Origin of the sequence: Kocuria sp. CPCC 205231, from assembly GCF_040980965.1 — a bacterium.
GTDB classification, from domain to species: domain Bacteria; phylum Actinomycetota; class Actinomycetes; order Actinomycetales; family Micrococcaceae; genus Kocuria; species Kocuria rosea.
Genome location: NZ_JAVKPP010000002.1, coordinates 56,165 through 112,577, shown reverse-complemented (window position 1 = coordinate 112,577; position 56,413 = coordinate 56,165). Strand labels below are relative to the sequence as shown.

The window sequence follows — 56,413 nt, the reverse complement described above, 5'->3', positions numbered from 1 at the left end:
AGCTTCGGCCGCGTCGAGGTCGAGGACGTCGTCGTCACCTCGGAGTGATCCGACCCTGACCCGGGGCGCCCCGCACGGGGCGCCCCGGGCCCACCTGTCCGCGCAACACCTCCGCACACACAAGGAGACCCATGGGGCGGTACGTCCTCCGCCGTCTGCTGCTGACCGTCCCGGTGCTGCTGGGCGCGTCCCTGCTCATCTTCTCGATGGTCTACGCGCTGCCCGGCGATCCCATCCGGGCGCTGGCCGGCGACCGGCCGCTGTCCGAGGCCGTGCAGGCGCAGCTGCGCACCGAGTACAACCTCGACGACCCGCTGCTGATCCAGTACGCCAAGTACCTGGGCGGCCTGGTGCAGGGCGACTTCGGCACCGACTTCTCGGGCCGTCCCGTCCTCGACACGATCGTGGACCGGCTGCCGGTGACGGCCCGGCTGGCCCTCGTGGCCGTGGCCTTCGAGATCCTCATCGGCATCCTCGCCGGCGTGCTGGCTGGCCTGCGGCGCGGATCCTTCTTCGACAACCTCGTGCTGGTCTCCACCACGGTGGTCGTGTCCATCCCCGTCTTCGTCCTCGGCTTCCTCGCCCAGTACGTCTTCGGCGTACGGCTCGGCTGGTTCCCCATCGCCGGCATCTCGGACGGCTGGTACAGCTACGTCCTGCCCGGCTTCGTGCTCGCGGCGCTCTCGCTCGCCTACGTGGCCCGGCTGACCCGCACGAGCCTCGCGGAGAACCTGCAGAGCGACTACGTGCGCACGGCGCGCGCCAAGGGCCTCAGCGAGGTGTCGGTGGTCGGCAAGCACACCCTGCGCAACAGCCTCATCCCGGTGGTCACCTTCATCGGCGCCGACCTCGGCGCCCTCATGGGCGGGGCCATCGTCACCGAGTCGGTGTTCAACATCCCCGGTCTCGGCCGGGCGGTCTACGACGCGGTGCTGCGGCAGGAGGGCGCCGTCGTCGTCGGGATCGTCACCCTGTTCGTCTTCTTCTACATCTTCTTCAACCTGGTGGTCGATGTCCTCTACGCCGCCCTCGACCCGAGGATCCGCTATGAATGAGCCGCGTCCGGAGAGCGTCCGCGAGGAGCGGGACGCCCACCACGAGACCTTCTCCGACCGCGTGGACGACCGCGCCGACGAGATCGCCTCGGCGGCGGCCGCGGGGGACATCGAGCAGGTCAGCCTGTGGCGGGACGCCTGGAAGGGCCTGCTCCGCAACCCCTTCTTCCTGGTGGGGGCCCTGCTCTTCGTCGTGTTCGCGGTGATGGCCCTCGCCCCGCAGGTGTTCACCTCGGTGGACCCGCGGGCCTGCAGCCTCGGCCGCTCGGGGGAGGGCCCGCAGCCCGGGGCGCCGTTCGGCTACGACGTCCAGGGCTGCGACTACTACTCGAACGTGGTGCACGGCGCGCGCATCTCCCTGGCCATCGGCTTCCTCGCCGTCCTGGGCACCCTGGCCATCGGCGTGGTGGTGGGCGCGCTCGCCGGCTACTACGGCGGCTGGCTCGACTCGCTGCTCGCCCGGATCACCGACATCTTCTACGGCCTGCCGCTCATCCTGGGCGCCATCATCCTGCTCTCCGTGCTGCCCGAGCGCGGGGTGCTCGAGGTCTCCCTCGCGCTGATCGCGTTCGGCTGGATGACGGCCATGCGCCTGGTCCGCTCCAACGTGATCGGGGTCAAGGAGGCCGACTACGTCCAGGCGGCCCGGGCGCTGGGCGCGCGGACCGGCCGGATCCTCACCAAGCACATCCTGCCCAACGCCGTGGCGCCCGTCCTGGTCTACTCCACCATCGCGGTCGGCACGATCATCGCCTCCGAGGCGACGCTCACCTTCCTGGGCGTGGGCCTGCAGCTGCCCGAGATCTCCTGGGGCCTGCAGATCAACGCGGCGCAGAACAGGCTGCGCGACGCCCCGCACCTGATCCTCTTCCCGTCGCTGTTCCTGTCCCTGACCGTGCTCTCGTTCATCCTCATGGGCGACGCGCTGCGCGACGCCCTCGACCCGAAGTTGCGCCGATGACACCCTCCTCCGTCCCCGCTCCCACCCCCGCCCCCGTGCCCGCGCCGCCGGGCGGCGCGGCGGGCCCCGTGCTCGAGGTCGACGACCTCGCGGTGGAGTTCCGCTCCCGTCGGCGCACCGTCCGGGCCGTCAACGGGATCAGCTACACCGTCCGGGCCGGCGAGACCCTCGCGATCGTCGGGGAGTCCGGCTCCGGCAAGAGCGTCAGCGCCCAGGCCGTCATGGGCATCCTCGACATCCCGCCCGCCCGCATCACGCACGGCGAGATCCGCTTCCACGGCGAGGACCTGCTGGGCATGAGCCGCCGGGACCAGCGGGCGGTGCGGGGGCCGGGCATCGCCATGGTCTTCCAGGACGCCCTCTCCGCGCTGAACCCGGTCTTCTCCGTGGGCCACCAGATCGGCGAGCTGTTCCGCGCCCACCGGGGCGCCTCCCGGCAGGAGGCGAAGGCCCGGGCGATCGAGCTCATGGAGCGCGTGGGGATCCCCGCGGCCCGGGAGCGCGTGGGCGACTTCCCGCACCAGTTCTCCGGCGGCATGCGCCAGCGCGTGATGATCGCGATGGCCATCGCGCTGGACCCGGACATCCTGATCGCCGACGAGCCGACCACCGCGCTCGACGTCACCGTCCAGGCCCAGATCATGGACCTGCTCACCGAGCTCCGCACGCAGACCGGGATGGGCGTCATCCTCATCACCCACGACCTGGGGGTGGTCAACGAGGTCGCCGACCGGGTGGCGGTGATGTACGCGGGCAGCATCGTGGAGAACGGCACGGTCGACGAGGTGCTCTCGGCGCCCCTGCACCCCTACACCCGGGGGCTGATGTCCTCGATGCCCAGCCTCGAGTCCCAGGGCGAGCGGCTCCTGCCCATCGCCGGGACCCCGCCGGACCTCTCCGCCGTCCCCGCCGGCTGCGCGTTCCACCCGCGCTGCCCCATGGCCCGGTTCGGGCGGACGGCGGCGCCGGGCAAGGACTGCGCCGCGGACGTCCCGGTGCTGCGCGAGGTCGTGCCGGGCCGGACGGCCGCGTGCCACTACAGCGAGGAGCTCGAGCATGAGTGACACCCTGCCGACGACGACGGCGGACGCGCCCCTCCTGGAGCTGCGCGGGCTCACCAAGCACTTCCCCCTCACCCAGGGGGTGCTGCTGCGGCGGACCGTGGGCCAGGTCCAGGCGGTGGACGGCGTGAGCATGACCCTCGGCCCGGGGGAGACCCTGGGGCTCGTGGGCGAGTCCGGCTCCGGCAAGTCCACCGTGGCGAAGCTCATCATGGCGCTGCAGCAGCCCACCGCGGGCCAGGTCCTGTACAAGGGCCGGGACGTGGCCGCGATGTCCTCGCGGCAGCTGCGGGAGTACCGCCGCAACGTGCAGATCATCTTCCAGGACCCCTACTCGTCCCTCAACCCGCGGATGACGGTGGGGGACATCGTGGCCGAGGCCTGGGACGTGCACCCCAACGCCGTGGCGCGGCAGGACCGCGCGGCCACGGTCCGGGAGCTGCTGGAGCGGGTGGGGCTGCGGCCCGACTACGCCAACCGGTACCCGCACCAGTTCTCCGGGGGCCAGCGGCAGCGCATCGGGATCGCACGGGCTCTGGCCCTGCGCCCCGAGGTGATCATCTGCGACGAGCCGGTCTCGGCCCTGGACGTCTCCGTCCAGGCGCAGGTCATCAATCTGCTGCAGGACCTGCAGGACGAGTTCGGCCTGTCCTTCCTCTTCATCGCCCACGACCTCTCGGTGGTGCGCCACCTCAGCGACCGGGTCGCGGTGATGTACCTGGGCAAGGTGGTGGAGACGGGCGACCGGGACGCGATCTACCACCGGGCCGCCCACCCGTACACGCAGGCCCTGCTCTCCGCGGTGCCGGTCCACGAGCCCGCCCTGCGCGGGGGGCGCGAGCGGATCATGCTCAGCGGCGACCTGCCCAGTCCCGCGAACCCGCCCTCCGGGTGCCGGTTCCGGACGCGGTGCTGGAAGGCGCAGGACGTGTGCGCCGAGCAGGAGCCGGAGCTCGTGGACCGCGGCCAGGGCCACCCGGCGGCCTGCCACTTCGCCGAGAGCCGGGACCTCGTGCCCGGCTCGGCCTAGCAGCCGGCCCGCGCGGCAGACCCGCGCCGCCGGCCGGGCTCAGCGGGCCCCGGACCCTCCGGGGCCCCCGTCGGGGCCGGGTCCGCCGGGCGCTGCGCGGTCCCCGCCGGCGGGCAGGGCGGCCGAGTCCGGGAACGCCGCGCGGGCCCACAGCCGCATCACGGCGTAGCTGCGCCAGGGGCTCCAGGCGGACGCGGTCGCCGCGGCGGCGGCCGCCCCGGCCGCCCCGAGCGCGCGCCGCAGGACCAGGTCCTGGGGCAGGAAGACGTCGGGGTCGCCCAGGACGCGCAGCGAGATCGACCCGGCCGTCCACGGGCCGATGCCGGGCAGGGCCAGCAGGCGCTCGCGCAGCACGGCGGCGTCCTCCCCGGCCGGCACGCCGGCACGTCCCGGCGGGGCGTCGAGGACGAGTCCGTCGCGGACCGCCACGGCGAGCGCGTGCACGGTCGCGGCCCGGCGGGTGGTGACGCCCACGTCCCGCTGCAGCCGGGCCGGGTCCGTCCCGGCGATCCGGCGGGCCGTCGGGAAGGCGGTGGCGCCGCCGGTCACGGGGATGCCGTGGTGGCGGACCAGGCGCCCGGCGAAGGTGCGGGCCGCGGCGAGGGAGACCTGCTGCCCCAGCACGGTCAGGACCGCCGTCTCGAAGCCGTCCGGTGCACCGGGCAGCCGGATCAGCGGCCAGGCGCGCACGTCCGCGGCGAGCACGGGGTCGGCCGCCAGGGCGCGGTCCGCCGCGGGGGACTCCGTGCCCTCGCCGAGCCAGCGGCGCACCCGCTCCAGCACGGGCTCCAGGGTCTCCGCCGCCCCGGGCCCCACGCGCACCGGCAGACCGGCCGGAGTGAGGCCCCTCCAGTCGACCGTCACCGTGCGGACCGCTCCGTCCACCACGACGGGGCGCCGGTGGGCGCCGCCCGCGAGGTCGTCGCACCCGGGCACGGCCTGGGAGGCCAGGAAGTCCCGGAGGAACCCGGGGGACGCCGGCGCCGGGAGCAGGACGTCCACGGCACCCGCGGACCCGTCGTCGTGCATGCGCTGCTCCCGGTCGTCGAGGGGCGGGGATCCGGCCCCAGCCTGTCCCGGGGGGCGCTGCGTGTCCAGGCGGAGAAGCGGCGGAGGCCCTGTTCAGATTGTTCAACAATCACTACACTGGCACGAGAGTGACCGCGGCCACGTCCAGGGTGGCCGGCGCCGTGCCCCGGCGCAGGTCGCCCCCGTCCCGAGGAGGCCGCATGTCCAGCTCCGCCCCCGTCCCGCCCGACCCGGAGGGCCGCGGCGCCGTCAGCAGCCCCGCGGCGATGCGGGCCGTGAACCGCTCCGCCCTGCTCGGCGCCCTCTTCCTGATGGCCACCAGTGCCATCGGCCCCGGGTTCATCACCCAGACCGCGAACTTCACCGTGCAGCTGGGCGCCGCCTTCGCGTTCGCCATCGTCATCTCCATCGTCGTCGACATCGCGGTGCAGCTGAACGTGTGGCGGATCATCGGCGTCTCCGGGCTCAAGGCGCACGAGCTCGGCAACCGCGTGCTGCCGGGCCTCGGCTGGTTCATCGCCGCGCTCGTGGCCACCGGCGGGCTCGTCTTCAACATCGGCAACACCGCCGGCGGCGGGCTCGGCCTCGACGCGCTGCTCGGCCTCGACCCCACCTGGGGAGGCATCATCACGGCGCTGATCGCGGTGGGCGTGTTCGTCAGCAAGCGCGCGGGCGTGGCCCTGGACCGGATCGTGGTGGCCCTCGGCGTGCTCATGATCCTCGTGACGAGCTACGTCGCGTTCGTCTCGCGGCCCCCGGTGGGGGAGGCGCTGCGCAACGTGGTGCTGCCCGAGAACGTGGACTTCCTGATCATCACGACCCTCATCGGCGGGACCGTGGGCGGGTACATCACCTACGCGGGCGCCCACCGCATCGTCGACGCCGGGATCACCGGCGTGGAGAGCGTCAAGCAGATCTCCCGCAGCTCCGTGGTGAGCATCGTGCTCACCGGGGTCATGCGCTTCCTGCTGTTCCTGGCGATCCTCGGGGTGGTCGCCGGCGGCGCCCAGCTCACGGGCGAGAACCTCGCCGCCCAGGCGTTCCGCTCCGCCGCCGGGGAGGTCGGCCTGCGCCTGTTCGGGGTCATCCTGTGGGCCGCGTCCATCTCCTCGGTCATCGGCGCCGCCTACACCTCGGTGTCCTTCCTCACCACCTCCCGGACGAAGCCGCGCACCCGGAACCTGATGACCATCGCCTTCATCCTGGTCTCGGCCACCGTGTTCGCCCTGCTCGGCCAGGCGCCGTCCACGCTGCTCATCGTGGCGGGCGCCGTCAACGGGCTCATCCTGCCGCTGGGCTTCGCGGTGCTGCTGTGGGTGGCCTGGCGCCGGCGGGACCTGCTGGGCGGCTACGAGTACCCCAAGTGGCTCGCGCTGATCGGCACCGTGGTGTGGCTGCTCACCATCTTCCTGGGCTACCAGTCCCTCAGCGGCATCGCCGCGCTGTGGGCGTGATCGCCGTGGGACCGGACAGCACACAGGCCCGGCGGGACCGGGCCGCCCTGGCCCCGGGCGCCGCCCGGGCGATGTTCCGCAGCGGCCTGGTCACGCCCACGTCGGGCTGGTGCGACGGCTTCGCGCAGGCCAACCTGATCGTCGTCCCCGCGGACTGGGCCTTCGACGTCCTGCTCTTCGCCCAGCGCAACCCCAAGCCGTGCCCGGTGCTCGGCGTGCTCGAGGCCGGCGAGGTGACCGGGCCGCTGCTGGGCGGCGGCGACGTCCGCACCGACGTCCCCCTCTACACCGTCTACCGGGACGGAGAGGCGGCGGGCACCCGCACCGACCTGCTCGACGTGTGGCGCGAGGACCTCGTGACCTTCGCCCTCGGCTGCAGCTTCACCTTCGAGGCGGCCCTGCAGGAGGCCGGGATCCCGATCGCCCACATCGACCAGGGCGTCAACGTCCCGATGTACCGCACGAACGTCCCGTGCGCGCCCGCCGGGCGGCTGTCCGGCCCGCTGGTCGTGTCCATGCGGGCGATCCCCGCCTCCCGGGTGGCCGACGCGGTGCGCATCACCTCCCGCTATCCCGCCGTGCACGGCGCCCCGGTGCACGTCGGCGCCCCGCAGGAGCTGGGCATCCGGGACCTCGGGGCCCCCGACTACGGGGACGCGGTGCAGATCCCGGACGGCCACGTCCCCGTGTTCTGGGCCTGCGGGGTGACGCCCCAGGCGGCGGTGCTCGAGTCCGGGGTGCCGTTCGCCCTCGGCCACGCCCCGGGCCACATGCTGGTCACCGACCTGCCCGACTGGCAGTACCAGGTCCCCTGAGCGCGGCCGGCGCGGGGCCCTCCAGGACGTCCAGCAGCTGCTGCCGGGAGGCCTCCAGGTAGTCGTGCATCTGCACGGCGGCCTCCTCGCGCCGGCCCTGCTCGAAGAGCTCGAGGATCCGGGCGTTGCGCTCGATCCAGGGCGCGTGGAAGGACGGGTCCTGGCGCATGGAGTGGAACACCAGTCGCATCTCCGCGAGGGTCCGGGACATCAGCTCGTCCTGACGCGGCGAGCCGGCCAGCTCCACCACGCCGCGGTGGAACTGCTGGTTCGCGTCGGCCATGCCGGTGACGTCCCGGCGGTCGCGGGCGGCGCGGCCGTCCTCGACGGCGGCGTGCAGGCCCGGCTGCGGGACCGGGTCCGACCAGCGCAGCGCCGAGGTCTCCAGCGCGAGCCGCACCCGGTGGATCTCCCGCACGTCGTCCGCGCCGGGCCGGGCCACCGAGACGCCGCGGTTGGGCACCCGCACCAGCAGGTTCTCCCCGACCAGGATCGTGAACGCCTCGCGCAGGGTGTTGCGGGAGACCCGCAGCGCCTCGCTGACCCGGGCCTCCGAGAGCCGGGTCCCGGGCGGCAGCCGGCCGGCCACGACGCCCTGGCGCAGCACGTCCACCGCCCACGGGATGGCCTCGCCCTGCGGGGCAGGCCCGGCCTGGGCGACGGCCGTCGTCAGGAACTCGTTCTGCACGGTGTTCATCGATCCCCATCCTGACATCCCGGGGGCGCCCGGCCGTGCGGCGGCACCCTGGTGGCGGACCAGGCCGTCCTCTACGCTGTCAGGACGTCCGACCCACTCCCTGGAGGCTTCGATGCAGAAGACCGGTGCAGCACTCGCCACGGCGGCCGTCCTGACGGTGACCGCGTGCGGGGGAGGGGAGTCCGGCGGCGGAGCGGCCGGGGACGGCGAGCTGACCAGGGTCGGCGTGGGCGTCATCGCGAGCACCGACGTGGCACCCCTCTACCTCGGGATCGAGCAGGGCTTCTTCGAGGAGGAGGGCCTGGAGCTCGACATCACCCAGGCCCAGGGCGGTGCGGCCATCGTCCCGTCCGTGGTCAGCGGGGAGATGGACTTCGGCTTCAGCAACGTGACGTCGCTGATCGTCGCCCGGTCCCAGGGGCTGCCGCTGCAGATCATCGCCAACGCCAACAACTCCACCGGGGTCCAGGGCGAGGACTTCGCCGACGTCCTGGTGCGCGAGGACAGCGACATCCAGGACGCCGCGGACCTGCAGGGCAGGACCGTCGGGGTGAACACCCTGAACAACATCAGCGACACCACCATCCGCGCGGCCATCGAGGCGCAGGGCGGGGACCCCGGGGACGTCGAGTTCGTCGAGGTCCCGCTCCCCGACATGCCGGCGGCCCTGGAGCGGGGCGAGGTGGACGCGATCGGCTCGATCGAGCCGTTCCGGACCATCGCCATGCAGGACGGGGCGCGCTCGGCGGTCTCCAACTACGCGTTCCCGATCGAGGACCTGACGGTGGCCGTGTACTTCACCACCGAGGACGTGCTGGCCCAGGAGCCCGAGACCGTCGAGGCGTTCCGGGCCGCCATCGAGAAGTCGCTGCAGTTCGCGCAGGACAACCCCGACGAGGTCCGGGCCGTGCTGCCCAGCTACACGCAGCTCGACGAGGAGCTGATCGACCAGCTCGTCCTGCCCGCCTACCCCACCGAGGTGAACCGGCAGTCCGTGCAGGAGCTCGCGGACCTCGCCGTCCAGCACGGACTCATCGAGGAGGCCCCGCCCCTCGAGGAGCTGCTCCCCGAGTGAGCCCCCGGGGAGGTCCGGGCACCCCGGGGACGGAGCCCGGTCAGGAGAGGCGGGCCAGCACCTGGTCGGCGGTCACCGCGTCCCCCGGTCCCACCGCGAGCTCCCGGACCGTGCCGGCCCGCGGCGCGGACACCCGGGTCTCGGTCTTCATGGCCTCCAGTACGGCGACGTCCTGGCCCGCCTCGACGTCGTCCTGCTCGGCCACCAGCCACGAGACGAGCGTGCCCGCGAAGGGCGCGGTGACGGCGCCGTCGTCGGCGGGCTGCGCCCCCGCGGGGGCGGCCTCCGACGCCGCGGGGGCGGAGCCCAGGGCCGCGGCGAGGGCGTCGGGGATCCCGATGCTCACGCGCCGCCCGTCCACGTCCACCGTGAAGCGGGTGCGGCCCGGCTCGTCCGCGCGGGCGTACTCGGCGTCCGGGGCGAGCCGGCCGGCGAACTCGTCCTCGATCCACGTGGTCCACACCCCGAGCCCCTCGCCCCCGGCGAAGGCGGGGGCGTCCAGCACGGCGCGGTGGAACGGGACCGTGGTGGCCACGCCGTGCACCCGCAGCTCGCGCAGGGCGGTGCGGGCTCGCACGAGCGCCTGCTCGCGGGTGGGCGCGCTGACCACGAGCTTGAGCAGCAGCGAGTCGAAGGTCGTGGCCACCCGGGTGCCGCGGTGCACCCCGGAGTCCACGCGCACACCCGGGCCGGTCGGGGTGTCGACGGCCTCGACCGTGCCCCCGGAGGGCAGGAAGCCGCGGCCGGGGTCCTCGGCGTTGATCCGGAACTCGAACGCGTGCCCGCGCGGGACCGGGGTCTCGAGCACGGGCAGCGGGTCCCCGGCGGCCACGGTCAGCTGGGCGCGGACCAGGTCCACGCCGTAGACCTCCTCGGTGATCGGGTGCTCCACCTGCAGCCGGGTGTTGACCTCCAGGAAGGAGATCAGCCCGTCCGGGGCCACGAGGAACTCGGCGGTGCCCACCCCCACGTACCCGGCCTCCCGGAAGATGCCCTCGGCGGCGGCCGCGATCCGCTCGCGCTGGTCGTCCGAGAGGAACGGCGCGGGGGCCTCCTCGACGAGCTTCTGGTGGCGGCGCTGCAGGGAGCAGTCCCGGGTCCCGAGCACGACGACGTGGCCGTGGGAGTCGGCCACGACCTGCGCCTCCACGTGCCGCGGGCGGTCCAGGAAGCGCTCCACGAAGCACTCGCCGCGGCCGAACGCGCTCTGCGCCTCGCGGGCGGCCGAGCGGAAGGCGTCCTCGACCTCGTCGAGCTCCCGGACCACGCGCATGCCGCGGCCCCCGCCGCCGTGGGCGGCCTTCACGATCACCGGCAGGCCGTGCTCCTGCGCGAAGGCCCGGGCGTCCTCCGGCGACTCGACCGGGCCGTCGCTGCCCGGCACGAGCGGGGCGCCCGCGCGCCGGGCGATCTCGCGGGCGGCGACCTTGTCCCCCAGCAGCACGATCGTCTCGGGGGAGGGGCCGATCCAGGTGAGGCCGGCCTCGATCACCGCCCGGGCGAACCCGGCGTTCTCGGAGAGGAACCCGTAGCCCGGGTGCACGGCGTCGGCGCCGCACCGGCGCGCGATCGCGAGCACCTCGTCCCCGTCCAGGTAGGTCTCGGCGGCCGAGGTGCCCTCCAGGGCGTACGCCTCGTCGGCCAGGAGGACGTGCGGGGCGTCGGCGTCGGGGTCGGCGTAGACGGCCACGGACTCGAGGCCGGCCTCGGCGCAGGCGTGGATGACGCGGACGGCGATCTCCCCGCGGTTGGCGATCAGGATCTTGCGCACGGTGCTACTCCCGGGAGGTGTCGGTGGACATGTCGGTGGACGTGCTGGTGGCGGTGCTGTCGGGTTCGGCCTGCGCGGTGGCGGGCCCGGGGTCCTCCGCGGGCGGCGGGCCGAGATCGGGCGCCGGCAGCCGGACGAAGCGCAGGCGCCCGCCGGGGCGCAGCTGGGCGAGCACGGCGAGGTCCTCCGGGTGCACCACCCCGAGCACGGGGTAGCCGCCGGTGGTGGGCGCGTCCTGCAGCAGGACGACCGGCAGGCCCGCGGGCGGGACCTGGACGCAGCCGGGCACGGTCCCCTCGCTGGGCAGCTCGTCCGTGCGCACCCGCTCCAGCGGCTCGCCGGAGAGCCGGGCGCCCACGCGGTCGGAGGACGCGGTCAGCTCCCACTCCTGCGCGAAGAAGGAGGCCACGGCGGCGGGGGTGAACCAGTCGTCGCGGGGGCCCGGGACCACGCGGACCGCGGGCACCGCGGCCGGGGCGGGCGCCGGCTCGGGAGGCCGGACGGCGGTGCCCGGCTCCGGTCCGACCGGCAGGGCGTCGCCGGCGGCCAGGGGGGCCGGGCCCAGCCCCGCGAGCGTGTCCGCGGAGCGGCTGCCCAGCACCGGCGGGACCGTGATCCCGCCGCGGACGCCCACGTAGACCCGCGCCCCGGCCGTCACGGTGCCGACGGCCAGCCGTTCGCCGTCGCGCAGGGCGAAGGGGGTGCCGGGCGGGGGCCGCCACGGGGCCGGGCCCGTGACCGTCAGCGCCGCCCGCGCGCCGGTGACCGCCAGGACGTGCTCCCCGTGGGCGGTCAGCTCGAGCCCGCCGAGCAGGTGCTCCAGCACCGCCGCCCCCGGACCGTTGCCCACGAGCCGGTTGGCCGATCCGGCGGCGGCGGCGTCGAGCGCGCCCGAGGGGGACACGCCCAGCGCGGCGGAGCCCGCCCGGCCGCCGTCCTGGACGAGGGTCTGCAGCCCGGGGGCGCCGACCGTCAGGTGGGGCCCCCGCACCGGGGCGGTCCGGGCTGCGGTCGCGGCGACCTCCACGAGCTCGCGCACGGGCCGGTAGCGCACCCGGTCCCCGGGGCGCAGCAGGGCGGGGTCCTCGCGGTCGAGGTCGAACATCCGGGCCGCGGAGCGGCCGATGAGCTGCCAGCCGCCGGGGGAGCTGCGGGGATAGACGGCGGAGAACCGGCCGGCCAGGGCCACCGAGCCGGCGGGGACGGCGGTGCGCGGCGTGCCCCGGCGCGGGACGTCGGGACCGTCCTCGCCCACGCAGTAGAAGAAGCCGGGCGCGAAGCCGGCGAAGGCGGCCGTCCACGCCTGCCCGGTGTGGAACCGGACCACCCCGTCCGCGCCGAGGCCCGTGAGCTCGCCGACCGCCGCCAGGTCCTCGCCGTCGTAGACGACGTCGATGGTCACGGTGCGGGCCCCGCCGGCCCCGGCGCTCCCGCGGGGGACGGCGCGGGCGGCGCGGACGACTCCCCGCAGCGCATCGGTGGTGCTCGCGCGCACCACCACGGTCTCCGCGCCGGCCACGCAGTCCACGAGCCCGGGCAGGTCCGCGGCGGCGAGCCGGGCGTGCACCGCCACGGCGTCGTGCAGGTCGGCGCACTCGACCAGCGCCGCCCGCGGGCCGAGCGGCCGGACCCGGCGGGGCCCCGCGGGGGCCGGCCCGCTCACAGGAAGCTCCCGACCCGCAGACCGGCCTCCTCGAGGGCGCGGCGCACGCGCTCGGCGATGGCCAGCGCCCCGGGGGTGTCCCCGTGCACGCAGATGCTCTGGGCGTCCACCGCCACGAGGGAGCCGTCGACGGCCTCGACCACGCCCTCGACGGCCATCCGCACCACGCGGGCGGCGATCTCGTCGGCGTCGTGCAGGACGGCGCCGGCCTCGGTGCGGGGCACGAGCGTGGCCTGCGGCGTGTAGCCGCGGTCGGCGAAGGCCTCGCGGACCGTGCGCAGCCCGGCCGCCCGCGCCTGGCGCTCGATCTCGGAGCCGGGCAGCACCAGCAGGGGCAGGGCGTCGTCGACGTCGCGCACGGCGTCCACCACCGCTCCTGCGTGCTCCTCGTGGTGGACGATCGCGTTGTACAGGGCGCCGTGCGGCTTGACGTAGCTCACCCCGGTGCCCGAGGCGCGGGCCAGGGCCTGGAGGGCGCCGATCTGGTACACCAGCTGGTCGGTCAGCTCCGCCCGGGGTACGGCGATGAAGCGGCGGCCGAAGCCCTTGAGGTCGTCGTAGGAGACCTGCGCGCCCACGGCCACGCCCTGCTCGGCGGCCACGGTGCAGGTCCGGCGGGCGACCGTCGGGTCCCCCGCGTGGAAGCCGCAGGCCACGTTGGCGCTGGTGACCACGTGCAGGACGGCCTCGTCGCCGGCCATGGCCCAGGCGCTGAGCGACTCGCCGCAGTCCGCGTTGAGGTCGATGTCGGAGGGGGGCATGCTGTGCTCCTTGTCACGTCGGTCCCTCCAGCATGCCCTGTCCCCCAGGATTGTTCAACAATATTTGCCGTCGGGATCGGAATCCGCGCGGACCGGTGGACGCCGGGGCCCGGCCGCCGTAGGTTGGCCCGCACGAGGGCGCAGCGGTGCCGCGGGCAGCGCGGTGGGACCGCGCCGCCCGTCCACCTCCACCGATGGGACAGCACATGAGCGACAGGACCTCCCGCGCCGCGGACGACTCCCCGGGACGCTCCGGCTCCGTCCTGGCCCACCTGAGCGAGTCGACCGTGCTCCTGGACGTCCACGGGGCGGACCGGGACGGCGTGATCCGGCAGCTCGCCGAGCTCGGCGCGCACACCGGGCGGGCGTACGACGCCGACAGCACCGTCGCGGCGGCCCTGGCCCGGGAGGAGGAGGGGTCCACCGGGGTGGGCAACGGCGTGGCCCTGCCGCACGCCAAGTCCGCCGGTGCCGAGCGGCCGATGATCGCGTTCGCCCGCAGCCGGGACGGCGTCGAGTGGAACGCGCTGGACGGCGAACCGGTCCACCTGGTCTTCCTGATCTCCCTCCCGGAGGAGCGCTCCGGGGAGGAGCACCTGGAGCTGCTGGCCGAGCTCTCCGAGGCCCTGGCCGGGGAGTCCTGCCGGCGGGCCCTCCTCGACGCCGGGAGCGCGTCCGAGGTGCTGGCCGCGCTGGAGGAGGCGCTGGGCTGACCGGTCCGGCCGGGCAGGTGCGGGGCCCGGACCGCGGCGCCGAGGTCGAGCGCCCGCGGGCTCAGGCCGACCGGGGCGGCCGGGGTGCGGACGGTGGTCTCCCGCCCGTCGGGCGGCGCCCCGCCGGACCGCGGGCCGGTCTCACCGCTGGGGGTGGGCGCCGGCCGGGGGGCGGGACCAGCCGGCGGTCCGGTCGCGCAGCGTGCGGTAGGCCTCCAGGACCCCGGGCGTCGGCTCCGCCTCGTACTGCCGGGCGCCGGCGAGCGCCCAGGCCGGGGGCTCGTCCTCGCCCGAGAGGGCCCAGGCGGCCTGCCGGGCGGCACCGAGGGCCACGTACTCCGCCGGGGCGGGGACGAGCACGGGACGGCCGAGCACGGCCGGGGCGAGCCGGCGCACCGCCTCGGACTGCGCGCCGCCGCCGATCAGGAGGATCCGCTCCGTAGCGGTGCCGGTGGCCCGCTCGAGCGCGGCCACGCCGTCGGCGAGGGAGCAGAGCAGGCCCTCCACGCAGGCCCGGGCGATGTCCTCCCGGCCGGTGCGCGAGGACATCCCGTGCAGGGTGGCGCGGGCCTCGGGCCGGTCGGGCGTGCGCTCCCCGTCGAGGTAGGGGAGCAGGGTGACGCCGCCGGCCCCGGGACGGCCCGCGAGGGCGAGCTCGGTGAGGCCCGCGTGGTCGACGCCCAGCACGCGGGCCCCGAACTCCAGGATCCGGGCGGCGTTGAGGGTCGTGGCCATGGGCAGGTAGCGGCCGGTGGCGTCGGCGAAGCCGGTCACCAGCCCGCTGGGGTCCGCGGTGCGGGTCTCCGAGACCATGGCCGCGACCCCGGAGGTGCCGATCGACAGGGACACGTCGCCGGGGCCGAGCGTGACGCCCAGCGCGGCGGCCATGTTGTCGCCCGTGCCGGCCGCGAGCACCGCCCCCGCGGCCGTGCGGCCCATGACCGCGTTCGGGGCGGCGGCCACCTGCGGGAGCTCGAGGTCGTGGCCGAGCGCCTGCTCCACGAGGGCGTGGTCCCAGGCGCCGGTGCGCGTGGAGAAGTAGCCGGTCCCGGAGGCGTCGCCGCGGTCGGTGAAGAAGGACGACCGGTCGGCGTCGAGGTGGTGGGACAGGTAGTCGTGGGGCAGCAGCACCCGGTGGGTGCGGGCGGCGTGCTCCGGCTCGTGCTCCGCCATCCAGCGCAGCTTGGTGGACGTCATGGACGCGACCAGCACGCTGCCGAGCTCCTCGGCGCAGGCGGCCGCACCGCCCATCTCCTCGACGAGCCGGCGGGCCTGCGGCGCCGAGCGGGTGTCGTTCCACAGCAGGGCGTCGCGCACCACGGCGTCGTGCTCGTCGAGGGCGACCATCCCGTGCTGCTGGCCCCCGACGGAGACCGCGGCGGCCTCCGCGAGGAAGGGCCCGGCGGCGTCGTCGAGCGCGGCGAGCCAGGCCCGGGGGTCCACCTCGGTCCCGTCCGGGTGGGGGGCGCGGCGCTGCGCGAGGACCTCGCCGGTGCCGGCGTCGACGAGGAGCGCCTTGGTGGACTGGGTGGAGGAGTCGATGCCCAGGACGGTGGTGCGTGCCATGAAGAACCTCGGTGCGGGGTCGGGACGGAGCGGCGAGTGCGCCGCGGGACGGGACGCGCAGTGCCCGGCCCGGCGCAGGGGGGGATGTGCGCCGGACCGGGCCGGGACGGGGCCGGCACCCCGGAGGGGGTGGGTGCCGGCCCCGGGTGTCTCAGCCCCGGGCGCCCATGAGGTGCTCGACGGCGAGCTGGTGCAGGCGCACGAAGTCGTAGTTGCGCTCCGACGGGCCCGTCAGGTCGAGGTCCTCGTAGGCGCTGCGGTCGGCGAGGAACGCCTCGAGGTCCTCGCCCTCGGCGAGGGTCGGCTCGCCGAGCTCGAGGATGCCGGACTGCTCCATGGCCTCCTGGACGTCGGGGTCCTGGCGGAAGGCCACCGCCCGCTCCTTCAGCAGCAGGTACATCCGCATGTTCGCCGCGGCCGAGTCCCAGACGCCGTCGAGGTGCTCGGTGCGGGAGGGCTTGTAGTCGAAGTGCCGGGCCCCCTGGTAGGCGCCCGGCAGGGACGGGAACCCGTTCTCCAGCAGGTCCACCGTGAAGAAGGCGCTGATCAGGTTGCCGTGGCCGAACACCAGGTCCTGGTCGTACATCGGGCCGTTCTGCCCGTTGAGGTCGATGTGGAACAGCTTCTCGCACCACAGCGCCTCGGCGAGGCCGTGCGTGTAGTTCAGCGTGGCCATCTGCTCGTGCCCGGTCTCCGGGTTCACGCCCACGACGTCCCCGTTCTCGAGCCGGTCGATGAACGCGAGGGCGTGCCCGATGGTGGGCAGGAAGATGTTGCCGCGGGGCTCGTTGGGCTTCGGCTCGAGGCCGATGCGCATGTCGTAGCCCTGGGACTTGATGTACCCGGCCACGGTGTCGATGCCCTCGGCGTAGCGGTCCAGGGCGGCGTAGAGGTCCTTGGAGGAGTCGTACTCGGTGCCCTCGCGCCCGCCCCACATCACGAAGGTCGTGGCGCCGAGCTCGGCGGCGAGGTCCACGTTGCGGAGCACCTTGCGCAGGCCGTAGCGCCGGACCCGCCGGTCGTTGGACGTGAACGCGCCGTCCTTGAAGATCGGCTCCGCGAAGGTGTCCGTGGTGACCATCTCGCAGACCATGCCGGTCTCGTCCATGGTCTGCTTCAGCTGCCCGATCAGCTTCTCGCGCTGGGCCTCGGTGGCGTCGAAGGGGATCAGGTCGTTGTCGTGGAAGGTGAAGCCCCAGGCGCCGAGCTCCTTGAGCTTGCGCACGGACTCGAGGGGGTCGAGCTCGGGCCGGGAGGCGGTGCCGAACTGGTCGCGGGCGGCCCAGCCCACGGTCCACAGGCCGAAGGAGAACTTGTCCGCGGGGGACGGGGTGAGTGACGGGGCGAGGGAGGTCGCGGGGGAGGAGGTGGGCATCGGAGGTCCTTTCCCAGTTGGTTAGTTTCCGTTACTTACTATAGGAGCTGGGATACCGTGGGGGAAGACCGCCGGCGGATTTTCTGCCGTCCGGTCGGCCGGGATCCGCGCCGGACCCGGTCCCCTCGGCACCAGAGGAGAGTCGTCCGTGCAGTCGAGCCACCTGCGGGAGCACAACCTCTCCACCGTGCTGCGCGCCGTCGCCGGGGCGGACGCGCCGGTCTCGCGCGCCGCGCTCGCCAAGCTCACCGGGCTCACGAAGCCCACCGTGTCCAAACTGGTGCAGGAGCTGCTCGAGGCGGGCCTGCTCGTCGAGGGCCGGCAGACGGCCGCGCGGGTGTCCGGGCGGCCGACGATCCCCCTGACCGTGGCCCGGGGGACCGTGCTGGGCGTGGGCCTGGAGATCGCCGCCGACCACCTCGCGTGCCTCGTCACGGATCTCGGCGGTCGCGTCCTGCACGAGGAGTCCCGCTTCGGGGCCTTCGCGGGGGCGTCCGTGGACGAGGTCGCCTCCGTGCTGGCCGGTCTGCTGGACACCGCCCTGGCGCCCCGCCGGGACGTGCCCGTGGCCGGGATCTGCGTCTCGGTCCCCGGCCGGCTCTCCACGGACCGCGCCACCGTGCTCTCCGCCCCCAACCTCGCCTGGCAGGACGTCCCGCTGGTCGAGCGGCTCCGGGAGCACCCGGCGTTCCGGGGCCCGGCGCTCACCGCCGGCAACGACAGCATGCTCGCCGCGCGCACCGAGGTCCTGCGCCGGCCCGGCGCGTCCTTCCTCTTCCTGCACGGCCAGACCGGCATCGGCGGCGCCGTGGTCCTGGAGGGGCGCATCCACCGCGGCGAGCACGGCTGGGCGGGGGAACTGGGCCACGTCACGATCACCCCCGGCGGGGAGCTGTGCCGGTGCGGGCGGCGCGGCTGCCTCGAGGCCTACGCCAGCTACCACGCGCTGCGGGGCCGGACCGGCCTGCCGGAGGACGTCCGGATCGAGGACCTCGTGGCGGCCACGGCGGAGCGGCTGCAGAGCCGGGAGGCGGTCATGGAGATGATCGGGCGGCCCCTCGGCGTGGTGCTCGCGAACTCGATGAACGTCCTGGACCTGTCGACGGTCGTGCTCTCCGGGTACTTCGCCCCGATCGCCCCGGAGCTGGAGCCCGTGCTGCGCGAGGTCCTGGAGGCGCACGCGCTCACGGCGGAGGTGGGGCCCGTCGAGATCCAGCGCTCCGCCGCGGAGGCCCATCCCGCCCTGACCGGCGCGGCCGCCACGGCCCTCGAGGCCATTTACGACTCGCCGGCCCGCTGGATCGACCGGCGCTGACCCGCTCCCGTCCGGGGACGACGACGGGGCCCGCTCGCACGAGCGGGCCCCGTCGCGCTCCGGCCGGGGCCGGGCGATCGGCTCAGCGGAACGCGGGGTGGTGCTCCCACTTCGCGTCGCCGCCGGGCTGCGAGCGGACCAGGGCCTCCTGGAGGGCGTCGTAGGCCGGCTTGCGCTCGTAGTCGCCCTCCATGGTCAGGGCGTCCCCGTAGCCGGGGAAGGTGTTCGGCACCCAGGAGTGCTCGTCGAGCACGCCCCACACGGTGAAGGAGTTGCAGTCCTCCACGGCCAGGCACGCCTCGAGGGCCGTGCGGTACCAGTCGGCCTGCTTCCGGCGCAGCTCGTCGGTCATCCGGTCGTCGCCGTCGACCGGTCCGCGGACGTCGATCTCGGTGACGGCCGTCTCCAGCCCCAGGTCGTCGAAGCGCTGGAGGTTCTGCTGCATGCGCCCGTCGAAGCCGTACTGGAGGCCGAGGTGGGTCTGCATCCCGAAGCCGTGGACCGGCACGCCCTGCGCGAGCAGGTCCTGGATCAGCGCGTAGTAGGCGTCGGACTTCGCGTTGATGCCCTCCACGTTGTAGTCGTTGAAGAACAGCTGGGCGTTCGGGTCGGCCTCGTGGGCCCAGCGGAAGATGTCGGCGATGATCTCCGGGCCCAGCTCCCGCAGCCAGATGTTCTCCTGCAGGCGCAGGTTCCCGCTGTCGTCGAAGATCTCGTTGGCGACCTCCCACTGCTGGATGCGGCCCTCGTAGTGGCCGACCACCGTGTGGATGTGCTCCTTGAGGATGGCGCGCAGCTCGTCGGGGGTGTAGTCGCCTTCCTCGAGCCAGTCGGGGTTCTGGCTGTGCCAGAACAGGGTGTGGCCGCGCACGACCTGCCCGTTGGCCTCGGCGAAGTCGACGATGTCGTCCGCGGGGCCGAACTCGTAGACCCCCTCCTCGGGGTGGATGAACTCCCACTTCATCTGGTTCTCGGGGGTCAGGGAGCTGAACTCCCGCGCCAGGACGGAGCGGTACTCGGGGTCGGAGGGGAAGGGCTCCGGGTAGTCGGCGCTGGTGTGGTGGCCTCCGCCGGCCACGGCGCTGCCGATGCGGAAGTCCTTCGGGGTGTTCCAGCGCAGGGTGTCCTGCTTCGCCTGGCCGGGGGGCCGGGTCTCCGGGGCGGCGCTCGCGGCCTGGGGGACCGCGGTGAGGCACAGGGCGGCGACGGCGGTGGCCGCTCCGGCGCGGAGGAGGGGGGCTCGTCTGCTCATGTCGGGGCTTCCTTCATCGGGGGGTGGGGGATTCGCGGGGACGGGTGGGACGGGGCGCGGGCCGCACGGCGGCCCGCGCCCCGGGCTCAGGAGGCGTCGGCGGACGCGGCGAGCGCGCGGTCGGCGACGCGGACCTCGACGGGGGTCGTGAGGACGCGGTCGGCGTCCTCCACGTCCCGGACCGTGCCGGTGACCGTGAACCGGCCCTCGAGGGGCAGGTCCTCGCTGGAGGTGCCGGCGCGCAGGACGAACTCGCCCGGCTCCACGATCAGGCGCACGGCCCGGCCCGTGAACGAGGTGCGGTCGGCGTGGACGGAGAAGACCACGCGGGCGCTCTGCCCGGCCTCCAGCGCGATCTTGGCGAAGCCGACGAGCATCTTCAGCGGCCGGACGACCTGGGCGACGGGGTCGCTCAGGTACAGCTGGACGACCTCCTGGCCGGCCCGGCCGGAGGTGTTGGTCACGGTGACCGCGGCCTCCACGGTGCCGTCGGTGCCGATCTCGGCCGCGGACAGCTCGAGCGCGTCGTAGGAGAAGCTCGAGTAGCCGATGCCGTGGCCGAACGGGTACAGCGGCCGGGGGTCCAGGTTGGAGACGCCCTCCGAGTACCCGCCCAGGGCGGGGGTCAGGTAGGTGCCGGGCTGCCCGCCCACGTGCCGGGGGATCCCCACGGGCAGCCGCCCGGAGGGGTTCACCCGCCCGGAGAGCACTCCGGCGACGGCGTGCCCGCCCTCCTCGCCCGGCATGAAGGCCTGCACCACGGCCGCGCAGCGGTCGTCGAACGCGCCGAGGCTGTAGGGGCGGCCCGTCACGAGCACGAGGACCACCGGGGTGCCCGTGGCGAGCACGGCCTCGACGAGCTCGGTTTGCCGGCCGGGCAGGGACAGGTCCACGACGTCGCAGCCCTCGCCGGAGGTGCCCGTGCCGAAGAGCCCGGCGAGGTCGCCCACGGTGACGACCGCGAGGTCGGCCTCCTCGGCCGCGGCCACGGCCTCGGCGACGCCGCTGGTGTCGGGGTCGGTGAAGTCGACGCCGCGGGCGTGCCGGAAGGTGGTCCCCCCGTCCGCGAACTCCTCGGCGAGGGCGTCGACGATCGAGGTGATCTCGATGCCGGTGCCGGACTCCCCGAAGCGGGACAGGACGTGGTTGGTGAAGCTGTAGCAGCCGAGGAACGCGCGGGGCTGCCCGGCGCTGGGGCCGATGACCGCGACCTTCCGGGCGGTGTCGAGGGCCAGCGGCAGGAGGCCCTCGTTCTTGAGCAGGACGACGGACTCCTCGGCCATGCGCCGGGCGAGCCGGCGGTTCGCCGGGGAGTCGAGGTCGACGGCCCCGCCCGCGGTGCCGGGGTCGAAGCCCGGATCCAGCAGGCCCAGCTCGACCTTCTGCGTCAGCACCCGCCGCACCGCGCGGTCGAGCAGGGACTCGTCGAGCGCGCCGTCGCGCACGGCGCCGGCGAGGTCCGCGAAGCAGCCGGTCTCGGGCAGCTCCACGTCCATCCCGGCCGCGAGCGACTGGACGCCGGCGTCGCGGGGGTCCGCGGCGACGTGGTGCATGGACTCCAGGAAGCTCACGGCCCAGTAGTCGGAGACGACCGTGCCCTCGAAGCCCCAGGTCTCCCGCAGGAGGGTGGTGAGCAGCTCGGGGTCGGCGACGGGCGGGACGCCGTCGACGTCCGCGTAGGAGTTCATCACCGCGCCGGCCTGCCCGAGCTTGACGGCCATCTCGAAGGGCACGAGGACGACGTCGCGGAACTCGCGCGGTCCGATCGAGACGGGGGCGTGGTTGCGCCCGGCGCGGGAGGTGGAGTAGCCCGCGAAGTGCTTCAGGGTGGCGATCACGCCGGCCTCCTGCAGCCCCCGGACGTACTCGGTGGTCAGGGTGCCCACGAGGTAGGGGTCCTCGCCGACGGTCTCCTCGACGCGGCCCCAGCGGTAGTCGCGGACGACGTCGAGCACGGGGGAGAGGCCGAGGTGGACGCCCACGCCCTTCATGTCGGCGCCGATGTGCCGGGCCATGGTGCGGACCAGCTCGGGGTCGAAGGCGGCGCCCCAGGCGATCGCGGCCGGGTAGCAGGTGGCCCCCAGGGTGGTGAACCCGGTGAGGCACTCCTCGTGGGCGATGGCCGGGATCCCGAGCCGGGAGGTCTCCACGACCTGGCGCTGCAGGGTGCGCAGGTGCTCCACCCCGTCCGCGGCCGAGATCGGCGCGCTGCCGAAGGCCCGGGTGATGTGGCCGAGACCGTGCGCGATCGCGGCCTCGAAGGTCGAGCGGTCGTCGGCGAAGGCGGACTCCATGGGGGCCGCGCCGCCCGTGGCCTCCTCCGGGTCGGGGCGCAGCCAGTAGCTGCCGAGCTGACCGGCCTTCTCCTCGAGGCTCAGCTCCTGCAGCAGGGCGTCGACGCGTTCGGCGACGGGGCGGGCGGGGTCTTTCCAGGGTGCTGTCATGGGGGTGTTCTTTCTGCTCGGTGGGCGCGTCACTTGCCGAAGCCGGCGGTGAGCCCGGCGACGAGGTGCCGGCGCCCGAAGACGTAGAGGACGAGGATCGGCAGCGCCGAGAGGACGACGGCGGCCAGGACGGCGGGGATGTCGGCCTGGAACTCCCCCTGGTAGGTCCACAGGGACAGGGGCAGCGTGCGCTTCCCGGAGCTCTGCGTGAGGATCAGCGGGAACAGGAAGTTGTTCCAGCTGTTGAGGGCGTTGTAGACGCCCACGGTGGTGATGGCGGGCAGGCTCAGCGGCAGCACGAGCGTGCGGAAGACCTTCCAGTCGCCGGCGCCGTCGAGGGTCATGGACTCGTAGAGCTCGTTGGGGATGTCCCGCATGAAGTTCGTCAGGATCAGGACCGTGATCGGGATCCCGGACGCGATCCCGGGCAGGATCAGGGCGGCCAGGGTGTCGTAGAGGCCGAGCTGGACGATGATCAGGTAGATCGGGATGATCGTCGCCTGGATCGGGATGGCGATGCCCAGCAGGAACAGCCGGTTCGAGAACACGGCCAGCCCGCTCCGGCTGCGCACGATCACGTAGGACGCGAGCAGGGACAGGAAGACGATCCCGGCCACCGTGAACACGACCACGACCACGCTGTTGAGGAAGTACTGGACGAACTGGTTCTGCAGGACCGTGGCGTACGGCGCGAACGTCGGGGACGAGGGCAGCAGCGGGTTCGTGGAGTAGTAGTCCTCGCGGGGCTTCAGGCTCGTGATGGCGATGTAGTAGATCGGGATGATGATCGCGCCCAACCACAGCCAGCCGCCGACGGCCGCCAGGATGTTCGGGAGCCCCCGGCGCCGGCGGGCGGGACGGGCGGCCGCCGGCCGGGCGTCCGGGCGGGGCGCGCCCCCGGGCCGCGTGCGCACGGGAGGGGTGTCCGTGGTTCGTGTGCTCATGGGACTACGCACCTTCCGCCTGGCTCTCCATCTTTTCGGCCCCGGTGAGCCGTTGCAGGCCGAGGGCGAGGGTGAGCCCCACGGCGACGAGGATGACCGCCAGGACACTGGCCTCGCCCATCTGGTTGCTGCGGAATCCGGTCAGGTACATGTCCAGGGGCAGGATCCGGGTCGCGGTGCCGGGCCCGCCTCCGGTGAGGGCGAAGACGAGGTCGAAGTAGGTCAGGGAGCCGACCAGCATCAGCGTGGAGGACGTCACGATGGTGTACTTCAGCTGCGGCAGCGTGATCGAGAAGAACTGCCGCACCGTGCCCGCGCCGTCGATGGTGGCGGCCTCGTACATGGTCCGCGGGATCTGCCGCACCCCCGCCTGGTAGAGCAGCGAGTGGAAGGGGATGAAGGACCACGAGATGACGACGACGACGACGTAGAACGCCAGGCTCCCGTCACCCAGCCAGTCCTGCCGCAGCAGCGCCGCGTCGAACGCCCGCGACAGCCCGAAGTTCGGGTCGAGCAGGGCCTTGAAGGCGATGCCGATCGCCGCGGCCGAGAAGAGCATCGGCAGGAAGTACAGGACGGAGAGGAACTCCCGGTACCGCTGGCGGCCGGCCATGAACACGCCGAGCAGCAGGCTCAGCGGGAACTGCACGGCGTAGCTCAGCAGCGTGAGCTGGACCGTCAGCACCATCGCCTGCCGCGAGACCGGGTTCTCGAGCACGGACACCCAGTTCTCGCCCCCGGTCCACTGCGGGGTGCCCAGGCCGTCCCACTCCATGAAGGACAGCACCAGGACGCCCAGCAGCGGACCGATCGCGAAGATGCCGAAGAAGACCAGGGCGGGCCCCAGCATCCAGTTGCTGGGGCCGGCGCCCGCCCGGGCCCTCCGCCGGGTGGAGGAGCGCACGAGCATCAGAGCGTCCCGTTCATCGCGGTCTGGAACTCCTCGGGGCTCATCTCGCCGGCGAAGACCTGGCTGAGGTTGGTCAGCAGGGCCTGTCCCTGGTCGGCCGGGAGCGCCTGGTCCCAGGAGAGCTGGAAGTTCGGCGCGTCCTGGACCATCGAGTAGGCGAAGTCGAGGTACTCCGGGTGCTCGGTCTCGGCGATCCTGTCCTCCACGCCGTCCACGGCGGGGATCAGCCCGGCGTCGAAGAGCGTGTCGACCGCGGCGTCGTCGAGGTTCATGTCGTCGAGGTACTCGAGGGCCGTGGCCTGCTCCTCCTCGGACGCGTCCGCGGACACGGCCCAGAAGTTCGCCGGGTTGCCCACGATGTTCTGCGGGTCGCCCTGTCCGCCCTCGATCTCGGGGAACGTGGTGTAGCCCAGGTTGCCCTCGGCGGTCCACTCGGGGGCGTCGGTGAGGAAGCTGGAGTAGACCCAGCTGCCGTGCAGCATCATGGCCGCCTGGTCGGTGTGCACGAGCGCCACGTCGGCGCCCGCGTCGGCCACCACGGATCCGTAGGCGTCGCCGAAGCCGCCGGCCTCGACGAGCTCCTGGATCTTCTCCAGGGCCTGGGTGATCGCCGGGTGCGACCACGCGTCCTCCTTGCCGTCCACGACGGCCTGGAACACCTCGGGCCCGCCGATCCGGTCGGTGAGGTACTGGATCCACATGAGGTACGGCCACTGGCTGGAGCCGGCCACGGAGATCGGCGTGACGCCCTCGGCCTTGAAGGCCTCCACGGCGTCCAGCATCTCCTCCCACGTGGTGGGGACCTCGACGCCGGCCTCCTCGAAGAGCTTGGTGTTGTAGTACAGGATGACGGGCTGGGTGTTGTTGTTCGGGACGGCGTAGAGCTTCCCGTCCACCTTGCCGGTCTCCAGCACGGAGTCGAGGGCGCGCTCCTCCATCTCGGGGATCTCCCCGGTCAGCTCCACCACGCTGCCGTTCTCGACGTAGCTCTCCAGGGTGTCGCCGCCCCAGTTGTAGATCAGGGTCGGCGCGTTGCCGGAGCCGACGCTGGTGCGGATCTTCTCCTTGAAGGCGTCGTTCGCGAAGTACTCGGCGGTGATGGGGCTGTCGCCGTTGGCGTCGTTTCACGCCTGGAAGGAGCTGCGGAACGTCTCCTCGGCGCCGCCGGTCAGCGTCCAGGCGCTGGCGCCGCCCTCGCCGCCCCCGCCGCCGGGCTGGGCCCCGGCGCTGCACCCGGCCAGGGTCAGGGCCGCGGCGCCCACGAGCGCGATGCGGGACAGCGAGCGGGGGGAGAAGGGGCCCCGGTGCGCGCCGGCGGGCGCGGGGCGGAGGCTGCGGTGGGTGGTCATGGCGTTCTCCTCGTCGTCGAGCAATGCATTGCGCCTACGAAACTTTTCGTATAGCGTTTCGTTGCGAGAAGAGTAAGTGGCCTGTTTCACACCCGTCAACCCCCTGGTGTGACCGGGGCCACTGCGGCGAAGTGCGTCGAAACGTTTCGCCGTGCGCCCGTGACCCGCCCGCGTCCGAGGAGATCGTCCCGCATGAAGAGAACCACGCTGAGCCAGGTGGCCGCCCAGGCCGGCGTCTCCAAGGGCACGGTCTCCAAGGTGCTCAACGGACGCCCGGACGTGGGGGAGGACACGCGGGAGCGGGTCCGGGCCGCGGTCGCCGACCTCGGCTACACGGGCTCGGCCGCCCGCCGGCCCCGGACGGCCATCGTGCTCGTCTTCGACACCCTCGAGAGCAACTACTCCCTCCAGGTGATGGCCGGCGCCGTGGACGCCTGCGGCCGCGCCGAGGCCGACCTCATGCTGAGCACGCTGCCGAGCCTCGAGCAGGGCGACGTCCCCCCGTTCTCCGAGGACTGGTTCGCCCGCTGCGGCCGCACGGGCGAGACCGCGGTCATCGCCGTGACCACCCCGCTGACCGCGGAGCAGGTGGCCGCCGCGGCCCACGCGCAGGTCCCGCTGGTGGCCATCGACCCCGTGAACAGCCTGCCGTCCACGGTTCCCAGCATCGGCTCCACCAACTGGGCCGGCGGGCACGAGGCCACCACCCACCTCCTGGGGCTCGGGCACCGCCGGATCGGCCACCTCAGCGGCGCCGGGGGCTCGGTCCCGGCGCGCGAGCGCCTGGCCGGCTACCGCAGCGCCCTGGAGGACGCCGGGGTGCCGCACGACCCCGGCCTCGTGACGGGCGGCGGGTTCAGCTACGAGGCGGGCTTCGCCGGCGCCCAGGAGCTGCTCGAGCTCGAGGACCCGCCCACGGCCCTGTTCGCGGCCTCCGACGAGGCCGCCCTCGGCGCCTTCGAGGCCGCCCGGCAGGCGGGGCTGCGGGTGCCCGAGGACCTCAGCGTGGTCGGCTTCGACGACACGCTGCTCGCGCGCTGGGCCTCGCCCAAGCTGACCACGGTGCGCCAGCCCCTGCACGCCATGGGCGAGATGGCCGTCGAGCGCGCGATCACCCTGCTGGCCGGCGGGTCCCGCCGGGTCCACCCGCTCCAGCTCCAGACCTCGCTCGTCGAGCGCTCCTCCACCGCCGCGCCCCGGGGCGCGGCGGACGGGGTGGTCACTCCCGGATGAGGCGGGCCCGGCCGGCCTGCCAGCCGAAGACCGCCGCGAGCGTGCCGACCGCCGCGAACATGACGCCCGCCGCGGCGAAGCCCCCGGTCCAGTGCAGCAGCTGCCCCACCAGGAAGGTGCCCGAGGAGCCCACGCCGTAGCCGACGCCCTGCATCATGCCCGAGAGCCGCACCGCCATGTGGCTGCTGCGGGTCCGCAGCGCGATCATCGTCAGGGCCACGGCGGTGAGGCTGCCCTGGCCCAGCCCCAGCAGCCCGGTCCAGACCCAGATCAGCTGGAGGGGCCCGAAGATCGAGAGCACGAAGCCGCCGCCGGCCATGAGGGCCACCGCGGCGTTCAGCACCCGCTGGTCGGCCATCCGCGCGGCCAGGACCGGGGCGAAGAGCGAGCCCGTCATCTGGAGCAGGATGGACACGGCCACGATCAGCCCGGCGGCGGCGCCGTCGATCCCGCGGTCCCGCAGGATGGGGGCGAGCCACGCGAAGACGCTGAAGGACATCATCGCCTGGAAGACCATGAACAGGGTGATCTGCCAGGCCACCGGCGAGCGCCAGGGGCCGGGCCCGTCGGTCCCTGGCGGCGGGGGGCCGGGCGCCCGGCGGCGGAGCGCCACCGGCACGAGCAGCGCCACCACCACGGCCGCGGGCACCGCCCACACCGCCAGGGAGCCCCGCCAGGAGCCCGTGGCCTGGAACACCGGGTAGGTGAGGCCCGCGCCGAGGGCGGCGGACGCGCAGATCGCGGTGGTGTAGAGCCCGCTCATCAGGCCGATCCGGTGGGCGAAGTCCCGCTTGACGATGGACGGCAGCAGCACGTTGCCCAGGGCGATCGCGGCGCCGCACGCGACCGTCCCCGCGAGCAGCAGCGGCAGGGCGCTCGCCCCGGGCAGGGGCAGCCCGCGGGCCACCAGGCCCAGGGTCAGGACCACCATCGCGCCCAGCAGCACGTTCTCGGACCCGAACCGGCGGGCCAGGCGCGGCGCGAACGGCGCGAAGACGCCGAGCAGCGTCACCGGGGCGGTGGTCAGCACGGTGACCGCCCACCCGGGGAGGCCGGCGGCCGCGGTGATCTCCGGGAGGATCGCGGAGAAGCTGGAGAAGACCGTGCGCAGGTTCAGCCCGATCAGGACCACGCACACGGCGAGGTAGACGAGTGCCCGGCGGGACGTCGGGGCGCTCGGCGGATCGGCGTGCGGGCTCGGCACGGGGGTCTCCTCGGGGATCGGGGGCAGGCCGGCCCCGCGAGAGGCGGTCCGGACAGGCTCCACGGTACTGCGACAGCGCTCCGACCCCGTGCAGCGTAGGAACTTTGCGCACCGCGCTCCCGGTGCCGCGGGTACCGACCGGCCTCGGGGTGTTCGCAGGGTGCTGGGCATGCTCCCACGTAAACACTCTGTACATAGTTATTGTGACCTGCAACACTGGCCGCGAGACCGTGTGAACCCCACGCCCGCGGCGCGCCCTCCGGGCACGCGCCGCGGAAAGGATGTGGACCGATGCCGATCGACCCGCCCCACGCCGGACCGGCCGCCGCGCTGCTCCGGGACTTCTCCCTCGAGATGACGGGCAAGGACGTGCCGGCCCTGGAGGAGGCCGCCGCCGTGGTCCCTGCGGGGACCCGGATCAACGTGACCTTCCTCGGCAACGAGGACCTGGGCATGCGCGTGGCCGCGGCCCGCGCGGTGCGCGAGCACGGCTTCGTCCCCGTGCCCCACCTCTCGGCGCGGAGGCTGCGCTCCCAGGGCGAGCTCGAGGAGTTCCTCGCGGCGCTCGCGGAGGTCGGCGCCGCCGAGCACGTGTTCGTGGTGGGCGGGGACCCCGAAACCCCCGAGGGCCCCTACCCGGACTCCCTCTCCGTCATCCGCACCGGGGTGCTCCCGCGGCACGGCGTGCGGGGGGTGGGCGTCAGCGGCTACCCGGAGGGCCACCCCGGCATCGACGACGCCGCCCTCTGGTCCGCCCTGACCGACAAGACGGCCGCGATCCGCGAGCAGGGCCTCGAGCCCGAGATCATCACCCAGTTCGGCTTCGACAAGGACCCGGTCCTGGAGTGGCTGGCCGAGGTGCGCCGCCGCGGCGTCGACACCCCGGTGCGGATCGGGGTGCCGGGGCCGGCGGGCGTCCGGCGGCTGCTCGGCTACGCGCGCCGCTTCGGCGTGGGCACCTCGGCGGGGATCGTCCAGAAGTACGGCTTCTCCCTGACGAACCTGCTGGGCACCGCGGGCCCGGACCGCTTCCTGCGCGACCTCGCCGCCGGCCTCGACCCCACCGTCCACGGGCAGGTGCTGCTGCACTTCTACACCTTCGGCGGGCTGCGGGCCACGGCCGAGTGGGTCCGCGAGTTCGGGACGGACGGGGGGACCCCGTGAGCGCGGCCCGCCCGTCCATGCTCCGCCCGGACCACGCCAGCCTCGTGGTGCACGGCCGGGACCAGCCGGGGATCGTCGCCGTCGTCACCGAGGTCCTCGCCCGGCACGGCGCGAACATCGTGGCCCTCGACCAGCACTCGGACGACCCCGAGGGCGGGGCGTTCTTCCAGCGCACCGTCTTCCACCTGCCCGGCTACCCGGCCCTGCGGCCGGCGCTCGAGCAGGACCTCGGCGCGGCCCTCGCGGACGGGTTCGAGCTGGAGTGGCGGTTCACGGACCTCTCGGTGCCGCGGCGCGTGGCGATCTTCGCCTCGAAGTCCGACCACTGCCTGCTCGACCTCGTCTGGCGCCAGCGCCGGGGCGAGCTGCCCATGACGATCTCCATGGTCGTCTCCAACCACCCCGACATGGCCGAGGACGTCCGCGGCTTCGGCATCCCCTTCTTCCACGTCCCCACCCAGGACAAGGCCGCGGCCGAGGCGGAGCACCTGCGCCTGCTGCAGGGCAACGTCGACCTCGTGGTCCTCGCCCGCTACATGCAGATCCTGTCCTCCACGTTCCTGACCGAGGTCGGGGTGCCGGTGATCAACATCCACCACTCGTTCCTGCCGGCCTTCATCGGGGCCGAGCCGTACCGCAAGGCCAAGGAGCGGGGCGTGAAGATCATCGGCGCCACCGCGCACTACGTCACCGAGGACCTCGACGAGGGCCCGATCATCGAGCAGGACGTGGTCCGGGCCTCGCACCGGGACTCCGCGCAGGAGCTCGCCCGCCGCGGCGCGGACGTGGAGCGCCAGGTGCTCTCCCGCGCCGTGCTGTGGCACTGCCAGGACCGCATCATCCGGCACGACCGCCAGACCATCGTGTTCTGATCCCCGCCCCGGCCGCGCCGTCGCGGCCGGGGCACCACCGCAGAGAAGGAGTCAACCGTGGCACCCCGCACTCTCCAGGACGTCCTCGACGCCTCGAACGGCACCGTCGAGCTGCTCCGCAACTCGCAGATCGGCGCGTACGTCTACCCCGTGGTCGCGCCCGAGTTCCACAACTGGCGCAGCGAGCAGAAGGCGTGGCGGGAGACCGCCGTGCTCTACGACCAGTCCCACCACATGGACAACCTGTTCATCCGCGGCAAGGACGCCCTGCGACTGATCTCGGACACCGCGATCAACAGCACGAGGACGTTCCCCGTGAACAAGGCGAAGCAGTACGTGCCCACCACCCCGGCCGGCCACGTCATCGGCGACGGCATCCTGTTCCACCAGGAGGAGGACGAGTACGTCTACGTGGGCCGCGCCCCGGCCGCCAACTGGCTGCTCTACCACGGCGAGACCGGCGGCTACGACGTCGACATCGAGGTCGACCGCCGCTCCCCGTCCCGACCGATGGGCAAGCCCGTGGTCCGGAAGTATTGGCGCTTCCAGATCCAGGGCCCCAGCGCGTGGCAGATCATCGAGAAGCTCAACGGCGGGCCGCTCGAGCAGCTGAAGTTCTTCACCATGGACCGCATGAGCGTGGGCGGCGCCCGGGTGCGCACCCTGCGCCACGGCATGGCCGGCGCCCCCGGGCTGGAGATCTGGGGCCCCTACGAGTCCTACGACCAGGTGCGGGCCACGATCCTGGAGGCCGGCGCCGAGTTCGGCATTGTGCCCGTCGGCGCCCGGGCGTACCCCTCGAACACCCTCGAGTCGGGCTGGATCCCGTCCCCGCTGCCGGCGATCTACACCGGGGAGGGCACGGCGGACTACCGGAGGTGGCTCGGGGCGGACAGCTACGAGGCCACCAACGCGCTCGCCGGCAGCTTCGTCTCCGAGAACATCGAGGACTACTACCTCACGCCGTGGGAGCTGGGCTACGGGTCCTTCGTGAAGTTCGACCACGACTTCATCGGCCGCGACGCCCTGGAGCAGGTCGACCCCTCGACCCAGCGCCGGAAGGCGACCCTGGCCTGGAACGCCGAGGACATGACGAAGATATTCGCCTCCCTGTTCGACACCGAGGGCCCGGACTACAAGTACTTCGACCTGCCCCTGGCCAACTACGGCTCGTCCAACTATGACGCGGTGGTCGACGCCGACGGCCGCACGGTGGGCCTGTCCATGTTCACCGGCTACAGCTACAACGAGCGCAAGGGCCTGTCCCTGGCGACCATCGACCCGAACGTGCCCGAGGGCACCGAGCTGAAGGTCGTCTGGGGCGAGCCGGACGGCGGCAGTCGCAAGACCACCGTGGAGCCGCACGAGCAGCTCGAGGTCCGGGCCGTGGTCAGCCCCGTGCCCTACTCCGAGGTGGTCCGCAAGGACTACCACGGGGGGTGGCGGACCGCCTCGGCGAAGGGCTAGCCGAGGAGCGGTCCGAGGGCGCGCAGCACGGGCCCGGGCTCCCAGCGCCCGAGGCCGTCGACCGCCCCGACGGGGTGCACGCCCGCCACCGAGTTGGTCACGAACACCTCGGTGGCGCGGGCGAGCTCCGCCCACGCCACCGGGCGCTCGCGGACGTCCGTGCTGGCGGCGCGCAGCGCCGCCAGCACGCGGGCGCGCACCACCCCGGGCAGGATCCGTCCGTCCGCGGGCGGGGTGAGCACGGCGCCGTCGACGACGACGAAGACGTTCGCCCGGCCCGTCTCCAGGAGCATGCCGTCCGCGTCCACGAGCAGCGGGTCGCAGCTGCGCGACCACAGCCCGGGGACCGGCTCGTGGGCGAGCACCCGGCGGTCCGCCCACTTGTGCCCCCCGAGGCCGCCGGGCAGCCGGACGGGGACGAGCCGCCACGGCGGCACCGGCTCCGGGGGGAGGGCCGTGGCCGTGACCGTCACGGTCACGGCGCCCCCCGGGGCGGGCACGGCCGTGATCCGCAGCCGGTGCGGACCGGGCAGCGCGGCGGCCCGGTCCAGCACCTCGCCGCGGACGCCTGCGGGCAGGGCCGCACCGCAGCAGGCGAGGCAGCTGGCGCCGAGCCGGGCGAGGTGGGCCTCGAGGTCCACGGGCGCGCCCTCGCGCACGAGCAGCGTGGTGAACACCCCCTCCTCCCGGGCCGGCGGGAGGACCGGCAGGGCCGGGAGGAGCTCGAGCACGGTCGCGGGCCGGTGCCCGTCCCAGTCCCGCCGGAGGTCCTCGTCCAGCACGGCCCCGACGGCGTCGAGCAGGGGCACCGCCTTCACGAGCGTCTCGTGCGCCTCGTCCGCGGGGTCGGAGTCGGCCACGATCCCGCCGCCCACCCCGAGCCGGACCCGGTCGCCGGTGAACTCGAAGGTGCGGATCGCCACGTTGAGCACCAGACCGGCCGGGCCCGCGCGGCCGATCGCCCCCGTGTAGATCTCGCGGGCCGCGGGCTCGAGCGCGTTGACGATCTCCATGGCCCGGATCTTGGGCGCACCCGTGCAGGACCCCGGGGGGAACGTGGCCCGCAGCAGCGCCCCGTCCCCCAGCCCCGCGGGCAGCCGCCCGTGCACGTCCGCCACCAGGTGGTGGACCCCGGTGTGCGGCTCGACCCGGGGCGTGGCCGGGGCGCGCACCGACCCGGGCACGCACGCCCGGGAGAGGTCGTTGCGCATCAGGTCCACGATCATGACGTTCTCCGCCCGGTTCTTCGCCGAGCCGTGCAGCGCCGCGGGGTCGCTCGCGGCCGGTGCGGTGCCCTTGATCGGGGACGTCAGGACCGTGCGCCCGGTGCGGCGCAGGAACAGCTCCGGGGACAGGCTCGCCACCGCGGCCCCCTCCGGGAGGCGCAGGAACGCGGCGAAGCGCGGGGCCAGGGCCTCCTGGCCGGCGCAGAACAGGTCCAGCGGGTCGCCCCGGAAACCGGCCTCGAGACCGCGGCAGACGTTGGTCTGGAAGACGTCGCCGTCGCGGATGTGGCCCAGCACCGCGGTCACGGCGGCGGCGTGCGCGGCGGCAGAGGCGTCGGCCGTGAAGGGCCCGCACCGGTAGGGCGCCGGTGCGTGCGGGGCGTCCGGCGCCGTGCGGGCGAGCTCCCGCGCGGCCGCCACCCGGGCCGGGTCCGTGCCCGGCAGCCACTCGAGCACCCAGGCGCCGTCCGCGGCGCGGTGGCGCAGGACGTGGTCGTAGTACCCGAGGTGGTGGTCCGGCAGCCGCGCGGGGCGCGGCGGGGCGGCGGGGAGCCGCTCGAGGCGCCGGGCCAGCTGGTAGCCGAGGTAGCCGATCCAGCCGCCGCCGAAGGCCGCCTCCTGGGGGTCGTCCGGCGGGGGATCCCCCTCCGGGGTGGCACCCGGCAGCGGGGCGTCCGGCAGCGGGACCCGGGCGTCCAGGGCCGCGAAGGGGTCCTCGCCGGCGCCCAGCACCCGGAGCGGCCGCACGCCGATCACGGTGTCGCCGCCGGACCAGTCGCCGAACAGCCCCACCAGCCCGGGCTGGTCCCGCAGGGCCCGCAGCATCTGCACCGGGGACAGGCGGACCCCGGTGAGGACCTCCTGCGTCGTCACGGCCGCCTCAGCCGTTCCCCGGGGCGGTCGCGGACGGCCCGTCGCCCGCCTCCGCCTCGAGCCGCCACCGGGAGTTCGCCAGGTGCGCGCGCATCGCCGCCGACGCGGCGAGCGGGTCGCGGGCCCGGATCGCGTCCAGGACCGACCGGTGCTCGGCGGCGACCCGGGCCGCGCGCCCGCCGCCGGGGGCGCCGTCCAGCCGGCGCGGCGGCATGGTGATCATGGCGGGCCCGAGGCCGGTCAGGGCGTCCACGTAGTACGGGTTCCCGCTGGCCTCCGCCACGGTCCGGTGGAACTCGAAGTCGTTCTCCAGGGACGCGGCCGGGTTGTCGACCTCCTCCTCGGACCGCGCCAGGGCGTCCTCCATCCGGGCGAGCTGGTGCTCCTCCCGCGCCGTGGCCGCCAGCGCCGCGGCCTCGGACTCGACCCCGGTGCGGAAGGCCAGCAGGCGGCGCCGGTCCTGCAGGGTCCGCACCGGCCGGCTCGTCCCGCCGGGCGCGGCCGGAGGGGTCAGCACGAAGCTGCCGCTGCCCCGCCGGGTGTGCACGAGCCCCTCCGCCTGCAGCCGGGCGACGGCCTCGCGCACCACCGTGCGGCTGACCCCGTGCTCCGCGATCAGGGTGCTCTCGCTGGGCAGGCGCTCGCCGGGGGAGATGCGCCCGTCCACGATGCGCGCCCGGAGGTCGTCCACGAGGGCGGAGGTGAGGTTGCGGCTCATGGGGACATGATCCCACCCCGGGAGCGGCCCCCGCAGCCCGGGGCGTCAGGGCCGGCGGCCGACCTCCTCGACCACGCTGCGCCCCGTGCCCGCCCGGGACTCCCAGGCCCAGGTCTCGTGCAGGCGCACCCTGCCGTCCCCGAGCACCTCGATGCGGGACGTGCACGCCCCGCCGGCGGTCTCCCCGGCACGGTCCAGGTGCGAGTAGCGGAAGCTCAGCCCGTCCCCGGCGCGCGTGCCGACGAGGAAGCCCCGGCGCACCGAGCCGCCCGCGTACTCGGCCCACACGAGGTCGTCCTCCTGGTGGTAGTCGAAGACCGTGTCGGAGCCGACGTCCCCGTCGGCGGCGTTGGACACGCCCACGAACGTCCTCCCGTCGAGGTCCACGGCGTCCGGCGCGGTCGGCGGGGTGCGGTGCAGATCGGTCATGGGTCCACCGTACGGTGCGCCGGGCGCCGTCGTTATCGGTCCGCGATAACCTCCCTTGGCGGGCCCTTCCACGGGCCGCGACACTGGCACCGAGAGTCCCGGGGTGAACCGGGACGTCCGCGAGAGGGGAGCAGGGATGATCTTCATCGTCGTCAAGTTCAAGGTGAAGCCGGAGTGGGCCGACCGCTGGGTCGAGTTCTCGAAGGAGTTCACCGAGGCCACCCGCGCGGAGCCGGGCAACCTGTGGTTCGACTGGTCCCGCAGCGTGGAGGACCCGCACGAGTTCGTGCTCGTCGAGGCCTTCGCGGACGACGGCGCGGGCCCGCACGTGAACAGCGACCACTTCAGGAAGTTCACGGCGGAGGCGCCCCAGGCGCTCGTGGAGACCCCGCAGATCATCAGCGAGCAGATCTCCGCCTCGGGCTGGAACCGGATGGGGGAGATCACGGTCGGCTGACCGTCCGACGGCGCGCCGCCGGCCCGGGAGCGAGGCTCCCGGGCTGTTGGCATGTGCAACCCGGCACGCCACAATGTGAGGCATGACCGCACGCGACACCGGCATGGCCTCCGTCCAGAAAGCCTTCGCCCTCCTGGACGTGGTCGCGCGGGATCCCCGGGGCGCCACGGCCAAGGACATCAGCACCGAGCTGGGGATGCCGCTGCCCTCGGTCTACCGGCTGCTGCAGACGCTCGTAGCCTCCGAGCACGTGGTGCACCTCCGGGACCAGCGCCGCTACGGTCTGGGCTACAAGCTGCACGCGCTCGACGCCTCGCTGCGTCAGCAGGTCGCGACCCCGGCCACCGTGCAGCGCGCGGTGCGGGAGCTGCACGGGAGCGCCGACGCCGCCGCGTACTTCGCGGTCTACCGCGGTGACGCCGTGGTGGTGGCGCACGTGGTCGACTCCCCGCGCCGGCCGCGCATCGACCCCATGGACTTCGGCTTCACGGGCGGCGCGCACGCCACGGCCTTCGGCAAGATCCTGCTCTCCCGCATGGACGACGACGAGGTGGCGGACTACCTCGGCCGCCACGGGATGCGCCCCCTGACGGACCGCACGCTCACCACGCCGGACGAGCTGGGGCGCGAGCTCGGGCGGGTGCGCGCGGAGGGCGTCGCCGTGGAGCGCGAGGAGTTCGTGCCCGGCGCCTCGTGCCTGGCCGCGCCGGTGGTCGACTCCGCCGGGCGCACCCTGGGCTCCGTGGCCGTGTCCCTGCGGCCCACCGACTTCGAGCGGCGGCACCGGGCGATCGCGCCGGTCCTGCGGGACGCCGCGGACCGGGTGGGACGGGCCCTGCGCGCCGCGGAGGGCTGCCCGGTCCGGTCCGCGACCGGCTGAGCAGCCCTCCACGTCCGACGGCTACAGGTGGCGTCCCGCCAGCTGCTCGGCGATGTAGTCCGCCTGCCGGGCGGCCAGGGCCACGATCGTCAGCGTCGGGTTCGCCGCCGCGCCGGTCGTGAACAGGGAGCCGTCCGCGACGAACAGGTTCGGCACGTCGTGGGTCTGGCCGAACGCGTTGGTCACCCCGTCCTCGGGGCGCTCGCTCATCCGGGCCGTGCCCATGTTGTGCGTCGACGGGTAGGGCGGCGTGTGGTGCACGGAGGTCGCGCCCACGGACTCGTAGAGCAGGGACGCCTGCTGATAGCCGTGGTTGCGCATCGCCACGTCGTTCGGGTGGTCGTCGAAGTGCACGTTGGGCACGGGCAGTCCCAGGTGGTCCGTCACGGAGGAGTTGAGGGTCACCCGGTTGCTCTCCTGCGGCATGTCCTCGCCCACCACCCACATCCCGGCGGTGTTCTCGTAGCCGTCCAGCAGGGCCGTGAACTCCGGCCCCCAGGAGCCGGGGTCCACGAAGCTGGCGAGGAAGGCGGGGCCCAGGGAGATCGTCTCCATGTAGTAGCCCCCGGCGAAGCCGCGGTCGACGTCGTGCCGGGACTCGTCCGCCACGAGCCCGGCCATCGTCTCGCCCCGGTACATGTGCACCGGCCGGTCGAACTGCGCGTAGATCGAGCCCGTGGTGTGCCGCATGTAGTTGCGGCCCAGCTGCCCGGAGGAGTTCGCGAGCCCGTCCGGGAACAGCGGGGAGCCGGAGAGCATGAGCAGCCGGGGCGTCTCGATCGCGTTGCACGCCACCGCCACCAGCCGTGCCCGTTGCCGCTGGACCCGGCCCTCGCCGTCGACGTAGAGCACGCTGTCGACCAGGCCCTTCTCCGTGTGGGTGATCTGCACGGCGTGGCAGTCCGGACGCAGGTCGAGGTTCCCGGTGCGCAGGGCCTTGGGGATCTCCGAGACGAGCGTGGACCACTTCGAGCGGTTCTTGTCGCCCTGGAAGTTGAACCCGTCCTGGACGGACGCCGGCCGCCCGTCGTAGGGCTCCGCGTTGGTCCCGTAGGGGCCGGTCGCGTAGTGCCGGTAGCCGAGCTTCTGCGCGCCCGCGGCGAGCACCTTGTAGTTGTTGTTCGCGGGCAGCGGCGGCCGGCCGTGGCGGTGGGTGCTGCCGATCTTCTGCTCGGCCCGGTCGTAGTACGGGGCGAGGTCCTCCAGGCCGATCGGCCAGTCCAGGAGGTTGGCGCCGTCGACGCGCCCGTAGACGCTGCGCGTGCGGAACTCGTGGGCCTTGAACCGGGGCGTGGCCCCGGACCAGTGGGTGGTGGTCCCGCCGACGGCCTTGACGATCCACGCCGGGAGGTTGGGGAAGTCCCGGGCGATCCGCCACGACCCCGTGGTGGTGCGCGGGTCCAGCCAGGCCATCTGGTGGAAGGCCTCCCACTCGTCGTTGACCCAGTCCTCGCTGGTCAGGTGCGGCCCGGCCTCGAGGAGCACCACCTTGACGCCCTTCTCCGTGAGCTCGTGGGCGAGGGTGCCTCCGCCGGCTCCGGAGCCGATGACGACGACGGCGGAGTCGTCGTCGAGCTCGATCCGTGCGGCGCGCTGCTGGTCCTGGGGCGTGGTGGTCATGCGGTCTCCCCGTGCTCGATGACGTCCGACCCCTTGAAGAGGTCGCTGAAGGGCTGCTCGGTGGTCTCGGAGGCGCCCTGCTGGTCCAGGTTCCACCCCTCCTTGGGGGCCGCGGTCGCCACCGGGTAGCCGAGGGGCCCGCACTCGGCCAGCTCCTCCTCGGACTCCTCGACGCGCGGGTCCGGCAGCCAGTCGAGGTCGTCGAAGCCGCGGTGCAGGTAGCCGCCCTTCGAGAAGGACTCGCCCTCGTAGCCCAGGGCCTCCCACACCTCGTGGTCGTCGTAGAGGTGCAGCACGGTGGTGCGGCGGATGAAGCCGAAGAACTCGAGGTCGGCGATCCGCTTGAGCACCTTCAGCGCGGCGTCGTCGGACAGCTCCACGAACGGTGCGTCGCTGAGCGAGTTCAGGGTCAGCAGCCCCTGGGTCAGGGCCATCCGGAACCACGTGGAGTCCTCGGCCTCGGCGGCGATCTTCTCCGCCATCCGTTCGTACGGGCCGTCGGGGATCCGGGGGTGGGGGAACGCCACCCGGATGACGCGGGTGAGGGTGCGCTTCGCCTCGTCCGTCAGGGCGAGGGCGTTGAGAGCGGAGTACTTCGCGGGATAAACCATGGGTCTCCTCCTCGTCGGCGGTGACGGGTGTGTCTCAGAGTGTGAGCCAGCGCACGTCCGCGGGCCAGGTCCGTTATCGCAGGACGAGAATCGGCGCCCGTGAGAGCATGGGCCGACCGAAGGAGGCCGTGTGATCGTTGAACGACTGCCGGAGCACCTGCACGAGGACGCCGTGTCCCTGTGGGAGGAGGCGGGGCTGACCCGCCCCTGGAACGACCCGCGGGCGGACCTGGACCGGGCGCTCGCCGGCCCGACCTCCACCGTCCTGGCCGCCGTCGAGGAGGGGCGTCTCGCCGGCACCGCCATGGTGGGCCACGACGGCCACCGGGGGTGGGTGTACTACGTGGCCGTGCACCCGTCCCGCCGGGGCCAGGGGCTCGGCCGCGAGCTGATGGTCGCCGCCGAGGGGTGGGTGGCCGGGCGCGGCATCCCGAAGATGCAGCTCATGGTCCGCAGCACGAACACGGGGACCCGGGAGTTCTACGAGCGGATGGGCTACGCCGTCCAGGACACCGTGGTGCTCGGGAAGTTCTTCGACCCCGAGCGGCAGGCCCGGCAGAGCGGCTGAGCCCGGCTCAGCGCAGGGGGTCGGTGACGCCCTGCGGGCAGTCGTAGCGGGCGAAGTCCCAGGCGCTGCGGCGCGCCCCCGCCCGGTAGGCGCTGTCCCAGAACTCCAGGACGGCGCCGTGCGGATCGGGCAGCGCCCGCACGTCGTCGTAGCGCAGGACCGCGAGGTGGCTGCCGCCGCGCTCGCGCCAGGACGCGGCGGCCGGCCGCAGGGGCTCACCGGCCAGCCCGTCGGGCTCCGGGGCGGTGTAGGAGTAGAAGGCCGGTTCCGGGAACGTGGGGTCCCCGAACCAGAACCCGGAGCTGATGACCTCCCGGGAGTAGGCCTCCCGGGTGACGGGGTCCGTGCCGGGCGGGGGATCCACGAAGCGGTCCGCGAAGCGGGTCACGGCGATGTCGAACGTGTGCCAGAAGTGGTGCACGGGGCTGGTCTTCCCGGACCAGCCGGCCGCGAACTCCTCCAGCAGCAGGTTCACCTGGCCGAGGACCTGCCAGTAGCGGGTGACGGCGGCGGTGTCGTAGGCGGCGTGCTCGGTGTCGGCGCCGAACGGGCGCCCGGAGTCGGGCAGGTCGAACGGGTGGGGACGGGCGATCGTCACCTCCACCCCCACCGCCTCCAGGGCGTGCAGGACCCGGGCGTGGAACTCGGCGACGGACAGCCCCGGCAGGGCGAAGGAGTGCCGGGCCCCGGCGGCGGTGCTCACGTCGAGGCGGTGGTCCAGGAGGTCGAGGTCGACGGCGAAGACCGGGTCCCGTCCCATCGGCCGGGTGGTGATGCCGCGGCCGGTCAGGTGGAACGGCACGTTCCACCAGTGGTTGCGCCGCGGCGCGGACGCCAGCCGCACCTTGCCGACCACCTGCGCGAACCGGTGGAGGGTGTCCAGGGTGTCCCGCCAGGACTCGTAGGGCATCTCGGGGAACGCGACGTGGGTCATGGTGGCCTCCTGCGCCCCAGTGTGCTGCCCCACCGGGCGGTCCGTCCAGGGCGCCCGGGGCCGCGGGCACGGGACCGGGGGTCCTCCCAGTGGGACACTGGGCGGGAACGATCCGGTGACGGCGCGGGGTGCTCCGGCGGGGCCCCGTGCCCGACCCCGTGCCGGACCCCGGGACCGACCCCGGTACCGACCCCCGTACCGAGGAGGAACGAGCTGCCCATGGTGCGATCCTCCGGCGACGGCCCTCCGTCCGAGCCGCTGGCCTGGGGTGAGCGGCGGGCTCGCTGGGTGCTGGCCGCCACCGTGCTCGGCTCGGCCCTGACGTTCATCGACACGACGGTGGTGAGCATCGCCCTGCCGTCCGTCGCCGCCGACCTGGGCGCGGGGAGCACCGGCCTGACCTGGGTGGTCAACGGGTACACGCTGACCCTGGCCGCCCTGGTCCTGCTCGGCGGCTCGCTGGGGGACCGGTACGGCCGGCGCCGGATCTTCCTGATCGGCGTCGGCTGCTTCGCCGGGGCCTCCGCGCTGTGCGGCCTGGCCCCGGACGTCACCGTCCTCGTCGCCGCGCGGGCCGTCCAGGGGATCGGCGGCGCCCTCCTGGTGCCGACCGCGCTCGCGATCCTGCAGGCCTCCTTCGCCCCGGAGCACCGTGCCCGCGCCATCGGCGCCTGGTCGGGGCTCACGGGGGTGGCCTCGGCCGTGGGGCCGTTCGCGGGCGGCTGGCTCGTCCAGACCACCTCGTGGCGGTGGGTGTTCCTGGTCAACCTCCCGGTGGCGCTCGCCGTGGCGCTGATCGCCCGCCGGCACGTCCCCGAGTCGAGGAACCCGGCGGCGTGCCCGCAGCTGGACGTGCCCGGCGCGGCGCTGCTGGTGGCCGGTCTCGGGGCGCTGACGCTCGGGCTGACCACCGCGTCCGGCGACGACCCGTCGGTGCCGGCGGCGGGCGGGGCGCTCGCGGCCGGGGCCGTCCTGCTGGCGGCGTTCCTGCTCCGGGAGCGGCGTGCGAGGTCCCCGCTGCTGCCGCCCGCCCTGTTCCGGCAGCGCCTGTTCGTGGCGGCGAACGTCATCACCTTCGTGGTCTACGCCGGCCTGGGCGCGGTCTTCTTCGTCCTCGTCGTCGCCCTCCAGGTGGGAGCCGGGTTCTCGCCCGTGGCCGCCGGGCTGTCCCTGCTGCCCGTCACCGTCCTGATGCTGCTGCTCTCGCCGTCCGCGGGCGCCCTGGTGCACCGGGTGGGTCCGCGGGCGCCCATGACCGCCGGGCCGCTGATCGCCGCGCTCGGGGTGCTCCTGCTGGGCCGGGCCGGGCCCGGGGCGCACTACCTCCTGGAGGTGCTGGTGCCGGCCGCGGTGTTCGGCGCCGGGCTGACCCTGCTGGTCACGCCGCTGACCGCCACGGTCCTCGGCGCGCTGCCCACGGAGCAGGCCGGGCTGGCCAGCGGGGTCAACAACGCCGTGGCGCGCACGGCGGGCCTGCTCGCGGTCGCGGCGATCCCGCTGGTGGGCGGGCTCGGGGAGACCGGTCTCACCGACCCGGCCCGGCTCCGTGCGGGGTTCCCCGTGGTCATGGGGCTGTGCGCGGGCCTGCTCGCGGCGGGCGGGCTGCTGTCCGCCGTGGTCCTCCGACCGCCCGCGGCGCGGGGCGGGCCGGGAGGCCTTCGCGCCACGACACATCCTTGACCGCCCGATCGGCGCGCTCCTAGCCTGAAGCCCCTGGTGGGACCCCGGTGGGGTGTGGAGGCCGGGGCCGAGGGGCGCGGGGGCGCCCGGTGCCCGGGCGGGCCGCGAGGCCGGTGGCAGGATCCTGACGTGCGCGTCCGCGCTCGTGCTCGCGCACCGGCGTCCGGCCGGTCCGACCGAAAGCAGTGGTGAGCCATGCGTGCTCCCGAGAACGACCACCGCCCCGCCTCCGGCCCCGGTCCCCGCGACCGGAGGCGCCGGCGCACGCGCCGGCCGGGATCCGCCCTGGCCCTGGCCGTGCTGCTGGCGACCGCTCCGGCGGCCGGGGCGGCCACGGTCGCCGCACCGCCGCCCGGCGTCCTCGTCACCGCCCAGGTGCCGCCCGGGCTCGAGGACTTCTACGCCCAGCAGCCCGTCTGGACCCCGTGCGGGTCGGCGGCGGAGTGCGCCCTGGTGCAGGTGCCGCTCGACCACGAGAACCCGGCCGCAGGGCAGATCCAGCTGGCGGTCACCCGGGTGCCGAGCACCGACCCCGCCGCCCGGCAGGGCTCCCTGCTCGTCAACTTCGGCGGCCCGGGCGGATCCGGGACGGCTTCGATCGAGGCGTGGGCGGCCGGACTGGACCCGCGCGTCCGGGCCGCGTACGACATCGTGGGCTTCGACCCGCGGGGCGTGGGCAGCTCCACCGCGGTGCAGTGCCTCGACGACGCCGCCATGGACGCGAGCCGGGCCACCACGGTCGACCCCGACACCCCGGAGGGCCTGGCCCAGGCCGTCGCGGCGGCCGAACGGTTCGCCGCGGCGTGCGCGGCGAACACCGGCCCGCTGCTCGGCGAGGTCGACACGGTCAGCGCCGCCCGGGACCTGGACATCCTGCGGGCGGTGCTCGGCGACGAGGAGCTCGACTACCTCGGCTACTCCTACGGCACCCGGCTCGGCGCCACGTACGCCGACCTCTTCCCCGAGCGGACGGGACGGTTCGTGCTGGACGCGGCGGTGGATCCGTCCCTCGACGGGGCCCGACTGACCCTCGATCAGGCCGCCGGCTTCGAACGTGCCCTCCGGGTGTACGTCGAGTCCTGCCTGCCCCTGGACGGGTGCCCGTTCGAGGGGACCGTCGACGAGGGGACGGCCGAGATCGAGGCGCTGCTCCGGCAGACCGAGGTGCAGCCGCTGCCGACCGCCGACGGGCGGCCGCTCACCGTGAACGACGCCGTCAGCGGGCTCATCAAACCGCTCTACGACTCGCGCATCTGGTGGTTCCTGACCCAGTCCCTCACGCTGGCCACGGAGCACGGGGACGGGACGGGACTGATGCGCCTTGCGGACATCGCCTACGGCCGGGGACCCGACGGCACCTACGCCAACTCCAGCGCGGCGAACATCGCGATCAACTGCCTCGACCTTCCCGAGGACGACGACCCCGCCGCGATGGCGGCGCTGGACGCGCAGCTGCAGGAGGTGTCCCCGACCCTCGGTGACTGGTTCAGCCACGACGAGGTCACCTGCGGGGCCTGGCCGCACGAGCCCGTCGGCGTGCCCGCCCCGATCGACGCCGCCGGTGCCGGGCCCATCCTGGTGGTCGGCGGCACGGGGGACCCGGCCACGCCCTACGCGTGGTCGCAGGCGCTGGCCGAGCAGCTCGAGGGCGGGCACCTGCTGACCCGGGTGGGCGAGGGGCACGGGTCCTACGCGACCGGCAACCGGTGCATCGACGAGACGGTCACCGCTCATCTCCTCGAGGGCGTGCTGCCCGCGGAGGAGCGGATCTGCTGAGCCGGAGGGCCCGCGGCGGAGCGGGCAGAAAGCGGCCGGTACGAGATCGCCCCCGCACCGGCCCAGCCACCAGGGAAATCAGGAAGATCCGGCGGCCTCGCCCCATCCTACTGAGACGCCGGTCACGGATCACCCCTTGATTTTCCGGACCGCGTGCGAACCGGCGCGGACCGCCGCCGCCGATCGACCGGCAGGACGTCCGGCGGCAGCTCATGAAGAACCATGACGGGCTCCGCGGCCGCTGCGGTGTGGTCCGTCTCCGCCCGGGCGGGACCGGCCGGCGTCCCCGCGGCGGAGCCCTGCGCGCGGCAGGCCCGGCAGCTGTCCCGCCAGGGACGCGACGAGGGCCAGGCCGAAGCCCGCGGCCTGGAGGCCCGTGAGCGTCTCGTCCAGCAGCAGGAGGCCCAGGGCCGCGGCCGTCACCGGAGTCAGCGGGATCAGCAGGGTCAGGCTCGTGGCCGGCACGCGCCGGCCGGCGTGGAACCACGCGGCGTAGGCAATGGCGCCGCCGGGCAGCGCCAGCCAGGCGTAGCCGAGCACGGCCGGCAGGTCCAGGAAGAAGGCACCGGTGTCCAGCAGGGGCACGAGCGGGGCGATCATCAGACCGCCCAGGGTCAGCTGCCAGCCGGTCGCCGCGAGCCCGCTCATGCCGTCGGGCAGACCCCACCTGCGGGTCAGGACCACCCCGGCGGCCATGACCGCGGTTCCGGCGAAGGCCGCGGCGAGCCCCAGGGCGTCCAGGGTGACGGTCCCGGCGAACACGGCCACGGACACGCCCGCCACTGCGGCGAGGGCCCACAGCATCCGGGGCAGCGGCGTGCGCTGCCGGAAGGCCAGCAGCAGCAGGAGTGCGGCGACCAGGGGCTGGGCGGAGCCCACGACCGCGGCGAGACCGCCCGGCAGGCGGTAGGCGCCGAGGAACAGCAGGGGGAAGAACGCCCCGAAGTTGAGCAGCGCGAGCACCGCGAACCGTCCCCACCAGTCCCGCGGCGGCCGCTGCCGGGTCAGGGCGAGCAGCAGCAGCCCGGCGGGGAGGGCCCGCAGGAGGGAGGCGGTCATGGGCCGGTCCGGCGGCAGCAGCTCGGTGGTGACCACGTAGGTGGTGCCCCACACGACCGGCGCCACGGCGCCCAGGAGGATCAGCCGGGCACGACCGGCCGGGGCGTGGTCCACCGGCGCACCTCCGATCCGCTCCGCGCCCCGTCCGGGGCAGGATGCCCCGATCCTACGGGTCCGGCCCGGCGGCGACCGGAGTAGATTGCCACCATGGACATCCGCGGGGGGATCGTGAGCACGCTGTCCGTGCTCGTGCTGCTACTGAGCGCCTGCGCCCCGGAGGGCGGCGGGACCGTGGCCACCGGCGAGCGCCTGGGCGCCCCGGCGGACGCCCCCGCCCTCGACGTCGAGGTCGTCGTGGACGAGCTCGAGCTCGCGTGGGACGTGGCCCGCACCCCGGAGGGGACCGTGCTGGTCACCGAGCGGGGCGGCCGGCTGCTGGCCCACGACGAGCAGGGCACGCGGGAGGTCGCGGCCGACCTGGACGACCTGTTCGTGGGCAGCGAGGCCGGGCTGATGGGCCTGGAGGTCTCCCCGGACTTCGGGCGGACCCGGGAGATCTTCCTGTGCCACGCGACGCGCACCGGGGACGGCCTGCCGCAGGACGTGCGGGTCACCCGCTGGCGGCTCGACGAGGGCGCCGCGGCGGCCGAGCGCACCGGGACGGTCGTCGACGGCCTGCCCATCAGCTCCGGCCGGCACAGCGGCTGCCGGCTGCGCTTCGTCCCGGACGGCACGCTCCTCGTGGGCACCGGGGACGCCGCGCAGGGCGCGAACCCGCAGGACCCCGACTCGCTCGGGGGCAAGACGCTGCGGCTGCACCCCGACGGCACGGTCCCGGAGGACAACCCGTTCGCCGACCGGGACGGGCCCGGGGCCGCCGTCCACACCCTGGGCCACCGCAACGTCCAGGGCCTGACGGTGCAGCCCGGGACGGGCACGGTGTGGTCGGCGGAGCACGGCCCCGGCACCGACGACGAGATCAACGTCCTGGAGCCCGGCGCCAACTACGGGTGGGACCCGGCGCCCGGCTACGACGAGTCCGTGCCCATGACCGATCTCGAGGAGTTCCCGGACGCGCTCCCGGCCGCGTGGTCCTCCGGGCGCCCGACGGTCGCCCTCAGCGGGGCCGCCTTCCTCGAGGGGGACCAGTGGGGGGCGTGGGAGGGCGCGCTGGCGGTCGCGGAGCTGAAGAACACCGGCGTGGGGGTCTACCGGGTCGAGGACACCGCGGTCACCGGGCTGACCCGCATGGCGGAGCTGGAGAACGACTACGGCCGGCTGCGCTCGCTGACCCTCGACGACGAGGGCGCGCTGTGGGTCACCACCTCCAACGGCGACGACGACGCCGTCCTGCGCGTCACGGCGAGCGCCGGCGACTCCTGAGCGGGGCGCACGACACGCCGGAGGGCGCCGGTGCCGCCCGCCCGCCGGGCGGCTCCGGTTGACTGGCGCCTGACACCGTCCCCCGAACGGCCCCCGCGGAACGGTCCCCCCGGTGACGCGGCCCCCGACCTCGTCACGATCCCCCTCCCGCACCCCCACCCCACCCCCCCCTCTCGGGCCCAGGGAGTTCCCCCATGCACCGCCGCACCCTTCTCGCGCTGGGCGCCGCCCTCGCGACCGTCCCCGTCGGCGCCCCGACGACCCCCGCACAGGCAGGAACCACGCTCAGCCCGAGCAGCACGACGCAGCGGCAGCTGGACGCCGCGATCCGCACGCTGTGGGCCGACTGGACGTCGCTGCTGCGGCACGACGCGGCCCGCGGCTGGTGGGCCGTCCGTGCCGATGCCCAGAACGGGGCCAACCCCTACGTGGCGGAGGGGCAGGGGTACGGGCTGATGCTCAGCGCCCAGCTGGCGCCCCTCGACCCCCGGGCCCGCGGCTACGTCGACGGGATCACCCGCTACGTCCTGGACCACCCCTCCCGGATCGACCCGGGCCTGCACGCCGCCGAGCAGGACGACCGCATGGTCTCCCACCACGGCCGGGACAGCGCCACCGACGGCGACCTGGACCTCGCCATGGGGTGGCTGATGGCGCACCAGCGGTGGGGCTCCGGGGGGACGTACGACTACCGACGGCTGGCCCTGACCCGCATCGCCGCGATCAAGCGCTCCCTGATCTCCCCCACCACCGGGCTCGTCGAGCTCGGGGACTGGTCCAACGGGGCCTGGCAGAACGTCTCGCGCCCGAGCGACTGGATGATCGGGCACTTCGGGGCGTTCCACCGCGCCACGGGGGACGTGAGCTGGGCGGCCGTCTGGGGGCGGCACCTGGCCGCGGTCCGGCGCCTGCAGTCGGTCCACGCTCCGCGCACCGGCCTGCTCCCGGACTTCACCGTGGGCTCCGCCTCGACCATCGCCCCCGCCCCGGCCCACACCCTGGAATCCGGCCACGACCGGCACTACTACTACAACTCGTGCCGCGTCCCGCTGCGGCTGGGGGCGTCCCGGCACCCGGAGGCCCGGGCCGCCGCGGCCCGCATCTCCGGCTGGGCGCGGTCGAAGTGCGGCGGTGATCCTGCCCGGCTGCCCTCCGGCTTCACCCTGGACGGAGCGACCCTGCCGGGCGGGGGCTACCAGGACCTCGCGTTCATCGCGCCCCTGCTCGTGGGCGCCCGCTGGGGCGGCGACCAGGCCTGGCTCGACGCCCTGGGCCGCTGTCTGGCGGCCCGCACGGAGTTCACGTCCTACTACTCCAGCTCGATCCAGCTGCTGTCCATGGTGAGCGTCTCCCGCGCCTACGCCCTCCACCCCTGAGCCGGCGCGGCCCGCCGTGCGGCGCGTCGCCCCCGCCCGGTCGACGGCGGACCGTCGCCCCGCCGGGCTCCGCCCCGGGGCGGATCCGCCGCGTGCCGGGGCCGGGCAGAGTGGACCCATGCCCGCTCCCGCCCCCTCCCGCATCGCGGCCCTCGACGTGGCCCGCGGTCTCGCGATCCTCGGCACGCTCGCCACCAACATCTGGATCTTCAGCCACCAGGGCGGTTTCCTCGGCTACCTGACCGATCCGCTGGCCGGCACCGCCGGCGGAGCGGCGCGCGCTGCCCAGGCGCTGCTGATGGCCGCGGCCAACGGCAAGTTCCTGGGCCTGCTGATGCTCCTCTTCGGGATCGGCCTCGCCGTCCAGCACGCCTCCGCCCGGCGGCGCGGACTCGCGTGGCCCCGGTCCTACCGGGTGCGGGCGGGGATCCTGTTCCTGGACGGGCTGCTCAACTACCTGCTGATCATCGAGTTCGACGTCCTGATGGGCTACGCGCTCACGGGGATGGTCGTGGCGTGGCTGGTGACCACCTCGGAGCGGGTGCAGCGCGGCGTCGTCCTGGCGTGCGCCGCCGCGCACGTCGCGGTGATCGGCGCGCTGACGGCCGTCCTCGCCGTCGTTCCCGCCGGGGACCCGGCCGAGGCCCTGGCCCGGCCGAACCCCTACGCCGACGGCACGTGGTGGGAGCTCGTGCTGCTGCGGCTGGACGCCGTCGTCCTGTTCCGCGCCGAACCCGTCCTGATCCTCGGACTGGGGGTGGTCATGTTCCTGGCCGGGCGGTTCCTGTGGCGGGCCGGTCTCCTCGTCCCGGACGGGGGCCGGTGGCGGCGGCGGCTCATGGTCCTGGGCCTGGGGGCCGCCCTGCCCGTGGACCTCGGCCTGAACGTCCTGGGCGGTCAGGCCGGTGCCTTCTTCGCCCGCTACACCACCGCCCCGGTCGTGGCGCTGGGTCTGCTGGCCCTCGTGGCCCACCTCGGTGTGCGTCGCCCCGGACAGCCGCCGTCCTGGGCCGCACGGAGGCTGGCAGAGGTCGGCCGGACCGCCCTGAGCTGCTACCTGCTGCAGAACCTCCTGGCCTCGGCGCTGTTCTACGGCTGGGGCGCGGGCCTGGCCGTGGCCGCGGCCCAGCACCGGCTGCCCGCCACGGTGCTCGGCTGGCTGCTGGTGTGCACCGCCGTGCTGGTCTTCGCGCACCTGTGGCTGCGGCGCTTCCCGCGCGGCCCGCTGGAGGAGCTCACGGCGCGCGCCGCCGGCGCGCGCCGGGCCCCGGCGGCCGTGGCCCGCCAGAGCTGAGACCTCGGACCCCGGCGTCGGCTCCGGCGGCCCGGCGCGCGGCCGCTCAGGACTCCGCCTGCCCCTGCCGCCAGTAGCCCATGAAGGAGACGTGCTCCTTGGGGATGCCCGCGGCGTCGACGCACAGCCGGCGCAGCGCCTTGACGGTGCCGGACTCGCCGGCGAGGAACACGTAGGGGGCGTCGGCGCGCGCGGGGGCGGCCACCGACCAGGCCCGGGGCTCCGCGGCGTTCTCCGCGACCGCCAGGGCGGGCGTCCCGCGGCCGCGCTGCGGGCGGCGGCCGGCCAGGACGTCGTCCACGGCTCCGCCGGGCAGCTCGAGCAGGCGCGCGAGGCGCACCGCGGCCCGGTGCCCGTGCCCGGCCGGCTCGGCGCCCCCGGCGCGCGGCAGGACGTGCAGCCGGACGTCCGGAAGGTCCGCGGGCAGGCGGTGGGCGGCGACGTCCTCGGGGTGCGGGACCTCGAGCACCACGTCGAGGCGGGGGCGGGTCCCGCCGGCGGGCAGCCCGTGGTGGGCGTCCGTGAACTCCTCCGCGACGGACATCAGGGCCGGGGCTGCGGTCTCGTCCCCGACGGCGAGCACGCGCTGGGCGCCGCCGTGGTCCCACGCCGCCCAGGGCCGCTCCTGGGGACCGGGTCCGAGCAGGTACACGCGCTCGCCGGGGGACACGGCGGCCGCCCACCGGCTGCCCGGGCCGTCCTGGGCGTGCCCGCCGTGCACCACCACGTCGATCACGAGCTCCGGGACCACCATCCCGCAGAACGTGGTGCGCCGGACGCCGCGCACGGTGTAGGTGCGCATCCACCCGCGCTCCTCGGCGGGCCGGGCGAACCAGCCCTCCCGCAGCCCCAGGGACAGGTCCGCCCGCTCGGGCTCGCGGCCGGGGGGCGGGACCAGCAGCTTGATGTAGGCGTCCCGGCACCGGGTCCGGTCCCCGGCCCCGATGAGCGCGGGGGACAGGCCGGCGAGCTCCGGGCCCGCCAGGGTGATCCGGCGGAAGGACGGGCACAGCTGGGTCACGGACGTCACGGCGGCCTCGACGCACAGCACGGGGTCCGCGCGGGCACCGGTGGCCTCGGGGGTGGGGATGACGGTCACGGCAGGGTCCTTCCGATCTCGGCGGCGGCCCGGGGCGCGGGCTCCAGGGCCACGGGTGCGGCGGGCGGTACGGGGTGGGAGCCCTCGCGGGCCCGCCCGCGGGGCAGGACGACGGGCCGGCCGCCCACGGGGTCCCGCGCGACGTCCGCCCGGAGCCCGAAGACCTCGGCCAGCAGCTCGGGGGTGAGCACCTCGGCGGGCGTGCCCACGGCCACGATCCGTCCCGCGGCCATCGCCACGAGCCGGTCGGCCACGCGCGCGGCCAGGTTCAGCTCGTGCAGGACGGCGACGACGGTGGCCCGGCCGGCACCCGGCCCGTCCGGGTGCTCCAGCCCCCGGAGCATGTCCAGCAGGTCCACCTGGTGCGCCAGATCGAGGTAGGAGGTGGGCTCGTCGAGGAGCATCGTGCGGGCGCGCTGGGCCAGGGTCAGGGCGATCCAGACCCGCTGGCGCTGCCCGCCGGAGAGCTCCTCCACGGGGCGCGCGGCCAGGGCCGTGAGCTCGGTGAGCTCCATCGCCCGGGCCACGGCCGCGTCGTCGTCGGGGGAGGGGGCGCCCCACCACCGGCGGTGCGGGTGCCGTCCGCGCTCCACGAGCTCGGCGACGGTCAGGCCCTCCGGGACCACGGGCGACTGCGGCAGGAGGCTGACCGAGCGGGCGTACTGGCGGGCGTGCCACTCGCGCACGCCGCGGCCGTCCGCCTCGAGCGTGCCGGCGAGCGGGCGCAGCTGCCGGGACAGGCCTTTGAGCAGCGTGGTCTTGCCGCAGCCGTTGGCGCCGATGAGCACGGTGGTGGCCCCGTGCGGGATGTCGAGGTCCACCTCCCGCACCACGGTGCGGTCCTGGTAGCCCAGGGACAGGCCGCGCATCCGGAACGCGGGGACGCCGGCGCCGGGGTCCGCCACGGGCTCCTCCACGGGGCGCAGGCCGGGGCGCACGTCGTCGCGCAGCTCGGGGCTCATGCCAGGGCTCCTCTCCGCTGCCGCACGAGCAGCCACAGCATCACGGGGGCGCCCACGGCGCCCGTGACCACACCGGCCGGCAGCTGCACCTGCGCCACCAGGCCCGCGCCGACGGCGTCGGCAACCACCACGACCACGGCGCCCACGAGGGCGCACGCCACGATCGAGGTCCGCCCGCGGGTCAGGGCGGTGGCCACCGGGGTGGACATGAGCGCCACGAAGGCGAGCGGGCCGGTCGCGGCCGTGGCCACGGCGGCCAGCAGCACGCCCAGGCCCAGGGCGAGGGCCCGGCTGCGCGCCGGGCGCGCCCCGAGCCCGGCCGCCAGCTCCGGGCCGAGCTCGGCGGGCTCGAGCGCGCGGTGCACGGCCACGGCCGCGGGCACGGCCAGCAGCAGGCACGCCCCGAGGACCGTGATCCGGTCCCACGTGGCGGCGTTGAGGGAGCCCGCGGTCCAGAGGGCGGCGTCCTGGGCGGAGTTCAGGGACAGCCGTGCCAGCAGGGCCGCGGTGAGGGCCTGGGCGAGCGCGGCCACGCCGATGCCGGCGAGCAGGAAGCGCTCGCCCACGATCCCCCCGGTGCGCAGCCGCACCGAGGCGGTGGCGATGAGGGCCGCGGCGAGCAGCGCCCCGGCCAGGGCGGTCCAGGACACGGCCGTGCCCCGCAGACCCCACAGCGCGGTGCCGGCCACGGCTCCCGCCGCGGCGCCGTAGGTGATGCCCAGGATGTCGGGGCTGGCCAGGGGGTTGCGGAGCACCCGGCGGAACAGGGCGCCGGAGCAGCCGAGGGCGGTCCCGGCGAGCGCGCCCAGCACGGCGCGCGGCAGCTTCTCCTGCAGCACGATGAAGCTCGCCCCGGGGATCTGCTCCCCGGCGAGGATCGCGAAGAAGTCGGGGACCGTCACGGTGTAGCGCCCGAGCAGCACGCGCACGGCCAGGGCCGCGAGCAGCGCCAGGGCCAGCAGGGCGACCGCCCGGCGGGTGCGGCCGGTCCGGTCGCGGCGGACGCCCCGGACGAGCTCGGCGGCGCCGGGATCCGCGGGGGCGGCGGGCGCGGGGGCGAGCACGGTGCCGGTCACAGCGTCACGCTCCGGCCCCGGCGCAGCAGCGCCAGCAGCACGGGCACGCCCAGCACCACGGTGGTGACGCCCACGTGGATCTCCTGGGGCGGGGTCAGCACCCGGCCCAGGACGTCGGCCGAGAGGAGCAGCACGGGGCCCAGGACCACGCTGAACAGGACGATCCAGCGGTAGTCGCCGCCGAGGAGACGGCGCACGGCGTGGGGCACGAGCAGGCCCACGAAGGCGATGGGGCCCGCGAGCGCCGTGGCCGAGCCGGAGAGCAGGACCACGCCCACGAAGACGAGGACGCGCTGCACGCCCAGGTCCACGCCCAGTCCGTGGGCGAGCTCGTCGCCCAGGGCCATGGCGTTGAGCCCCGAGGAGCCGCCGAGCACGAGGAGCACGCCGAGCAGCACGAGCGGCGCCACGGCGGCGAGATCGGTGGTCTCGGCGCGGGCGACCGAGCCGATGCTCCAGAACCGGAAGCGGTCCAGGACCGCGGGCAGCATCAGCACCACGGAGGAGGTCAGCGCGGTGAAGCCGGCGTTCACGGCCGCGCCGGAGAGGACCAGGCCCGCGGGGGTCGGGGCGCCGCCGCCGAGCCGGGAGGAGCCGAAGACGAGCACCGCGGCCACGGCCGAGCCGGCGAGGGCCAGAGCGGTGAGCTGCCACGTGGCCACGAGGCCGAGCCAGCCGATGCCGAGAACCACCGCGCACGCGGCGCCGGCGGTCAGCCCCAGGAGCCCGGGGTCGCCCAGCGGGTTGCGGCTGACCCCCTGCATGCCGGCGCCGGCCACGGCCAGGGCCGCCCCCGCGAGCACCGCGGTCAGGGTCCGGGGGATCCTGCTCTGCACCACGGCGGCGTCGATGCCCAGGCCGGCGGAGACCTGCGCCCAGCCGCCCTCCAGGAGCGCGGCGGGCAGGCCGGTGAGCACGGCGACCACGGTGGCCGGGTCCACCGAGCGGGCCCCCCAGAACAGGGAGGCCGCGGCGGCGAGGGCCAGCAGCAGCACGGCCGCGGACAGGGCGGGGCCCCGGCGCCGCTGCGCGGTGCCGGGGACCTGCCGGGTGGCCCGGGCGGGGGAGACCGTGCTCGAGCTGCTCACCGGGACCGCGGTCTCACCGGCCGCCGGCGGACGCGGCGGCCTCGGCGGACGCGGCGGCCTCGGCGATGTCCGGCAGCACGTTCTCGAGCGCCCACGGGATGCTCAGCGGGGAGGCGGCCGAGACCGAGAGCACCTCCTGCTGGTCGCTCTGGAGCACCAGGGCGTCGTTCTCGACCGCGGGGACGCGGCTGAGCAGGGGGTCGCTCTCGATGGCCTCCCGCACGCTGTCGTCCTCGGCCCAGCTGACGAAGACGTCGGAGGTCAGCTCGTCGGCGCGCTCCGGGGACCAGGTGATGAAGAACTCGTCCTCCTTGCCCTCGGCGGCCTCCGCGACCGCCTCGGACTGGACCATGCCGAGGGACTCGAGGAACTTGGGGCGGTTGTCCACCGCGGTGTAGGCGAAGATCTGGTCGGCCGCGGACGGGTCGAGCGTGCCGTACACGAAGGACGTGCCCTCGAGCTCCGGGTGCTCGGCGGCGGCGTCCTCGAGCTGCTGCTCGACGTCCGCCACGACCTCGGCGGCCCGCTCCTCCCGGCCCAGGGCCTGGCCGATGAGCTCGGTGGAGTCCTGCCAGGACGTCCCGTAGGCCACGGCGTCCTCGGGGAAGCCGACCACGGGCGCGATCTCGGAGAGCTTGTCGTAGTCCTCCTGCGTCAGCCCGGAGTAGGCGCCCAGGATGACGTCCGGCTGGAGCGCGGCGATCGCCTCGAAGTTGATGCCGTCCGTCTCGGCGTAGGTCTCCGGGGCCTCGGCGCCGGACTCCTCGAGCGCGGCGTCGAACCAGTCCGTGGAGCCGTTCTCGTTGGCGCCGAAGTCCAGGGCGGGCACCCCGACCGGGACCACGCCGAGGGCGGTGGCGACGTCGTGGTTGACCCAGGACACCGTGGCCACGCGCTCGGGGGCCTCCTCGATCGTGGTCTCGCCGAAGGCGTGCTCCACGGTGCGCGGGAACTCGCCGGTGGTGCCCTCCGCAGAGGCGGACCCGCTCCCGGACTCCCCGCCCGCCGGTCCGGTGGAGCACCCGGTCAGGACCAGGGCCCCCGCGGCCAGCAGGGCGGACGGGGCGAGGACGCGGCGGCGCGCGGCGGACGGGGCGGGGAACAGCGGGCGCGGAGCGCGGGGGAGCAGAGAGGCCACGGCCACCCTTTCGGACGTCGACGGCGGAACCGTCGGTGGGACGCGAGGTGAGGCAAGGGTTGCCTAACCCGGAAGACAGGGATCACCCTAGGGCGTGATCCGGCGAATACGCAACACGAGCATGATGTAATCGCTCCGCCGATGTGGTTAGGTATGCCTTGCCTAACTCCACGAGGGGCCCGAGCGGCCCCGTCCACCCCCTGCGAGGAGCCCATGCACGACTTCCTGCTGACCCACGACACCCCGGCGCAGTACGCCCGCGCCCTGCACGAGACCGTCGACGTGCTCGCCGTCCACCTCGCCGGCGCCCGGAGCCCCCGCTCCGCCGCCACGCCCGAGGAGCTCGAGGAGCTGGTCGCCGCGGTGGACCTCGAGCGGCCCCTCGGGGACCTCGGCGCCGTGGTCGAGGAGACCCGGCGGCTCTACCTCGACCACGCCGTGCACTTCCACGCCCCGGGCTACATGGCCCACCTCAACTGTCCCGTGGCCATCCCGGCGGTGGCCGCCGAGGCGCTCACCGCCGCGGTGAACACGGCGGTCGAGACCTGGGACCAGAGCACCACCGCCACCCTGGTCGAGCAGCGGATCGTGGACTGGACCGCCGCGCGGATCGGCTTCCCCGCCGCGGGCGAGCCGGACGGCGTGTTCACCACCGGCGGCACCCAGTCCAACCTCCAGGCGCTGTTCACGGCCCGGGAGGAGCGCCTGTCCCGGGCGCACCCGGCGTCCCGCGGGGAGCGGCTCGGGCGGCTGCGGATCGTGGCGGGGGAGCACGCCCACTTCAGCATCGCGAAGGCGGCGCACCTGCTGGGCCTGTCCGCGGACGCGGTCGTGCCCGTGCCCGCCGCCCGGGGCGGAGCCCTGGACCCGGTCGCTCTCGAGCGCGTCCTGCACGACGTCGCCGCGTCCGGCGCCGAGGTCGCCGCGGTCGTGGCCACGGCCGGCACCACGGACCTCGGGGCCATCGACCCCCTGGCCGACGTCGCCCGGGCGTGCGCCGCCCACGGCGTCTGGCTGCACGTCGACGCCGCCTACGGCGGCGGCCTGCTCGTCTCGCCCGCCCACCGCCACCGGCTGGACGGGATCGAACGGGCGGACTCCGTCACCGTGGACTTCCACAAGTCCTGGTTCCAGCCGGTCGCCGCCTCCGCCCTGCTGCTGCGGGAGGGGCGGAGCCTGCGCTTCTCCACGTGGAGCGCCGAGTACCTGAACCCCCGGCACGCGGTGCGGCCCAACCTCGTGGACAAGTCCCTGCAGACCACCCGCCGCTTCGACGCCCTGAAGCTGTGGATGACCCTGCGCACCGTCGGCGCCGAGGGGATCGGCCGCGCCCTCGACCGGGTGCTGGAGCTCGCCCAGGAGGCGGGCCGGATCGTGGACGAGACCCCCGACCTGGAGCTGGTGGCCGAGCCCGTGCTCTCGACCGTCCTGTTCCGGCACCGGTCCCCGGACGCCGACGACGACGCCGCGGACCGGCTCGTGGAGACCGTGCGGAGCGCGCTGTTCGACTCCGGCCGCGCCGCGGTCGCCTCGACCGTCCTCGACGGCCGCCGGTGCCTGAAGCTCACGCTCCTCAACCCGGCGACGACCACCGAGGACGTCCGGGGCGTGCTGGACCTCGTCCGGGCCGCCGCCCGCGGTGCCGCGCCCCGCCCGCTCGAAGCCGCGGCGGGGGCCCGCTGATGGCCCCCGCGACCGGGCACGTCCACGACCTGCTGGGCATCGGGATCGGCCCCTTCAACCTGGGCCTGGCCTGCCTCGCCGCACCGCTGGAGGACCTCGACGCGGTGTTCCTCGACGCGAAGGACGCCTTCGACTGGCACCCCGGGCTGATGCTCGAGGACGCCACGATCCAGGTCCCGTTCCTCGCCGACCTCGTCACCCTGGCCGACCCCACCTCCCCCTACTCCTTCCTCCACTACCTCAAGCGGACCGGACGGCTGTACCCGTTCTACATCCGGGAGGACTTCAACCCGCTGCGCGCCGAGTACAGCGCCTACTGCCGGTGGGCGAGCGAGCAGCTCGACAGCCTGCGCTGGGGCCGGGAGGTCGTCGGTGTCGAGCGCGACCCCGCCGACGACGCCTACGTGGTCACGGCCCGGACGGCCGCCGGGACGGAGCAGTGGCGGGCCCGCCGGCTGGTCCTCGGCGTCGGCACGGTGCCCGCGGTGCCCGCGGGCGTGGACCCCGCCGCCGTGGACCCCGCCGCCGGCACCGTCCTGCACACCAGCGACTACCTGCCCCGGCGCGAGGAGCTGCTCGGGCGGGGGAGCGTCACCGTGCTCGGCAGCGGCCAGTCCGCCGCCGAGGTCTACCGCGACCTGCTCGAGCGCTCCGGCGCCGGCGGCCCGCGGGTGGACTGGATCACCCGCTCCCCGCGGTTCTTCCCCATGGAGTACACGAAGCTCACCCTCGAGCTGACCTCCCCCGAGTACGTGGACCACTTCCACGGCCTCGGCGCGGACCGGCGGGACCGGCTCAACCGCGAGCACGCCAGCCTCTACAAGGGGATCAGCGCGGAGCTGGTGAACGACATCCATGAGCTGCTCTACCGCCGCTCGGTGCACGGGCACCCCGCCGGCCTGCTGACCACGAGCACCACCCTCACGGGTGTCGAGCAGGACGGCGGCGACCTGGTCCTCGCCCTGCACGACGACGAGCTCGAGCGCGACTGGCGGCACCCCACCGGCGCCCTGGTGCTGGCCACCGGATACCGCGCCGAGGTGCCCGGCTTCCTGGCCCCGGTCCTCGACGACATCGCGTGGGACCCCGCCGGCCGCTACGACGTCTCCCGCGACTACGCGGTCGACCACGAGCGCTCCCGGATCTGGGTGCAGAACGCCGAGGTGCACACCCACGGCCTGACCTCCCCCGACCTCGGCATGGGCGCCTACCGCAACAGCGTCATCCTCCGGGCCGTCACGGGCCGGGAGGTCTACCCGGTCGAGCCAGCCATCGCCTTCCAGACCTTCGGCGTCCCCCGGGG

At 74.6% G+C, this 56,413-nt stretch carries 49 protein-coding genes and 1 pseudogene (2 of these 50 cut by a window edge); 24 read left to right on the top strand and 26 right to left on the bottom strand.

Going from position 1 to position 56,413, the window contains the following annotated elements:
* From RF640_RS02200 to RF640_RS02180, 5 genes are all read left to right on the top strand, one after another.
* On the top strand, positions 1-48 hold the 3' portion of the coding sequence (locus RF640_RS02200; protein WP_043738875.1) for an ABC transporter substrate-binding protein. Its footprint begins 1,584 nt before the window's first position; the window shows 48 of its 1,632 coding nt (coding positions 1,585-1,632); its start codon lies off the left edge, out of view; it ends in the stop codon at positions 46-48.
* A gap of 83 nt (positions 49-131) precedes the next feature.
* Complete coding sequence (locus tag RF640_RS02195) at positions 132-1,055, top strand: ABC transporter permease (protein WP_017833150.1); 924 nt, start codon at positions 132-134, stop codon at positions 1,053-1,055.
* On the top strand, positions 1,048-2,016 hold the full coding sequence (locus tag RF640_RS02190; protein ID WP_109221407.1) for an ABC transporter permease: 969 nt from the start codon (positions 1,048-1,050) through the stop codon (positions 2,014-2,016). The genes RF640_RS02195 and RF640_RS02190 overlap by 8 nt, the downstream gene beginning before the upstream one ends.
* Positions 2,013-3,080 carry an ABC transporter ATP-binding protein gene (locus tag RF640_RS02185; RefSeq protein ID WP_031282879.1) on the top strand — a complete coding sequence of 356 codons (1,068 nt, stop codon included), beginning with the start codon at positions 2,013-2,015 and terminating at the stop codon, positions 3,078-3,080. The genes RF640_RS02190 and RF640_RS02185 overlap by 4 nt, the downstream gene beginning before the upstream one ends.
* Positions 3,073-4,107 carry an ABC transporter ATP-binding protein gene (locus RF640_RS02180; RefSeq protein WP_017833153.1) on the top strand — a complete coding sequence of 345 codons (1,035 nt, stop codon included), beginning with the start codon at positions 3,073-3,075 and terminating at the stop codon, positions 4,105-4,107. The genes RF640_RS02185 and RF640_RS02180 overlap by 8 nt, the downstream gene beginning before the upstream one ends.
* A gap of 39 nt (positions 4,108-4,146) precedes the next feature.
* Here the strand turns inward: RF640_RS02180 and RF640_RS02175 are convergent, their stop codons facing one another.
* On the bottom strand, positions 4,147-5,136 hold the full coding sequence (locus tag RF640_RS02175) for a DNA-3-methyladenine glycosylase (RefSeq protein WP_368826390.1): 990 nt from the start codon (positions 5,134-5,136) through the stop codon (positions 4,147-4,149).
* Between the two features lie 266 nt (positions 5,137-5,402).
* On the opposite strand from RF640_RS02175, the gene RF640_RS02170 reads away from it, so the two are divergent.
* Positions 5,403-6,590 carry an NRAMP family divalent metal transporter gene (locus RF640_RS02170; protein ID WP_031282882.1) on the top strand — a complete coding sequence of 396 codons (1,188 nt, stop codon included), beginning with the start codon at positions 5,403-5,405 and terminating at the stop codon, positions 6,588-6,590.
* Between the two features lie 71 nt (positions 6,591-6,661).
* Positions 6,662-7,405 (top strand): putative hydro-lyase, encoded by a 744-nt coding sequence (locus RF640_RS02165; protein ID WP_229588624.1) that lies wholly within the window; start codon positions 6,662-6,664, stop codon positions 7,403-7,405.
* Here the strand turns inward: RF640_RS02165 and RF640_RS02160 are convergent.
* On the bottom strand, positions 7,368-8,102 hold the full coding sequence (locus tag RF640_RS02160) for a GntR family transcriptional regulator (RefSeq protein WP_017833157.1): 735 nt from the start codon (positions 8,100-8,102) through the stop codon (positions 7,368-7,370). The two genes, RF640_RS02165 and RF640_RS02160, sit on opposite strands and share 38 nt — an antisense overlap.
* A gap of 112 nt (positions 8,103-8,214) precedes the next feature.
* Between RF640_RS02160 and RF640_RS02155 the strand changes: the two genes are divergently transcribed.
* Positions 8,215-9,177, top strand: a complete 963-nt coding sequence (locus RF640_RS02155) for an ABC transporter substrate-binding protein (protein WP_017833158.1) — start codon at positions 8,215-8,217, stop codon at positions 9,175-9,177.
* Positions 9,178-9,217: 40 nt separating this feature from the next.
* Here the strand turns inward: RF640_RS02155 and RF640_RS02150 are convergent, their stop codons facing one another.
* The 3 genes from RF640_RS02150 to RF640_RS02140 are packed head-to-tail and all read right to left on the bottom strand — an operon-like array spanning position 9,218 to position 13,372.
* Positions 9,218-10,948: a biotin carboxylase N-terminal domain-containing protein gene (locus RF640_RS02150; protein WP_109221404.1), complete on the bottom strand. Its 1,731-nt coding sequence runs from the start codon at positions 10,946-10,948 to the stop codon at positions 9,218-9,220.
* Positions 10,949-10,952: 4 nt separating this feature from the next.
* The gene (locus RF640_RS02145) at positions 10,953-12,611 is read right to left on the bottom strand and encodes a 5-oxoprolinase/urea amidolyase family protein (protein WP_109221403.1); all 1,659 of its coding nucleotides are present in this window, start codon (positions 12,609-12,611) and stop codon (positions 10,953-10,955) included.
* On the bottom strand, positions 12,608-13,372 hold the full coding sequence (locus tag RF640_RS02140; protein WP_035923428.1) for a LamB/YcsF family protein: 765 nt from the start codon (positions 13,370-13,372) through the stop codon (positions 12,608-12,610). Before RF640_RS02140 ends, RF640_RS02145 begins: the two co-directional genes overlap by 4 nt.
* 206 nt (positions 13,373-13,578) lie before the next feature.
* Here RF640_RS02140 and RF640_RS02135 point away from each other — a divergent pair, with 206 nt between their 5' ends.
* Positions 13,579-14,085, top strand: a complete 507-nt coding sequence (locus tag RF640_RS02135; RefSeq protein WP_081994040.1) for a PTS sugar transporter subunit IIA — start codon at positions 13,579-13,581, stop codon at positions 14,083-14,085.
* A gap of 141 nt (positions 14,086-14,226) precedes the next feature.
* Here RF640_RS02135 and xylB read toward each other — a convergent pair whose 3' ends face one another.
* Both xylB and xylA read right to left on the bottom strand, forming a co-directional pair.
* Positions 14,227-15,651 (bottom strand): xylulokinase, encoded by a 1,425-nt coding sequence (xylB, locus tag RF640_RS02130; RefSeq protein WP_109221402.1) that lies wholly within the window; start codon positions 15,649-15,651, stop codon positions 14,227-14,229.
* A 151-nt stretch (positions 15,652-15,802) separates the two neighbouring features.
* The gene (xylA, locus tag RF640_RS02125) at positions 15,803-17,026 is read right to left on the bottom strand and encodes a xylose isomerase (RefSeq protein WP_368826386.1); all 1,224 of its coding nucleotides are present in this window, start codon (positions 17,024-17,026) and stop codon (positions 15,803-15,805) included.
* A gap of 148 nt (positions 17,027-17,174) precedes the next feature.
* Here xylA and RF640_RS02120 point away from each other — a divergent pair, with 148 nt between their 5' ends.
* Positions 17,175-18,341, top strand: a complete 1,167-nt coding sequence (locus RF640_RS02120) for an ROK family transcriptional regulator (RefSeq protein WP_109221401.1) — start codon at positions 17,175-17,177, stop codon at positions 18,339-18,341.
* Positions 18,342-18,423: 82 nt separating this feature from the next.
* On the opposite strand, the gene RF640_RS02115 is transcribed toward RF640_RS02120, so the two are convergent.
* The 6 genes and pseudogenes from RF640_RS02115 to RF640_RS02090 form a co-directional block, all read right to left on the bottom strand.
* Positions 18,424-19,593 carry an endo-1,4-beta-xylanase gene (locus tag RF640_RS02115; RefSeq protein WP_017833166.1) on the bottom strand — a complete coding sequence of 390 codons (1,170 nt, stop codon included), beginning with the start codon at positions 19,591-19,593 and terminating at the stop codon, positions 18,424-18,426.
* A gap of 86 nt (positions 19,594-19,679) precedes the next feature.
* Entirely contained in the window at positions 19,680-22,037 is a 2,358-nt protein-coding gene (locus tag RF640_RS02110) for a glycoside hydrolase family 3 N-terminal domain-containing protein (protein WP_368826383.1), read from the bottom strand.
* A 29-nt stretch (positions 22,038-22,066) separates the two neighbouring features.
* Entirely contained in the window at positions 22,067-22,981 is a 915-nt protein-coding gene (locus RF640_RS02105) for a carbohydrate ABC transporter permease (protein WP_249033705.1), read from the bottom strand.
* Positions 22,982-22,985: 4 nt separating this feature from the next.
* Positions 22,986-23,891, bottom strand: coding sequence for a carbohydrate ABC transporter permease (locus RF640_RS02100; protein ID WP_109221398.1), 906 nt, complete (start codon positions 23,889-23,891; stop codon positions 22,986-22,988).
* Positions 23,891-24,997 (bottom strand): annotated as a pseudogene (locus RF640_RS02095) (extracellular solute-binding protein); the annotation flags it as partial. The gene RF640_RS02100 and the pseudogene RF640_RS02095, both read right to left, overlap by 1 nt.
* An 18-nt stretch (positions 24,998-25,015) precedes the next feature.
* A complete protein-coding gene (locus tag RF640_RS02090; RefSeq protein WP_249033704.1) occupies positions 25,016-25,240 on the bottom strand; it encodes a hypothetical protein in 225 nt (74 codons plus the stop codon).
* A gap of 192 nt (positions 25,241-25,432) precedes the next feature.
* On the opposite strand from RF640_RS02090, the gene RF640_RS02085 reads away from it, so the two are divergent.
* Positions 25,433-26,473, top strand: coding sequence for a LacI family DNA-binding transcriptional regulator (locus tag RF640_RS02085; RefSeq protein WP_017834652.1), 1,041 nt, complete (start codon positions 25,433-25,435; stop codon positions 26,471-26,473).
* Here the strand turns inward: RF640_RS02085 and RF640_RS02080 are convergent.
* Positions 26,460-27,677: an MFS transporter gene (locus RF640_RS02080; protein ID WP_081994034.1), complete on the bottom strand. Its 1,218-nt coding sequence runs from the start codon at positions 27,675-27,677 to the stop codon at positions 26,460-26,462. The two genes, RF640_RS02085 and RF640_RS02080, sit on opposite strands and share 14 nt — an antisense overlap.
* Positions 27,678-27,968: 291 nt before the next feature.
* On the opposite strand from RF640_RS02080, the gene RF640_RS02075 reads away from it, so the two are divergent.
* Genes RF640_RS02075 through RF640_RS02065 form a run of 3 tightly spaced genes read left to right on the top strand, consistent with a single transcriptional unit; the run spans position 27,969 to position 31,180 of the window.
* A complete protein-coding gene (locus tag RF640_RS02075) occupies positions 27,969-28,841 on the top strand; it encodes a methylenetetrahydrofolate reductase (RefSeq protein ID WP_109221397.1) in 873 nt (290 codons plus the stop codon).
* A gap of 17 nt (positions 28,842-28,858) precedes the next feature.
* Positions 28,859-29,713, top strand: coding sequence for a formyltetrahydrofolate deformylase (gene purU, locus RF640_RS02070; protein WP_035923823.1), 855 nt, complete (start codon positions 28,859-28,861; stop codon positions 29,711-29,713).
* 57 nt (positions 29,714-29,770) lie between these two features.
* Positions 29,771-31,180, top strand: a complete 1,410-nt coding sequence (locus RF640_RS02065) for an aminomethyltransferase family protein (protein WP_017834679.1) — start codon at positions 29,771-29,773, stop codon at positions 31,178-31,180.
* Here the strand turns inward: RF640_RS02065 and RF640_RS02060 are convergent.
* Genes RF640_RS02060 through RF640_RS02050 form a run of 3 tightly spaced genes read right to left on the bottom strand, consistent with a single transcriptional unit; the run spans position 31,177 to position 34,426 of the window.
* On the bottom strand, positions 31,177-33,279 hold the full coding sequence (locus RF640_RS02060) for a bifunctional anthranilate synthase component I family protein/class IV aminotransferase (protein ID WP_109221396.1): 2,103 nt from the start codon (positions 33,277-33,279) through the stop codon (positions 31,177-31,179). The two genes, RF640_RS02065 and RF640_RS02060, sit on opposite strands and share 4 nt — an antisense overlap.
* 7 nt (positions 33,280-33,286) lie before the next feature.
* On the bottom strand, positions 33,287-33,997 hold the full coding sequence (locus RF640_RS02055) for a FadR/GntR family transcriptional regulator (protein WP_095650268.1): 711 nt from the start codon (positions 33,995-33,997) through the stop codon (positions 33,287-33,289).
* Between the two features lie 45 nt (positions 33,998-34,042).
* Positions 34,043-34,426: a hypothetical protein gene (locus tag RF640_RS02050; protein WP_017834682.1), complete on the bottom strand. Its 384-nt coding sequence runs from the start codon at positions 34,424-34,426 to the stop codon at positions 34,043-34,045.
* A 136-nt stretch (positions 34,427-34,562) separates the two neighbouring features.
* Here RF640_RS02050 and RF640_RS02045 point away from each other — a divergent pair, with 136 nt between their 5' ends.
* Both RF640_RS02045 and RF640_RS02040 read left to right on the top strand, forming a co-directional pair.
* The gene (locus tag RF640_RS02045) at positions 34,563-34,883 is read left to right on the top strand and encodes a putative quinol monooxygenase (RefSeq protein WP_017834683.1); all 321 of its coding nucleotides are present in this window, start codon (positions 34,563-34,565) and stop codon (positions 34,881-34,883) included.
* An 82-nt stretch (positions 34,884-34,965) separates the two neighbouring features.
* Positions 34,966-35,763, top strand: a complete 798-nt coding sequence (locus RF640_RS02040) for an IclR family transcriptional regulator (protein WP_017834684.1) — start codon at positions 34,966-34,968, stop codon at positions 35,761-35,763.
* 21 nt (positions 35,764-35,784) lie between these two features.
* Here RF640_RS02040 and RF640_RS02035 read toward each other — a convergent pair whose 3' ends face one another.
* On the bottom strand, positions 35,785-37,383 hold the full coding sequence (locus tag RF640_RS02035; RefSeq protein WP_017834685.1) for a GMC family oxidoreductase: 1,599 nt from the start codon (positions 37,381-37,383) through the stop codon (positions 35,785-35,787).
* Complete coding sequence (locus RF640_RS02030; RefSeq protein WP_017834686.1) at positions 37,380-37,994, bottom strand: hypothetical protein; 615 nt, start codon at positions 37,992-37,994, stop codon at positions 37,380-37,382. Before RF640_RS02030 ends, RF640_RS02035 begins: the two co-directional genes overlap by 4 nt.
* 130 nt (positions 37,995-38,124) lie before the next feature.
* On the opposite strand from RF640_RS02030, the gene RF640_RS02025 reads away from it, so the two are divergent.
* Positions 38,125-38,562, top strand: coding sequence for a GNAT family acetyltransferase (locus RF640_RS02025; RefSeq protein WP_017834687.1), 438 nt, complete (start codon positions 38,125-38,127; stop codon positions 38,560-38,562).
* 7 nt (positions 38,563-38,569) lie between these two features.
* Here the strand turns inward: RF640_RS02025 and RF640_RS02020 are convergent, their stop codons facing one another.
* Entirely contained in the window at positions 38,570-39,496 is a 927-nt protein-coding gene (locus RF640_RS02020) for a DUF5996 family protein (protein WP_109221395.1), read from the bottom strand.
* Positions 39,497-39,715: 219 nt separating this feature from the next.
* Between RF640_RS02020 and RF640_RS02015 the strand changes: the two genes are divergently transcribed.
* Positions 39,716-41,176 carry an MFS transporter gene (locus RF640_RS02015; RefSeq protein ID WP_109221394.1) on the top strand — a complete coding sequence of 487 codons (1,461 nt, stop codon included), beginning with the start codon at positions 39,716-39,718 and terminating at the stop codon, positions 41,174-41,176.
* 195 nt (positions 41,177-41,371) lie between these two features.
* Complete coding sequence (locus RF640_RS02010) at positions 41,372-42,952, top strand: alpha/beta hydrolase (RefSeq protein ID WP_109221393.1); 1,581 nt, start codon at positions 41,372-41,374, stop codon at positions 42,950-42,952.
* Between the two features lie 210 nt (positions 42,953-43,162).
* Here RF640_RS02010 and RF640_RS02005 read toward each other — a convergent pair whose 3' ends face one another.
* Positions 43,163-44,125 carry a DMT family transporter gene (locus RF640_RS02005; RefSeq protein ID WP_109221392.1) on the bottom strand — a complete coding sequence of 321 codons (963 nt, stop codon included), beginning with the start codon at positions 44,123-44,125 and terminating at the stop codon, positions 43,163-43,165.
* Between the two features lie 93 nt (positions 44,126-44,218).
* Between RF640_RS02005 and RF640_RS02000 the strand changes: the two genes are divergently transcribed.
* From RF640_RS02000 to RF640_RS01990, 3 genes are all read left to right on the top strand, one after another.
* A complete protein-coding gene (locus RF640_RS02000; protein WP_109221391.1) occupies positions 44,219-45,394 on the top strand; it encodes a sorbosone dehydrogenase family protein in 1,176 nt (391 codons plus the stop codon).
* 194 nt (positions 45,395-45,588) lie between these two features.
* A complete protein-coding gene (locus tag RF640_RS01995; protein ID WP_109221390.1) occupies positions 45,589-46,770 on the top strand; it encodes a glycosyl hydrolase family 8 in 1,182 nt (393 codons plus the stop codon).
* Positions 46,771-46,888: 118 nt separating this feature from the next.
* Positions 46,889-48,064, top strand: a complete 1,176-nt coding sequence (locus RF640_RS01990) for a DUF418 domain-containing protein (RefSeq protein ID WP_109221389.1) — start codon at positions 46,889-46,891, stop codon at positions 48,062-48,064.
* Between the two features lie 46 nt (positions 48,065-48,110).
* Here the strand turns inward: RF640_RS01990 and RF640_RS01985 are convergent, their stop codons facing one another.
* The 5 genes from RF640_RS01985 to RF640_RS01965 all read right to left on the bottom strand — a co-directional run bounded on the left by RF640_RS01985 (position 48,111) and on the right by RF640_RS01965 (position 53,433).
* Positions 48,111-49,163 (bottom strand): siderophore-interacting protein, encoded by a 1,053-nt coding sequence (locus tag RF640_RS01985; RefSeq protein ID WP_017834695.1) that lies wholly within the window; start codon positions 49,161-49,163, stop codon positions 48,111-48,113.
* Positions 49,160-50,032 (bottom strand): ABC transporter ATP-binding protein, encoded by an 873-nt coding sequence (locus tag RF640_RS01980; protein ID WP_229588777.1) that lies wholly within the window; start codon positions 50,030-50,032, stop codon positions 49,160-49,162. The genes RF640_RS01985 and RF640_RS01980 overlap by 4 nt, the downstream gene beginning before the upstream one ends.
* Positions 50,033-50,121: 89 nt before the next feature.
* Positions 50,122-51,201: an iron chelate uptake ABC transporter family permease subunit gene (locus RF640_RS01975; RefSeq protein ID WP_109221388.1), complete on the bottom strand. Its 1,080-nt coding sequence runs from the start codon at positions 51,199-51,201 to the stop codon at positions 50,122-50,124.
* Positions 51,198-52,289: an iron ABC transporter permease gene (locus tag RF640_RS01970; protein WP_272026658.1), complete on the bottom strand. Its 1,092-nt coding sequence runs from the start codon at positions 52,287-52,289 to the stop codon at positions 51,198-51,200. Before RF640_RS01970 ends, RF640_RS01975 begins: the two co-directional genes overlap by 4 nt.
* A gap of 13 nt (positions 52,290-52,302) precedes the next feature.
* Positions 52,303-53,433, bottom strand: a complete 1,131-nt coding sequence (locus RF640_RS01965; RefSeq protein ID WP_249033703.1) for an iron-siderophore ABC transporter substrate-binding protein — start codon at positions 53,431-53,433, stop codon at positions 52,303-52,305.
* Positions 53,434-53,640: 207 nt separating this feature from the next.
* On the opposite strand from RF640_RS01965, the gene RF640_RS01960 reads away from it, so the two are divergent.
* The gene (locus tag RF640_RS01960; RefSeq protein ID WP_109221386.1) at positions 53,641-55,110 is read left to right on the top strand and encodes a pyridoxal-dependent decarboxylase; all 1,470 of its coding nucleotides are present in this window, start codon (positions 53,641-53,643) and stop codon (positions 55,108-55,110) included.
* A protein-coding gene (locus tag RF640_RS01955) for a lysine N(6)-hydroxylase/L-ornithine N(5)-oxygenase family protein (protein WP_109221385.1) crosses the window boundary here: on the top strand, positions 55,110-56,413 show its 5' portion. 58 nt of this gene lie beyond the right edge of the window; only the first 1,304 of its 1,362 coding nucleotides appear in the window; the start codon lies at positions 55,110-55,112; its stop codon lies off the right edge, out of view. Before RF640_RS01960 ends, RF640_RS01955 begins: the two co-directional genes overlap by 1 nt.

Coding starts and splice junctions, on each gene's coding strand:
- RF640_RS02195 (WP_017833150.1), top strand. CDS start 132: ATGGGGCGGTACGTCCTCCGCCGTCTGCTGCTGACCGTCCCGGTGCTG.
- RF640_RS02190 (WP_109221407.1), top strand. CDS start 1,048: ATGAATGAGCCGCGTCCGGAGAGCGTCCGCGAGGAGCGGGACGCCCAC.
- RF640_RS02185 (WP_031282879.1), top strand. CDS start 2,013: ATGACACCCTCCTCCGTCCCCGCTCCCACCCCCGCCCCCGTGCCCGCG.
- RF640_RS02180 (WP_017833153.1), top strand. CDS start 3,073: ATGAGTGACACCCTGCCGACGACGACGGCGGACGCGCCCCTCCTGGAG.
- RF640_RS02175 (WP_368826390.1), bottom strand. CDS start 5,136: ATGCACGACGACGGGTCCGCGGGTGCCGTGGACGTCCTGCTCCCGGCG.
- RF640_RS02170 (WP_031282882.1), top strand. CDS start 5,403: ATGCGGGCCGTGAACCGCTCCGCCCTGCTCGGCGCCCTCTTCCTGATG.
- RF640_RS02165 (WP_229588624.1), top strand. CDS start 6,662: ATGTTCCGCAGCGGCCTGGTCACGCCCACGTCGGGCTGGTGCGACGGC.
- RF640_RS02160 (WP_017833157.1), bottom strand. CDS start 8,102: ATGAACACCGTGCAGAACGAGTTCCTGACGACGGCCGTCGCCCAGGCC.
- RF640_RS02155 (WP_017833158.1), top strand. CDS start 8,215: ATGCAGAAGACCGGTGCAGCACTCGCCACGGCGGCCGTCCTGACGGTG.
- RF640_RS02140 (WP_035923428.1), bottom strand. CDS start 13,372: ATGCCCCCCTCCGACATCGACCTCAACGCGGACTGCGGCGAGTCGCTC.
- RF640_RS02135 (WP_081994040.1), top strand. CDS start 13,579: ATGAGCGACAGGACCTCCCGCGCCGCGGACGACTCCCCGGGACGCTCC.
- xylB (WP_109221402.1), bottom strand. CDS start 15,651: ATGGCACGCACCACCGTCCTGGGCATCGACTCCTCCACCCAGTCCACC.
- xylA (WP_368826386.1), bottom strand. CDS start 17,026: ATGCCCACCTCCTCCCCCGCGACCTCCCTCGCCCCGTCACTCACCCCG.
- RF640_RS02115 (WP_017833166.1), bottom strand. CDS start 19,593: ATGAGCAGACGAGCCCCCCTCCTCCGCGCCGGAGCGGCCACCGCCGTC.
- RF640_RS02110 (WP_368826383.1), bottom strand. CDS start 22,037: ATGACAGCACCCTGGAAAGACCCCGCCCGCCCCGTCGCCGAACGCGTC.
- RF640_RS02105 (WP_249033705.1), bottom strand. CDS start 22,981: ATGAGCACACGAACCACGGACACCCCTCCCGTGCGCACGCGGCCCGGG.
- RF640_RS02100 (WP_109221398.1), bottom strand. CDS start 23,891: ATGCTCGTGCGCTCCTCCACCCGGCGGAGGGCCCGGGCGGGCGCCGGC.
- RF640_RS02090 (WP_249033704.1), bottom strand. CDS start 25,240: ATGACCACCCACCGCAGCCTCCGCCCCGCGCCCGCCGGCGCGCACCGG.
- RF640_RS02085 (WP_017834652.1), top strand. CDS start 25,433: ATGAAGAGAACCACGCTGAGCCAGGTGGCCGCCCAGGCCGGCGTCTCC.
- RF640_RS02075 (WP_109221397.1), top strand. CDS start 27,969: ATGCCGATCGACCCGCCCCACGCCGGACCGGCCGCCGCGCTGCTCCGG.
- purU (WP_035923823.1), top strand. CDS start 28,859: ATGCTCCGCCCGGACCACGCCAGCCTCGTGGTGCACGGCCGGGACCAG.
- RF640_RS02055 (WP_095650268.1), bottom strand. CDS start 33,997: ATGAGCCGCAACCTCACCTCCGCCCTCGTGGACGACCTCCGGGCGCGC.
- RF640_RS02050 (WP_017834682.1), bottom strand. CDS start 34,426: ATGACCGATCTGCACCGCACCCCGCCGACCGCGCCGGACGCCGTGGAC.
- RF640_RS02045 (WP_017834683.1), top strand. CDS start 34,563: ATGATCTTCATCGTCGTCAAGTTCAAGGTGAAGCCGGAGTGGGCCGAC.
- RF640_RS02040 (WP_017834684.1), top strand. CDS start 34,966: ATGACCGCACGCGACACCGGCATGGCCTCCGTCCAGAAAGCCTTCGCC.
- RF640_RS02035 (WP_017834685.1), bottom strand. CDS start 37,383: ATGACCACCACGCCCCAGGACCAGCAGCGCGCCGCACGGATCGAGCTC.
- RF640_RS02030 (WP_017834686.1), bottom strand. CDS start 37,994: ATGGTTTATCCCGCGAAGTACTCCGCTCTCAACGCCCTCGCCCTGACG.
- RF640_RS02020 (WP_109221395.1), bottom strand. CDS start 39,496: ATGACCCACGTCGCGTTCCCCGAGATGCCCTACGAGTCCTGGCGGGAC.
- RF640_RS02015 (WP_109221394.1), top strand. CDS start 39,716: ATGGTGCGATCCTCCGGCGACGGCCCTCCGTCCGAGCCGCTGGCCTGG.
- RF640_RS02010 (WP_109221393.1), top strand. CDS start 41,372: ATGCGTGCTCCCGAGAACGACCACCGCCCCGCCTCCGGCCCCGGTCCC.
- RF640_RS02000 (WP_109221391.1), top strand. CDS start 44,219: ATGGACATCCGCGGGGGGATCGTGAGCACGCTGTCCGTGCTCGTGCTG.
- RF640_RS01995 (WP_109221390.1), top strand. CDS start 45,589: ATGCACCGCCGCACCCTTCTCGCGCTGGGCGCCGCCCTCGCGACCGTC.
- RF640_RS01990 (WP_109221389.1), top strand. CDS start 46,889: ATGCCCGCTCCCGCCCCCTCCCGCATCGCGGCCCTCGACGTGGCCCGC.
- RF640_RS01980 (WP_229588777.1), bottom strand. CDS start 50,032: ATGCGCGGCCTGTCCCTGGGCTACCAGGACCGCACCGTGGTGCGGGAG.
- RF640_RS01960 (WP_109221386.1), top strand. CDS start 53,641: ATGCACGACTTCCTGCTGACCCACGACACCCCGGCGCAGTACGCCCGC.